Source organism: Dactylosporangium sp. NPDC051484 (genome assembly GCF_040689395.1).
Classification (GTDB): Bacteria; Actinomycetota; Actinomycetes; order Mycobacteriales; family Micromonosporaceae; genus Dactylosporangium.
Map to the genome: position 1 here is coordinate 1 of NZ_JBFAZX010000015.1, position 57,338 is coordinate 57,338.

Genomic DNA, 57,338 nt, shown 5'->3' on the forward strand with positions numbered 1-57,338 from the left:
GCGGGCATCACCGCAGCGGGGTGCGGCCGGTATCGGCGGGCGAGGTGGCCACGGCCGCGGCTCGGGCCGGGCTGCACGTGTCCGGGGTGTTCACGCTCCCCGGTCACGGATACGGATGTCACGGTGTCAGGGGCGCCCGCTCGGCGTTAGCCGCCACGCAGGGCGGGTAGGCGCAACCGATCAGGCCGTTCCGATTCCGCCCAGGATCTCCGCAAGGAAGCGTCATGACCACGATCGCCACCTCGCCTCGCGCGAGTCTGGACACCGTCGCGCAGGTCGCTGCCCAGTTGCGGGTCGACGCGATCCGCTCGTCCACCAGCGCCGGATCCGGCCACCCCACCTCCAGCATGTCCGCCGCCGACCTGCTCGCCGTGCTCGTCGCCCGGCACCTGCGCTACGACTGGGACAAGCCGGCCGCCGACGCCAACGACCACCTGATCCTCTCCAAAGGGCACGCCTCACCCCTGCTCTACGCGGTGTACAAGGCCGTCGGCGTGGTCACCGACGAGGAGCTGATCCACGGCTACCGGCGCTTCGGGCAGCGCCTGCAAGGCCACCCCACCCCCGCGCTGCCCTGGGTCGACGTGGCCACCGGCTCACTCGGTCAGGGCCTGCCCGACGGGGTCGGTGTCGCGCTGGCCGGCAAGTACCTCGACAAGCTGCCGTACCGGATCTGGGTCCTGTGCGGTGACAGCGAACTCGCCGAAGGTTCCATCTGGGAAGCTCTCGACAAGGCCTCCTACTACCGGCTGTCCAACCTCACCGCCATCGTCGACGTCAACCGGCTCGGCCAGCGCGGCGAAACCGCACTCGGCTGGAACCTCGGCGCCTACGCGGCCCGCGCCGAGGCCTTCGGCGCCCGCGTGCTGAGCATCGACGGGCACGACCTGGCCGCCATCGACCAGGCGCTCACCACCGCGACCGAGACCGACGCCGATGGCCGGCCCACCGTGATCCTCGCCAAGACGGTCAAGGGCAAGGGATTCTGCGAGGTCGAGGACAGGCCCGGCTGGCACGGCAAGCCCTTCCCCGCCGACATGGCCGAACGCGCCATCACCGAACTCGGCGGCCCGCGGCGCCTCACCGTCCGCGGCCCGCTGCCCGAGACCGGCGAGGACGCGGGCCGGTCGCCCACCACCGCGCCCACTTCGCCGGCCACCGCGGCCCGCTACGAGCTCGGCGCGAAGGTCGCCACCCGCAAGGCATACGGCGACGCCCTGGTCGCGCTCGGCGCCCGCGACCCGCGGGTGGTCGCCCTCGACGGTGAGGTCAACAACTCCACCTTCGCCGCCGAGTTCGCCCGCGCCTTCCCCGGCCGGTACTTCGAGATGTTCATCGCCGAACAGCAGATGGTCGCCGCCGCCACCGGCCTCGCCGTACGCGGGTACCGTCCGTACGCCTCCACCTTCGCCGCCTTCCTGACCCGGGCCTACGACTTCATCCGCATGGGCACCGTCAGCGGTGTCAGCGTCCGTCTGGTCGGCTCCCACGCCGGCCTCGAGATCGGCGCCGACGGCCCCTCCCAGATGGGGCTGGAGGACATCGCCATGATCCGCGCCGCGCACGGCTCCACCGTGCTCTACCCCGCCGACGCCACCAGCACCGTCGCCCTGACCAACGCCATGGCCACCATCCCCGGCATCAGCTACCTGCGCACCACGCGCGGCGGCTATCCGGTGCTGTACCCCGACGGCGAGACGTTCCCCATCGGCGGCTGCAAGGTCCCGCGCCGCAGCGACCACGACGATGTCACCCTGATCGGTGCCGGCGTCACCCTGCACGCCTGCCTCGCCGCCGCCGGCAGCCTCGCCGCGCTCGGCATCACCGCCCGGGTCATCGACGCGTACTGCGTCAAACCCATCGACAGCGCAGCCCTCGCCGCAGCCGCCTCGGCGACCGGCGGCCGGATCGTCGTGGCCGAGGATCACCACCCCGAAGGCGGCCTCGGCTCCGCCGTCATCGACAGCCTCGTCGCCGGCGGCAGCACCGGCCTGCGCATCACCCACCTGGCCGTCCGCGACATGCCCGGCTCCGGCAGCCCGGAAGAACTCCTCGCCTGGGCCGGCATCGACGCCGAGCACATCACGGCGGCCGCCCGGCACCTCGTCACCGACGAGTAGACCCGATGCCGCCCTGCGCGGGCGTCAGCCGGCGGCGGCCGCGGCGTCCAGGACCAGGTCCCTGGCGTCGGCCAGACCGACGGCCAGGGCGCCGAGCAGCACGGCGTCCGTGCCGAGGGTGGAGACCTCGATGCGCGGCGGGCGCAACGCGACCAGGTCGTGCAGGCGTTCGGCGACCGGGGCGGTGAGCAGGTCGCCGGGCTGGCTGCCGACGCCACCGCCGAGGACGACGAGCTCGGGGTCGAGCACCGCGGTGATGCCGGCCAGGGCGTGGCTGACGTGGTCGACCTCGCGCGCCACGGCCCGGCGGGCGATCTCGTCGCCGGCGCGGGCGGCGTCGAAGACGTCCTTCGCGCAGGTCACGCTGGTCAGGCCGAGCCGGTGGGCCATGGCGACGACGCCGTCGGCCGAGGCGACCGACTCGAACATGCCGCGGCGGCGGGCGGCGGGGTCGTCGGCGAGGGGGTCGTCCTCGCCGACCGGCAGGTAGCCGATCTCGCCGGCGGCGCCGCGGAAGCCGCGGTACAGCTTGCCGTCGATGATGATGCCCATGCCGGTGCCAGTGCCGATGGAGACGTAGACGAAGTGCCGCACGCCACGGCCGAGGCCGTAGGTGGCCTCGCCGACGGCGGCCAGGTCGATGTCGTTCTCCACGACGTAGGTCGCGCCGGCGATGCCGGCCAGGCGTTCGACGCTCCCGCGGCGGTTCCAGCCGGGCAGGTTCGGCGCCAGGTGCAGGGCGCCGGTGGCCTTGTCGTGGATGCCCGGGGTACCGAAGACGGCCAGGGTGATGTCGTCGCGCGTGATGCCGGCCGTGGCGGCCAGTTCCTCGGCGAGGCGGGTGAGCTGGGCGACGAGGTCGCGGGCGCGCATGCTGCGCGACGGCTCGTCCTTGCGCGCGACGATCCGCCCGACCAGGTCGGCCAGGGCGACGCGGACGTAGGAGCGGCCGACGTCGACGGCGAAGACCCAGCCGGCCTCGGGGCGCACCTCGTACAGCACCGCGGAGCGGCCGGCGGCGCCGGCGCGCATCCCGACCTGGCGCAGCAGCCCGGCGCGCTCCAGGTTCGCCAGGGCGCCGGCCACGGTCGGCTTGGACAGCCCCGTGTGCTGGGCCAGCTCGGGGCGCGACACCGCGCCGAGACGGAAGGTCTCGGCGAACACGGCTCGCTCGTTCATCACCCGCAGCACGCTGGTCGTGCTGGCGGTGGCGGTGGTCTGCACGGGGTACAGCGTGCCACACGAATTCAGAAAGGACCCTTATCAATTTCGTAAAGGACCTTGCCAAGGATCGGCCGGGTGCCCGAACATCCTCGCGAGAACCCTCCGAGGAAAGGTGCCCTCCGTGAGAGCCAGATGGTTCGTCGCAGTGCTGACCGCCGCGGCGGTCCTCGCCGGCGGGTGTGGCGGCAGCACCGGTGACAAGCAGGGCGGCAAGGAAGCGCCGACGATCGCGCTGTTCCTGCCGGAGTCCAAGACGACCCGCTACGAGGCGTTCGACCGGCCGCTGTTCGAGGCCAAGGTGAAGGCGCTCTGCGCGGCCTGCAAGGTGCTGTACTCCAACGCCGATCAGGACGCCGCCAAGCAACAACAGCAGGTGGAGGCCGCCCTGGCCCAGGGCGCGGACGTGCTGGTGCTCGACGCCGTCGACGCCGGCGCGGTCGCGTCGCTGGTCAACCAGGCCAAGCAGAAGAAGGTGCCGGTCATCGCCTACGACCGGCTCATCTCCGGGATCACGTACGAGTACTACGTCTCCTTCGACAACGTCCGGGTCGGGCAGATGCAGGGCCAGGCGCTGCTGGACGCGCTGAACAAGGCGGGCAAGGCGACCGCCGGCAAGATCGTCATGATCAACGGCTCGCCCACCGACCCCAGCTCCGCCGACTACAAGACCGGCGCGCACAAGGTCCTCGACGGCAAGGTACAGATCGGCCGCGAGTTCGACACGCCGGACTGGAGCCCGGACAAGGCCCAGCAGGAGATGGAGCAGGCCATCACCGCGCTCGGCCGGGACGACATCGTCGGGGTGCTCTCCGCCAACGACGGCATGGCCGGCGGCGCCATCGCGGCGATGAAGCGCGCCGGATACGCCACCCTGCCGCCCATCACCGGCCAGGACGCCGAGCTCGCCGCGGTGCAGCGGATCCTCACCGGCGAGCAGTACATGACCATCTACCTCGACATCCGGCGGGAGGCCGAACAGTCGGCGGAGCTGGCCGTGGCCCTCGCGAAGGGCGAGAAGCCGGCCGCGCCGGCGAAGGTCGCTAACGGCACCGGCGACATCCCCGCGTTCCTGCTCGACCCGACCGCGGTCACCGCGGACAAGATTAAGGACACCATCGTCAAGGACGGCTTCTACAAGGCCGCCGAGATCTGCACCGGCCCGGCCGCGGCGGCCTGCACCACGGCGGGAATCCAGTAGTGCTCGCCGCGACCAACGTCAGCAAGCGCTACGGCGCGGTCCAGGCTCTCGACGGGGTGAGCCTGGACCTCCCGTCCGGCCAGGTGGTCGCGCTGGTCGGCGACAACGGCGCCGGCAAGTCGACCCTCGTCAAGGTCCTGTCCGGGGTCGTGACCGCCGACAGCGGCTCGATCGGGCTCGACGGCGCCCCGGTGCGCATCGGCAGCCCGCACGACGCGCAGCGGCTCGGCGTCTCGACCGTGCACCAGGACCTCGCCCTGTGCGAGAACCTCGACGTCGTCGGCAACCTCTTCCTCGGCGCGGAGCGGCGCCGCTGGAGCGTGCTGAGCCACATCCGGATGGAGCGCGTGGCGCGCGACCTGCTGTCCTCGCTCGACGTGCGCATCCGCGACATCCGGGTGCCGGTCGCCATGCTCTCCGGCGGCCAGCGCCAGTCGGTGGCGATCGCCCGCGCCCTCATCGGCGAGCCGCGGGTCGTGATCCTGGACGAGCCCACCGCCGCGCTCGGTGTCGAGCAGACCGCGCAGGTGCTCGACCTGATCCGCCGGCTGCGTGAGCGGGGCCTGGCCGTCCTCGTCATCTCCCACAACCTCGCCGACGTGCGCACGGTCAGCGACCGGATCGTGGTCCTGCGGCTGGGCCGCAACGCCGGCGAGTTCGCCACCGCCGAGTCCACCCCCGAGGCCGTCGTCGCCGCCATCACCGGCGGCGCCGCCGCCCCCGCGCCCGAGGAGAACGTGTGAGCACCACGACCGGGCGGCTGTACCAGTCGCTGATCCCGCTGCGCGGCACGGGCCGCGCCGACCTCGGCGCGTGGCCGGTCGTCGGCGGCCTCGTCGCCATCGCGGCGGTGTTCGGCTCGCTCAACGAGCACTTCCTGTCCGCCGAGAACCTCACCAACCTGGCCCTGCAGATGGCCGCGACCGGCACCATCTCGCTTGGCGTCATCATGGTCATCCTGCTGGGTGAGATCGACCTCTCGGCCGGCTCGGTCAGCGGGCTGTGCGCGGTGGTCATGACGATCCTGTCGGTGCGCCACGGCTGGAACCCGCTCGCCGCGATCGGCGTGGCGCTGGGCTGTGCCGCGCTGATCGGCCTGCTGCACGGCTGGATGTTCACCCGGCTGCGGATGCCGTCGTTCGTCGTCACCCTAGCCGGGCTCATCGGATGGCAGGGCCTCATGTTGTACCTCCTGGGCCGCGGCGGCACCATCAACCTGCCCTTCGAGGGGTTCCTGGCCGGGCTGAGCGACACCTGGCTGCCCCCGTGGGCCGGGTGGCTGCTCGCGGGCGCGATCGTCGCCGGATGGACCGCCGGCTCGCTCGTCCAGCGGCGCCTGCGCCGCGCCGCCGACCTGCCCGCCGGCTCCGGGCCGGGGCTCGCGCTGCGGCTGGGCGGGCTCGCCGCCGTCCTGGCCGTCGCCGTTTCGGTGCTGTCGGCCGATCGCGGGGTACCGCTGCTGCTCGTCATCTTCGGCACGCTCGTCGTCGCCCTCGACCTGATGCTGCGCCACACCGTCTTCGGCCGGCACATGTACGCGGTCGGCGGCAACGCCGAGGCGGCCCGCCGCGCCGGCATCAGCATCGTGCGCGTGCGCGCCATCGCGTTCATGGCCTCCGCCACGCTGGCCGCGTTCGGCGGCATCCTCGCGGCCAGCCGGCTCGCCGCGGTCAACCAGAGCTCCGGCGGCAGCGACACGCTGCTCATGGCCATCGCCGCCGCGGTCATCGGCGGCACCTCGCTCTTCGGCGGCCGCGGCCGGGCCTACGCCGCGCTGCTGGGCATCCTCGTCATCCAGTCGATCACCAACGGCATGCTGCTGCTCAGCGTCGACTCCTCGGTGCGGTACATGGTCACCGCCGCGGTGCTCGCCGTCGCCGTCGCGATCGACTCCCTCGCCCGGCCGGGCCGGCCCCGGTGACGCGGCAGGTACTGGCGATCGACTTCGGCGGGACCAAGGTCGCGCTGGGCACGGCGGCGCTCGGCGCGACCGGGGGCCGGCCGCACGCCACGGTGCGCCTGGACACCCGCGGTGCCGAGGGCGCCGCCCAGGTCGTCGAGCGCACCCTGGCCGCCGCCCGCGAGCTCGTCGCCGAGCCGGCCGCGGTCGGCGTCGCCACGTTCGGCGTCCTGCGCGACGGCGTGGTCCGCCTCGCCCCGAACGTCCCCGGCTGGGACGGCCTGGCGCTGCCCGGCCTGCTGCGCGCCGCGTTCGGCGACACCCCGCTCGCCATCGACAACGACGTCAACGCCGGCGCCACCGCCGAACTGCGCTGGGGCGCCCTGCGCGGCACCGACACCGGGCTGTACGTCAACGTGGGCACCGGCCTGTCCGCCGCCCTCGTGGCCGGCGGCCGCATCGTGCCCGGCGCGAACGGCGCCGCGGGCGAGATCGGCTACCTGCGCGACCGCGCGGACGCGCCCGCCTTCGCCGACGATCGCGCCCCGCTGGAGGAGACGATCTCCGGCAGCGCCCTGGCCCGCCGCGGCTCGGCCCTGCTGGGGCGCCCGGTCACCGCCGCCGAGCTGTTCCAGGCCTACCCCGACCCCGGCGTCGCAGGGCTGCTCGACGAGGCCCTGGAGACCCTGTCCCGCACGGTCGCCAACCTCAGCATCGTCCTGGACCCGCAGCGGGTGGTCATCGGCGGCGGCCTCATGGGCGCGGCGCGGCACATCCTGCCGCGCATGGCGGCGGTGCTGGATCGTTCGGTACCGTTCCCGCCCCACCTGGCCGCCGCCGCCTTCGTCGACGACGCGCCCCTGATCGGCGCGCTGTCGATGGCCCTCACCCTGGCGGCCGCGCGACCGTGACGCCTGCGCGTCGCCGGGCCGGCGGGCCGCCGCCCGGACCCGTCAGGGGAAGTAGTCCTCCAGCTGGGCCGGCGTCAGCCCGGCCGCCTTGATGGCCTTCAGCGCGGCGATGAAGTCCTCGACGAACTGGTCGCGGAAGTGCATGAGGATCACGTCGCCCGGCTGGACCACTCTGGCCTCCTGGTACTGCACGCTGCCCCGGTTGACCGTCTCCTTCCAGAAGAACGCGGCCTTGAGCCCGCAGTCGTGCACGGCTCGAAGCGTCGTCGCGTCCTGGATCCCGCCCGGCGGGCGGAACAGCGTCGGCCGCCGGCCGTAGAGGGTGGCGAGCTGGTCGGCGGAGCCGCAGATCTCCTCCTTCTGGAAGCTGTACGACTTGCCGCTCAGGTTGGTGTGGGTGATGGTGTGCGCCTCGATGACGGCACCGATGTCCTGCAGCGTCTTGAAGTACGCCGGTTTGTCGCTGATCGCGTTGACGGTGAGGAACAGCGTCACCGGCACGTGCGCTTCCCGCAGCAGCTCGGCCGCCTCCGGGTGCTTGACCCAGCCGTCGTCGATGGTCACGAACGCCACCGGCTGGTCGGTCGGCACCCGCGAGATCCACGCGGCACTGCCGCCGTCCGGGAGCGTCACCGGATGTGCGGGCGGGGCCTTGTCGAACGCCGGCAGGCGGTCGCGATACTTCTCGGCCGCGGGCGAGCCGCTGCCCCGCAGTGGCATGCTGCTCGGCCCGGCAAGGGACGAGCTCGGCACCGGCGAAGGCGTCCCGCCGCCGCGCGCGTCATGGGCGGATTGCGCGGAACAGGCCGCGAACAGCGTCGAGAGCACCAGCAGCGCGACCACCGGCATGCGATGGCGTCGCCGTTGGGCCTGCGGGGCGGGCCCGCCCCGAGCGGAGTTCGTCGCGAAGCCCATCACGGTCCAGTGCATCCGTTCTTCGAGGTCGAGGGCGTGGCCTGCGGGTTCTGCGCGAGCCAGTCGGCCAGCTTGTCATTGGCGACCGCGCCGTAGAGCGCACTCGCGCGGCCCGGGTCAGGCAGCACCACGCTCTCCTTCTTGATCGTCGCCGATCCGCGGTTGGGGCTGACCAGCATGGTCAGGTCGCCGCTGCCGATGTTGCGAAACGCGAACGCCGTGTCGGCGAGGGAGAATTCCTTGTCGACGGTGATGGCCTTGGCCACCGACTTGAGAAACGCGTTGAGCTTGAGCGGGTTCTTCACCGTGTCGGTGCTGCTCGCCTTGTCCAGCAGCGCACTGAGGAACACCCGCTGGTGGCACATCCGCGTGAAGTCCCCGCCCAGGAACTGCTCGCGCTGGCGGACGTACTCCAGCGCCTCGGATCCGTTCAGGTGCGCCATGCCCTGGTTGAAGTGGCGGCCACCCTTGCCGACCCCGGTGACGGCCTGTTCGATGTACAGGTCAACGCCCCCGAGCGCGTCGGTCACCTGCTCGAACCCGGCGAAGTCGACCAGGACGACGTGGTCGACGTGCACCGCCGTGTAAGCCTCCACGGCCCGTACCGCGAGCGGCACGCCGCCCCACGCGAACGCCGCATTGATCTTCGCATCCCTGTTGCCCAGGCTCGGATCGGCCGGGTTCGGCGGGATGTGCACGTACAGGTCGCGCGGCAACGAGATCAGGTACGCCTTCTTGTGGCTCGCGTCGACGTGCGCCAGGATGATCGTGTCGGTGCGGCCCAGTCCCGCGTCGCCTCTGCTGTTCGGGTCGTCGGGACCGCGTGAGTCGCTGCCGAGCAGCAGGATGTTCTCGGCGCCGACGACCTCGACCGGTGGCCGGGTCGGCGCCTGCGATTGCGACTGTGACTGCTGGACACCGGTACCGAACGCATCGGTGCGCCGGATGTCCGAGTCGATGCTGCGGTAGTACAGCACCGCCGCGCCGACGGCAGCGCCGAGGAGCAGGGCGATGCTCGAAGCGATGACGGCCGCCACCTTTCTCCAACGCCGGCGGCGGCCCTGCGTGGGTGCGGTGTTCGCGGTGGCGGTGGAAGTTCCGGCTCGCATACCTCTCCTACTTCGATGGTGCTGTCCGGCGGTACGCACGGTGCGGCATCGCCGATCGCCACTCGTCACAGCAGACCATCGCGGGCAGCGAGGACGGTTCACCCGCGCGGGATGAGCGCGGGGCGGCCGCCCGGCAGCACGCCCGTCCTTCGCCGCTCACCGGCGGAGGTGAATCGTGGGCGTGGCCGGTGCGACGGCGGCGCACCGGGTAGGCAGGCATGTCGAAGTGGATCTGCCGTTGGGCCGGGATGTCGGGGGGCGAGCGTATGACGGCGATGGCGAATATCGCGACGCGGCGGAAGTTTCGCGCGCAGAACGGTACCTACGTGACGAGCGTGCGCGGGGCCGAGCTGCTGGAGATTCCGTTGCTGAACAAGGGCACGGCGTACAGCCGCGCGGAGCGGCGGGCGCTGGGCCTGGTGGGGCTGTTGCCCTCGGCGGTGCAGAGCCTGCAGGATCAGGTCGCGCGGGCGTACGAGCAGTATCACGAGCAGCCGAGCGACCTGCAGAAGAACGTGTTCCTGACGATGTTGCAGGACAGCGACGAGGTGCTGTTCTACCGGCTGCTGGGCGAGCATCTGCGGGAGATGCTGCCGGTGGTGTACGACCCGACGGTGGGCGAGGCGATCAAGCGGTACAGCCACGAGTACCGCCGCCCGCGCGGGGTGTACCTGTCCATCGACGAACCCGACCTGGTGGAGACGGCCCTGGCCGACCTCGGGCTCGGCCCCGGCGAGGTGGACCTGCTCGTGGCCTCCGACGCGGAGGAGATCCTCGGGATCGGCGACTGGGGCGTCGGCGGCATCGACATCGCCGTCGGGAAGCTGGCCGTGTACACCGCGGCGGCGGGGATCGACCCGGCCCGGGTGATCCCGGTGTCGCTGGACGTCGGTACCGACAACGAAGCGCTGCTCAACGACCCGAGGTACGTCGGAAACCGGCACGGCCGCGTCCGGGGGCAGCGCTACGACGACTTCATCGACGCCTACGTGCGGGCCGTGACCAAGCTGTTCCCCAATGCCCTGCTGCACTGGGAGGACTTCGGCCCGAGCAACGGCCGGCGCATCCTGGAGCGCTACCGCGACCGGGTGTGCACGTTCAACGACGACATGCAGGGCACCGGCGCGATCGTGCTGGCCGCCGCGCTCAGCGCCACCCGGGTGGCCGGCACGCGGATGCGCGACCAGCGGATCGTCATCTTCGGCGCGGGTACGGCCGGGGTGGGCATCGCCGACCAGTTGCGCGACGCGATGGTCCGCGACGGCCTGGACCACGACGCGGCGACCCGGCGGATCTGGTGCATCGACCGGCAGGGCCTGCTCACCGACGACATGACCAACCTGCTGGACTTCCAGGTCCCGTACGCCCGGCCGGCGAGCGAGGCGGCCGGCTGGCGCCGCGACGGCGGGATCGGGCTGCGCGAGACGGTCAGCAACGTCAGGCCCACCATGCTCATCGGCACGTCGACGGTGCATCAGGCGTTCACCGAGGACGTCGTGCGGGCGATGGCCCAGCACGTGGACCGGCCGATCATCTTCGCGTTGTCCAATCCGACGGAGCGCATCGAGGCGATGCCGGACCAGCTCATCCCGTGGACCGACGGCCGGGCCCTGATCGCCACCGGCATTCCGGTACCCCCGGTCACGTACCACGGCGTCACGTACGCCATCGGGCAGGCGAACAACGCGTTGCTGTACCCCGGCCTGGGGCTGGGCACGATCGTGGCCCGCGCCCGGAAGGTCAGCGACGGGATGCTCGCCGCGGCGGCCGACGCGGTGGGCCGTCTGGTGGACGTGAGCGCACCGGGCGCCTCGCTGCTGCCCCTGGTCGAGAACCTGCGGACGGTCTCGGCCACGGTCGCCGTGGCGGTGGCCGAACGAGCCGCCGCCGAGGGCCTCGCCCGAGCCGAGCTGACCGATCCGGCGCGGCAGGTGCAGGAGGCCATGTGGCAGCCGGTGTATCGCCCGATCAAGGCCGGGTGACGCCGTGCGATACCAGGTGCGCGACGTGCCGATCGGTCTGGACGCCGCCGGCACCCGCACCGAGACCGACTCGCTCGGCGCGGTCGAGGTGCCGGCCGGGCACTACTGGGGCGCCCAGACGCAGCGTTCGCTGGTGCACTTCGACATCGGCGACGATCGCATGCCGAAGCAGGTGTACCACGCCTACGGCTACGTCAAGAAGGCCGCCGCGATGGTCAACGCGCGGGCCGGACGGCTGCCGGAGTGGAAGTCCGACCTGATCTCGAGGGTGGCCGACGAGGTGATCCGTGGCCGCCTCGACAGCGAGTTCCCGTTGTACGTCTGGCAGACCGGCTCCGGCACCCAGTCCAACATGAACGTCAACGAGGTGATCTCCAACCGGGCGATCCAGCTCGTCGGCGGACAACTGGGCACCAAGACCCCGGTGCACCCCAACGACGACGTCAACATGGGCCAGTCCTCCAACGACACGTTCCCGACCGCGATGCACATCGCCGCCGTGACCGCCATCGACGAGCAGCTGCTGCCGGCGCTGGCCCGGCTGTACGACACGACCGCCGAGAAGAGCCGGAAATGGGCCGGTGTCGTCAAGATCGGCCGCACGCACCTGGAGGACGCGACCCCGCTGACCGTCGGTCAGCAGTGGTCCGGCTACGCCGCCCAGCTCGCCGACGCGTCGGCCCATCTCATGACGACGATGACCGGCCTGTACCGGCTGGCCATGGGCGGCACCGCGGTCGGCACGGGGCTGAACGCCCCACCCGGCTTCGACGAGGCCGCCGCCAAGACCATCGCCGAGCTGACCGGCAAGCCGTTCGTGACCGCGCCCAACAAGTTCGCCGCCCAGGGCTCGCTCGACGCGCTCGTGCGCACGTCGGCCGCGCTGCGCGGCATCGCGGTGGCACTGTTCAAGTTCGCCAACGACATGCGCTGGCTGGGATCAGGGCCGCGCACCGGGCTGCACGAGCTGAACCTGCCGGCCAACGAGCCCGGCTCGTCGATCATGCCCGGCAAGGTGAATCCGACCCAGGCCGAGGCCATGCTCATGGTCTGCATCCAGGTCCAAGGCGCCGACACGGCCGTGGCCATCGCCGGCGGCGAGGGCAACTTCGAGCTCAACGCCTTCCGGCCGATCGTCATCAACAACGTGCTGCACTCGATCCGCATCCTCGCCGACGCCGCCGACCACTTTCGCCGGTTCCTCGTCGAGGGCGCCCAGCTCGACGAGGAACGGCTGCGCCACAACGTGGACCGGTCGGTCATGATGGTGACCGCGTTGTCGCCGGTGATCGGCTACGACCGCGCGTCGCAGATCGCCCACCACGCCATCGACCGCGGCCTCACCCTCAAGGCCGCGGCGCTCGACCGCGGCGTCAGCGAGGAGCTGTACGACCGGGTCGTCGTCCCGGTCAACCTGACCCGGCCCGGCACCGCCGATCTTCCGGCGGCCGGCGGCGACGGCGGCGGTCACCGCTGAATCACGCCGGCCGCGCCGGCGGCCACGAGCAGCGTCGCCGTCTGCGCGTGGCCGCCCCGGACGGCCCAGTCGAGCGCCGACAGCCCGCTTCCGTGATCCTCGGACATTCATTGCAGCAGCGTAGGCGGATCCCCAACCATCCGGGGGTACTCGTGCGTTGAGCTCATGTGAACCCCACGCCCAGTGACGAGCAGGCCGAGTTCCAGGCCGAGTTCGTCGCCTTCGTGCAGGCCCGCCAGCACCGGCTGCTGCGCTCGGCGTACCTGATGTGCGGCGACCACCACCGGGCCGAGGACCTGCTGCAGGACGCGCTGGTCAAGCTGGCGCTGCGGTGGCGGCAGGTCCGCCACGGCGAGCCGGAGGCGTACCTGCGCAAAATCATGTACCGCGACGCGGTGTCCTGGTGGCGGCGGCGCCGCCGGGAGACGCTGGTCGACGTGGTACCGCTGGCCGCGGGCTCCGACAGCGCCGAGCCGGTGGCGGACCGGGTGGTGTTCGCGGCGGCGCTGGCCCGGCTCGCTCCGCGCCAGCGGGCGGTGCTCGTGCTGAGGTTCTTCGACGACCTGACCGAGGCCCGCACCGCGCAGGTGCTGGGCGTGTCGGTCGGCACCGTGAAGAGCCAGACCAGCGTCGCGTTACGGCGGCTGCGGGCGCTCGCGCCGGAGCTGGGCGAACTGCTCGCGGCGGGACGGGAGCGCTGAGATGGGCGAACTGCTCGTGGTGCGACGGGAGGGCCGAGATGGGCACGCGTGAGCTGGCCGAACTGCTCGATCAGGCGTCCGCGGACGTCCGGGCGCCGGCGCTGGCGGAGGCGGCGTGGGCGCGGGCCGGCCGGGTCCATCGCCGGCGGCGGATCGTGACCGGCGTCGCGGCGGCGGTCGCGGTGTGCGCGGTGGCGGTGGGCGTCGCCGTGCCGCTGCGGGCCGGGCCGCGACCGCACCCGGTGGCCACGCCGTCGAGCAGTCCGGCGCCGTCCGCGGCGTCGCCCGGCCCGCCGAGCGTGGATCAGATGCCGCGGCAGCCGGGCCGGCGCACGATCGGGCCGCTGCCCGCGACCGGTGCGGCGTTCCGGCCCGCCGAGGCCCGCAAGCTGTCGCAGCGGCCGGTCCGGCAGGCCGTGGCGGTGGTTGAGCCGCACAGTGCGGACGACGCCACCCGGCCGGAGCCGCTGTACGTGCTCGACACCGACGGCTCGTGGGCCCGGGTGGACGTGGTCGATCTGGCGTTCACCCGGGACGAGGGGAACAACACGGCCGATCCGCTGCGGCCCACGGCGGTGTCGCCGGACCGGCGCCTCGTCGCGGTGGCGCAGACCGACGAACTCATCGTCGTCGACGTCACGACCGCCGCGGTGTACCGCACGCCGCTGCCGGGCTACAACGAACAGGTGATGTGGCGCTCCAACGACACCGTCCTGGTCACGCGGGACGACGGTGAGCAGGCGACGGCCACGTTCGCCGTCGACTGGCGGGCGCGGACGGCGACGCGGGTCACGGCGGGGCTGTCGGTCTGGAACACGGTCGTGTCGCGGCCGGACGGGCCGGTGCTCGAGCTGCGGGGCGTGATCGGCGCTGAGGCCGGTGACGAACCGATGGTGCTGAAGGAGTGGCAGCTGGACCGGGCCGCGCCGGTGCGGGAGGTGCCGGTCGACGGCCGCGCGCTGGCACCGTACGGGGTGGACGAGTGGTACGGCCCCGCCGTGCGCAACGGCGCGGACGCGGGCGGCGACCTGGTGGTCCGGGCCGGCTGGGGCCGCACGCCGACGCGCCAGGGCGTCGAGGTCGTCGCCGTCGTCGACGTGCGCACCGGAGAGCTGCGGCGCCTGCTCGACCTGGGCCGGGACCGGGTGAAGGGCTGCTGCCAGCCGCTGGACTGGGTCGACGAGCACACGGTCCTGCTGCGCACGGACCAGGAGGGTCTCATCGCCTGGGACGTGTCGACCGGCGCGGTCTCGGTGGTGAGCACGGGCCCGCTGCTCGGCATCGTCGCGATCGCGCTGCACTGAACGTCGCAGCGGCGGCGCGTCGCCGGCCGCGTTGCCGACCGATCGGGTGCTCCGGCCGCCGGGCCCGGTCAGGGCGTGGTGAGCAGCGCGTGGACGCGGGTCAGGAACTGCGTGGCCGCCGCGCGGTCGAGCGAGCGGCCCGCGTCGCGGCCCATGGCGTGACTGTCCAGCGCCGCCTGGATCACGGCGGCCTCGCCCGGGAGGTGCCGCACCGCCCACTCGGCGGCGACGCGCTTCGGCGACCAAATGCGCTCCGCGTGGTAGCGCAGCGCCCGGCAGCCGTTGAGGACCGCGTTGTCGCCGTGTTCGCCGAGGTGGGCCAGCTGGGCGGCGACCGAGTCGGCGACGACCGGGAGCAGCACCCGCGAGCGCACCCGCGGCACGAGGTCGGCGAACGGCGGGCCGATCAGGGCGCGGCGCTGCTGGCGGACCATGTCCCGGTCGATCGGATACCAGAAGCTCAGGCCGTCGCCGGGGCCGGTCTCGGCCATGTACGGCAGCTCGGCGCCCGTGTTGAGGTTCAGCGCGAAGCCGGCCTCGGTGGACAGGCCGGCCAGGGTCGCGCGGTCGTAGAGCACGAACTCGAGGCCGGTCGCCGGGCAGGGCAGGGCAGGGCAGCGCCGCGTGATCGAGGGCCGCGACGACGGCGGCGATCTCGCCGTCCGTGGGCTCCTCGGCGACGGCGAGCAGGTCGACGTCACTGCGGCCCGGCTGATACGCGTCGAAGGCGAGCGAGCCGGCCGGATACACACCCACCAGCCGCCCGCGGAAGATGCCCTGCAGCCGGTCGACGACCGCGCCGAGGTATCCGTCGAGGATGTTCACCGCTCATGTGTAGTCCGGCCGAGCCCCTGACCACCGGCCACGTGTGGCCGGTGAGGGCTGCCGGGCCGCCCGGGACAGCCCGGGCGGCGCAGCGGCGCAACTTACTTCTTCTTGTTCTTCTTGTTCTTCTTCTTGTCCTTCTTCGACTTCTTCGCCATGGTGAATCACCTCCAAGGGGTCGACGACTCATCAGACAGTACGGCCAAATTCCCGGTAAACAAAGGCTTTCCAGCAAACTTCCATGAAGTGCTCGTCACACCAATATCGTCCATTGTGGACTTAAGTGCACACCTCAGCCACCCGCAAGTGCGGCATATCTCGGCCAGGACAAGCGATCTAATGTCCGGTACAGTCATCGTGAAATGAGGTGAGCATGACTGCATCGAACATCGGACGTTCGTATCACGCGCCACGGCGTGTCGCGGCCGCCACGGCCACCCGGGAGGCGATCGTGGCCGCGGCGGAGCGCCTGTTCGCCCGGCGCGGCTACGCGGCGACGACCATGGCGGCGATCGCCGAGGAGGCCGGGGTCACACCCAAGTCGGTGTACGCACTGGCCGACAAGCCCGGACTGCTGCTGCTCGCCGTGGACCGGACCGCGCCCGGACCCGGGTCCGAGGAGGTCGTCGGCGGGCTGGTGCGCCGATATCCCATGCAGCGGGCGTTCGAGGAGGCAGCGGCCGCCGAACCGGCGCTGCGCGAGGCGTGGCGGCGGCACGAGCGGCAGCGGCGCGCCGAGCTCAAGCGGCTGGTGCGCACCGCGGCCGATGCCGGTCGGCTGCGGCCGGGGCTGACGGTCGGGCGGGCCACCGACACGCTGTGGGCGCTGATCACCTGGCACGCCGTGGCGCTGCTCATCGAGCAGCGCGGGTGGGGCCGGGCCAAGGTCGCCGAGTGGCTCGACCAGCTGATGGAGACCGTGCTCACCGGCGACGGCCGGCCGCAGGACTGAGCCAGGACGCCCTCGCGGTGGTGCCGATCACTCCGGGGGCCCGCGGCGGCAAGGGAGGGTAAGGACCGGAGCACCCTTACCACCATGACCGCCGCCGTCCCGGCCGCCCGCCGGTTCGCCGCCCTGCGCAACCGTGACTGCCGGCCCTACCTCTTCGGGGCGGCGCTGTCGATGATGGCCGACAACATCGAGCACGTCATCACGTACTGGGTACTGTGGGAGAAGTTCCACTCCGAGGCGCTCGCCGGCTTCCAGGTGATCAGCCACTGGGTGCCGTTCCTGCTGCTGTCGGTGTGGTTCGGCGGCCTCGCCGACCGCTACGACTGCCGGCGTGTCATCCAGGCCGCCCAGATCCTGTTCATGGTGGTGTCGCTGGCCTGGGGCATCCTGTTCATCACCGACTCGCTGCAGATCTGGCACGCGTGCCTGCTGCTGGTGCTGCACGGCGTCGCCGGCTCGTTGTGGGGCCCCGGCGAGCAGCTGATGCTGCACGACATCGTCGGCGACAAGGAGCTGGCCTCGGCGGTACGCCTGAACGCGACCTTCCGCAGCCTCGGCGTCCTGCTCGGCCCGGCGGTCGGCTCCGCGCTGCTGCTGCAGCTGGGCCCGACGGCCGGCATCCTGGTCAACATCGGGTTCTACCTGCCGCTGACGCTGTTCCTGTTCCGCACCCGCTTCACCGGGCACACCCGCCACGCGGGCGCCCCCGCCCAGCGCGTCGGCCTGTTCGACTCGGTGAAGGTCCTGCGGCGCGTCGCCGGCAACCACACCCTCATCAGCATGATCATCCTGGCCGGTCTGGCGTCGTTCTTCGTCGGCACGTCGCTGCAGGCCACGATGCCGAGCTTCGCCGGCGACCTGGGCGGCAACCCGGCCGACGTCTACGGCGTGCTGTTGTTCGCCGCCGGCGCCGGCGGCGTCCTCGGCGGCATCCTGCTCGAGGCGACCGGCCGCATCCGCCCGACGGTCCGCGCCGCGCTGGTGACCACCATGCTGTACGGCGTGAGCACCCTGCTGTTCGCCGTGACCCGCGACTACGTCCTCGCCGTGGTCCTGCTGTTCATCGGCGGCGTGGCCAACCTGGCGTCGATGTCGATCGGCCAGACCGTCACCCAGCTGCTCGCCCCGCCCGCCGAGCGCGGCCGGGTGATCGGCGTCTACAACGTCTCGGCCAGCGGCCTGCGCGCCGGCAGCGGCGTCACGGTCGGCGTGCTGGGCCAGGCGATCGGCGTGCACTGGTCGCTCGGCCTCAGCTCGGCCGCGCTGTGCCTGGGCACCGCCGTGGCGGCCCTCTATACCCGCGGCGGCCGCCGTGCGCCGGCCCGGGAGGCGGCGGCCGAACCCGTCGAGGCCGGCGCCGGCGAAGGCGGCACCGGACCTCAGGGAACCTGACGAAAGCACAGCACTGCTGGCCGTGACGGGTTTCGTGAACCTGGCGTTTCAGGCGCTGGCGAACTCGTCGGTCCCGCTGTGGGTCGACCCGCGGATGCGCGGCCGCGTGATGGGCCTCTACATGCTGGTCCTCACGGGCGGGACCCCGCTCGGCGCCCCGATCATCGGGGCGCTCACCAGCCACGCCGGCGGGCGATTCGGGATGGCCGTCTGCGGCCTCGTCCCGGCCGCCGCCGCGGGAGCGATCGTGCTGATCCAGGTCTGGCACCGGCGCCGGTCGAGCCGGTCTGCCACCGCCGGCGCGACGGCCGCTCGGCGCGGGAGCACCGGAATCGTCCGGCGGCAGATGCCGGGCCGTCACCCGCACCAGCGGGGACCGGCGCTGTAGCGCCGGTCCCCGCCGTGGAGCAGGTGCCTGGATCAGCCGGTGAAGGTGGCCGTGATCTGCGTGAACTGCCAGTTGTTCTGGGCGATGCCGCTGCAGTTGGACACCACGCCGCCGCCGGGGCAGGGCTTGTCACGGTTGACCGACCAGAACGCGAGCCGCGCCAGGTGGTTGTTCTGGGCGTAGTCGCGGATCTGCTGCCAGTACGCGACCGAGGTCAGCTCCTGCTGGTCCGACAGACCGTTCATGCCGGAGATGCCCATGTGCTGGTACGCGGTGGCGTCGTTCCACCCGAACGCCGACTTCAGCTGCGCCTTGAGCCCCTCGGAGGCGCTCACCGTGCTGTTGTACATGTTCGCGCCGCCGCCGAAGTCGAACGGCATGATGGTGAAGACGTCGATGTTCGCGCCGGTCGACGCCGCGCGGTTGATGAGCTGCTGCGCGTAGTAGCCGGGGCCGGTGGTGGCCGTGCCGAACGTGATGATGGTCTTCAGGTTGGGGTTGTTCTGCTTGACGATCTTCAGCGCGTCGACGATCCGGTTCCGCACGGTGTCGTTCTCGAACTCGTCGGTGTTCTCGATGTCGATGTCGATCGCCTTCAGGCCGTACGCGTTGATCACGGTCTGGTACGCATTCGCGAGGGCCTGCGGGGTGGAGCAGTTCGGGCCGAGCTTGTTGCCGCTGTAGCCGCCGAACGACGGGATCACGTCGCCGCCGCCGGCGCGCACCTGGTTGATCACGGTCGCGTCGATGCCGCCGGTGAGCGGCCGGTTGCCGTCCCACGCCGGCGTGCAGCCGCCGCCGGAGAGCACGAACGCGAGCGTGAACCACTTGATGCCGGTCGCCGCCTGCACCGTCTGCGGGTTCGGCGCGTCACCCCACTGGTAGAGGTAGGGCGCCGCGATGCCGCCGCCGGGCGGCGGGTTGGTGCCACCCGTGGTCGTGGCGGTGACGCTGTTCGACGCCGCCGACTCGCCCTGGGCGTTGTACGCCTTGACCGTGTACGTGTGCGTGGAGCCGGCCGCCAGCCCGGACACCGTGGCGGTGGTGCCGGTGCCGGTGGAGCGCACCGTCGTGCCCTCATAGACGCGATATCCGGTGACGGTGCCGCTGGAGGCGTTCCACGCCAGCGTGAAGCTCGTGTTCGCGGTCGCGGTGACCCGCAGGTTGGACGGAGCGCCCGGGACGCCCGGCGGCGGGGTGGTGGTGCCACCGCCGTCACACGCGCCGAGGTCCTTCCACAGCGACGGCGTGGTGGAGGGTGTCCACCCGGCGCCGACGTGGGCGGTGTGGGCCTGCAGGGCCTGGTAGGTGTGGCCCTGGTACGTAACCTGGGCACCCACGCTGTAGGTGTTACCTTCGGCCCAGGCAGGGGCGGTGCAGGTGGCCTGGACGGCACTGGTGGCGGCCTGTGCCTGCATCGCCGGCACGAGAGCGAGCGCCGTCACGATGGACATTGCCGCGCCCGCTGCCAGGGCGAATGTACGACGTCGAGATCTCATGGGACCCCCTACACATCGATGGATCGATGGTGAGGGACGCTATCAGTTAACACTATTAAATGTAAGGGTCGGCGACCAAGTGCGTCGCGGAGACCCCGGCCGGCGGTGCCGGCGCATCGCATCGACGGGCATCGTGACCAGGCCGGGGCGCCCTGATTCGGACATCCGGATCCGTGAGGATTCATGGCGATGCACCGCCCGCCGGGTGTGCGGGCACGGTTGACCCGCACCGCGGCGGCGGCTGCGTCCGTCATGGCCGGATCGGGCACGAGCCCGGGCGCCGCGGGGCGCCCGGGCTCACGCGGCAACGGTTACGGCAGGGTCCAGCGCTGGTTCGCCCCGCCGGAGCAGGCCCAGATCTGCAGCTGCGTGCCGTCGGCCGAGCTGGGGCCGGCCGCGTCCAGGCACTTGCCGAGGGACTGCAGGCTGCCGTTCGCGCCGGCCGTCCACTGCTGCGCGGCGGAGCCGTTGCAGTCGTAGAGCTGCACCTTCGTGCCGTCGGCGGAGTTCGCCCCGGCCACGTCGAGGCACTTGCCCAGCGCGCGCACGGTGCCGTCGCTGCCGACCGTCCACTGCTGCGCGGTGGTGCCGTTGCAGGTGTACAGCTGGATCTTCGTGCCGTTGGCCGAGCTGGCGCCGGCGACGTCGACGCACTTGCTGCCGTAGCCGGTGATCTGGCCGGTGCGCGTCGTCGGGGTGCCACTGTCGGCACCGGCCCAGATGTACGTGCCGACGGTCTTCGCGGGCAGGGTGCTGGAGAACTGCTGGGTGCCGACCCGCAGGGTGAACGCCTGGTTCCCCGAGGTCTGGTTCACCACCACGGTGACGAGCGTGCCGTCCGGGTTGAGGAACGCGACGTTGGTGACCGTGCCGGTCGAGCCGTAGCCGGTCGAGACGCGCCGGGCGCCGCGCTGCACGAACTTCGAGAACTGCGCGACCATGTTGAAGTCCGGCAGCGCCCAGAAGGTGTCGCGGTTGCCGGTGCTCTGCACGAGCATGGTCGGGTCGGGCGAGCCGGACCAGCGCTCGGGCAGACGGTTCTGGTCCAGCATGCTCACCCAGCCCTCGTACAGGGTGGACGAGTTGCGGAAGTACTGCACGATGCGGTCGGCTCCCGCCGTACCCCAGACGGATCGCTCCGTCATGAGCACGTCCTTGTCGGGGTAGCTCGCCTTCACGGTGGACATCACCGACGGGTCGCCGGCGTAGTCGTGGAAGGCGATGCCGTCCACCGAGCCGTACGCGTCGCTGTGGCTGGAGGCGCTGCCCAGGACCCCCTGGGCGTAGGACACGCCCTCGCTGAAGTTGTGGTCGAAGGCCCAGATCTTGACGCTACCGAGGGAGGCGCCGTTCAGCTCGGTCTTCAGCGCCTTGGCGAGCTGGCGCTCCTGGTCGGCGCTCACCAGCATGCCGGGGTAGTCCGCCGGGGAGAACAGCGGCTCGTTCTGCAGGGTGAGCGCGTAGATCGGGATGCCCTGCGCGACGTACGCCTGGACCGCGCGCCGGTAGTAGGTCGCCAGCGTCGGGATGTACGCGCTGTTGAGGCTGCCGCCGATGATGTTGTTGCTGGTCTTCATCCACGGCGGGGCCGACCAGGCGCTGGCGAAGATGCGCAGGTTCGGGTTGATGGCGAGAGCCTGCTTGAGCGTGGCGATGATGTTGTAGTCGATGTCGCGCTGGATGGAGAAGCGCGACAGCGACGGGTCGGCCGCGCCGTCGTCGTAGGTGTAGAAGTCGTGCGAGGTGAAGTCGCTCGTGCCGAACGTGATCCGGGCGACGTTGAAACCGGCGCCGGTGGCCGGGTCGACGAGGGTACGCAGCGCGCGGTCGCGGGCGGCGGCGCTCATCCGCGACAGGTTGTAGATCGTCGACTCCTCGAGCGACGAGCCGACCCCGAGGATCGTCTGGTAGCGCGTGTTGGTGTCGACGGTGACGGTGGCGCTCCCGGTCGCCGCGCCGACCGCGATGTCGGCCTGGCGGGACAGCTGGTACGGGGTGCCGGCGAGGCCGGTGGCGGGGTTGCTGTACCAGTTGGCGTTCTTGGGCTCATATCCCGCGGTGCGGGACTCGGAGCTCCAGTAGACCTGGACGGAGCTCGCCGCCGCGGCGGCGGGGAGCTGAGCGGAGGTGAGCAGGGCGGCCGCGGTGGCCGCGACGAGCAGCGCAGACAACGGTCGGGTTGGGACCATGTGCACGTCTCCTGGCGGGGGTGTAGGGCGGGGGTAACTTCAGGACTTGTATTAAGCCCTGACGCCATATATCTGTCAATAATCCTGATAAATGGCCCGTCGCGGCATCGCGAGCGCACCGCCCCGGGCGCGCACCTGGGGATGATGACCGCGAACGAGCCGGCCCGCAAGTTCGTGGCGGGAATATCGGGTTGCCCAGCGGCGTAGCGTCTTCGGTGGACAACTCGTCGAGTGGAGGGAGCCGGCCGTGCACTATCGCACCGCTGTCGTCGTTCCCCGCTCGCAGCACGAGGTGATCCGCGTGTCCTGCTTCCCCCCGGTGTCCGCACGCGCGGCGACATCGGGGCGTCCCGCGGCCGGCTGAGCGTCCGGCCCGCGGGGCGAATCGCGCTGTCCCGTCCAAGTGACAGCCCGTGAAGGGGCAACAGTGCGCAACGAACTGGACCGCGTCCGTAACATCGGCATCCTGGCCCACGTGGACGCGGGGAAGACCACGACCACCGAGCGGATCCTCTTCGCCACCGGCACCACCTACAAGCAGGGCGAGGTCCACGACGGCACCACCGTCACCGACTTCGACGCCCAGGAGCGCGAGCGCGGCATCACCATCTTCGCCGCCGCGGTCAGCGTCGACTGGGACGGCCACCGGATCAACCTGATCGACACCCCCGGCCACGTCGACTTCGCCGACGAGGTCGAGCGCTCGCTGCGCGTCCTCGACGGGGCGGTCGCCGTGTTCGACGGCGTCGCCGGCGTCGAACCGCAGAGCGAGTCGGTATGGCGGCAGGCGCAGCGCTACGGCGTGCCGCGCATCGCGTTCGTCAACAAGCTCGACCGGGCGGGCGCCGACCTGGCCGCCGCGGTGGCCTCGATCCGCGACCGGCTGCACGTCACGCCGCTGGTGGTGCAGGCACCGAGGGGCGCCGAGTCGGCGTTCGACGGCGTCTGGGACCTCACGGAGACCTCCGAGATCGCGGAGGTCTCCGCCCGGCGCGCGATGCTCGTCGAGCAGGTCGCCGAGCTGCACGGCGGCGCCCTCGAGGAGTACGTCGAGACCGGCACGCTGAGCCCGCGAACCCTGCGAAGGGCGCTGCGGGAGCTGACACTCAGCGGCACCGCCGTGGTCGTGCTGTGTGGCTCGGCGTACCGGGACAAGGGCATCGAGGAACTGCTCGACGCGGTGGTGGCGTACCTGCCCTCGCCGCTGGACCGGCCCCCGGTGCGCGGCGAGTGGGACGGCGGGCAGCGGGAGCGCCCGGCCGACCCGGACGCGCCGTTCGCCGGGCTGGTGTTCAAGGTGCACGCCGCCGCCACGGGACGGCTGACATACCTGCGGGTGTACTCGGGCACGCTGCGCAAGGGGATGGAGGTGTTCGAGCCGAACGCGGGCGAGACCGAGCGCGTCTCGCGCATCCTGCACGTCCAGGCCGACCGGCACACGGACCTGCAGCGCGCCGTCGCCGGCGACATCGTCGCGGTGGTCGGGCCGAAGCTCGCCCGCACCGGCGAGACCCTGTGCGACCCGCGGCACCGGCTGGTGCTGGAGCCGCCGTTCACGGCGACGCCAGTCGTCTCCGTGGCCGTCGAGGCGCGCAGCCGCGCCGACACCGGCCGGCTGGCAGCGGCACTGGCCCGGCTGGTCGAGGAGGACCCGTCGCTGGTCGTACGCACCGACGCCGAGACCGGCCAGACGCTGCTCAGCGGCATGGGCGAGCTGCACCTGGAGGTCGCGGTGGAGAAGATTCGCCAGACGGGCAACGGGCTGCCGATCAGCGTCGGGCGGCCGCAGGTCGCCTACCGCGAGACCCTCGTGCGCGGCGTGAGCGGGCTGCTGTACCGCTACGTCAAGCAGGAGGGCGGCTGCGGCCTGTACGCCCACGTGACCATCGACGTGTCCCCTGTGGACGGTGAGGAGCTGGTGTTCGAGTCCACTGTGCTCGGTGGCCACGTGTCCAGGGAATACGTGCGGGCGGTCGAGGCCGGCTGCCGCGACGCGCTCGCGTCCGGCCCGGTCGCCGGCTACCCGGTGACGGGCGTGCGGGTGATGCTCACCGACGGCCGGATGCACGAGAAGGACTCCTCGGAGCTGGCCTTCCGCCTCGCCGGTCGCGAGGCGCTGCGGCAGGCGTTGCGGGAGTCCGAGATGGTCCTGCTGGAGCCCGTGGCCGAGGCCACCGTGACCGCCCCCGACGACATGGTCGGCGGCGTGCTGGGTGATCTCGCGGCTCGCCGCGGCCGGGTGACCGGCTCGGTGGCCCGCGGCGGTACGGTCGTGATCACGGCGACGGTGCCGCTGGCCGAGCTGTTCGGCTACGCGACGCGGCTGCGCAGCCGCACGCAGGGCCGTGGCACGTTCACGACCCGCCCGGCGGGCTACGCGCCAGCCCCCGCGGGGGTGCTGGCCAGATAGGGATCGACGTGCATCCCGCGGTTGCGCGGGATGCGCGTCAGACCTGTGTTGAAACCGACAGCAGCGGGTACGAACCGGCCCGCATCAACTACGGTTGAGGTTTTTGAGGGAGGTCGCGCCGTGTTGCTGGCCGTGCTGGACGTGGGATCGAACTCCGCGCATCTGCAGATCGTCCAGGCCGGTTCGCGCAAGCCACCGCAGCCGGTGTTCCGGCTCAAGGCGCCGACCCTGCTCGCCGAGTCCGTCACGCCGGAGGGCGCGCTGACGCCCGACGGCATCGACCGGGTCGTCGAGGCCGTGGCGTGCACGGTCGAGGCGCTGCGCGAGCACCCGTCCGCCGACCTCATCCCCCTCGCGACCGCCACGATCCGCGACGCGACGAACAACGCGGAGATCCGCCGCCGCGTGCGCGAGGCGACCGGCGTCGAGCTGCGTTCGCTCAGCGGCGAGGACGAGGCCCGGGTCACGTTCCTGGCCGTGCGGCGCTGGCTGTCCGGCCCCGAAGGCCTGCTGTTGCTCGACATCGGCGGCATGTCGATGGAGATCGCCGCCGGCCACGACGAGCGGCCGGACCTGGCGGTGTCGCTGCCGCTCGGCGCGGGCCTGCTGACCCGCCGGTTCCTGCCCGAGCACCCGGCCGGCCGCGACGCGGTCGAGCGCGTAAGCCGGCACGTGCGTGCGGTGGTGCACCCGGTCGCCGCGCAGCTCGAACGCCGGCCCCGCGCCGAGCGGATCATCGGCACATCGAAGACGTTCAAGCAGCTGGCCCGCATGACCGGCGAGGACAATCAGCTCACCCGCCGCGCGCTGCGCGGCTGGGTGCCACGGCTGGCGGAGATGAGCCCCCGGCAGCGGGCGAAGCTGCCCGGGGTCGCCCCCGCCCGCGCGCGTCAGCTGCTCGCCGGTGCGGTCACCGCGGTCACCGTGATGGAGTCCCTCGGCCTGCGCTCGCTGGACGTCTGCCCGTGGGCGCTGCGGGAGGGACTCCTGCTGCGCCGCTTCAACGAGCTCAAGGGCTGAGCTCAGCCGGGCTGCGCCGCGTTGCGGGGCAGGTGCAGCTTGTCGTCCGAGCTCACCTTCCGGTCGAACGGCATGGCCGGGTCGTCCGGCTCGCCGCCCAGCCCGAAGGGGGTGTAGATCCCCCGCGCCGAACCGTTGGCCCGGCCCTCCTCGTCGATGACGGACGCCCCGTCGCTGCCCGGCGTCCCGGTGGTGCCCATCGTGGCGTTCTCTTCGCTCATACTTGTCGGGTTACCCCGTCACGGCCGGATCTCACCCTTCGCGGGCGCGGGTGGAGGTCGTAGTCAGCCGAGCGGTCATGCCGGTCAGCAGCAGGGCGAGGCCGTGCTCGAAGTCGGGGTCGGGGCCGAAGAGAACCTCGGTCGCGACGCGGGCGGCCAGCGGGTGGCGGGCCGGGTCGAAGGTCTCGGTCAGGCGCTGCGGGCGGTACGGGCTCTGCTCACCGTACTCGGTGCCGTGGCGGGCCTGCTCCTCGATGGTGTGACCGACGGTGTAGTGCAGCAGAGCGGCGACGCCGCGCGCGGCGTCGGGCAGCGTGAGGCCCGCGTCGAGGTAGCTAGCCTCGCTTTGCTTAGCCTACCTACATGTAGGTAGGCTGACGAGCATGGCTTCACAACTTGCCGTCAACGTGACCGACCTGACCAAGACCTACGACGACAGGGATGTTCTCGCTGGCGTGTCACTGAGCATCGAGCGCGGCAGCCGCACCGTCGTGCTCGGGCACAACGGCGCTGGCAAGTCCACGCTGCTCGAAATCATTGCGACGCTGCGTACCCCGACCACCGGGGCGGTGAGCATCGAGGGGTTCGACGTGGTGACTCAGGCCAGGGATGCGCGCCGGCTCATCGGCCTCACTGCGCAGTCCAATGCGCTCGATCCGCTCGCTACCCCTGCCGAAGCACTCGGCTTCCAGGGTGCCGCGCTCGGCATGAGCCGGTCGGATACGGTGCGCCGCCAGAACGAACTGCTCGAACTCTTCGACCTCGATGAGCACCGCAAGACGCGGATCGCCAAGCTCTCCGGTGGCACCCGCGCACCGTTCCGGCCTGACCCGCAGAGCGCCAGCGTCGTGCGCCTCGCGCTGAGCGATGCCCCCGACGTCATGAAGACCGCGCTCGAGACCATCAGCGAATTCGGCGGAGCCGTCGAAGAACTCCGGCTGTCGGAGCCCTCGCTCGACGACGTGTTCGTCGCCCTGGCCGCCCGCTGACCGCCCCAGCTCAAAGGACCTCACCATGACAACCACTGCCGTACCCATCTCGTATGCTCCCGCCCGGAGTTCGGCGCTCCCGGTGACCCTCACGGCGATCGTCCGTTCCACGCGGGTGATCCTGCGTTCTCCGGCACTACTGATCGCACCGCTCGCGCAATCGCTGTTCTTCCTCATCGTCTACGCCGGACAGCTCGGCACCGTAGGCAGCGGCTACCTCTCCGGTGCCAGCTTCATCTCGTTCCTGCTCCCGCTGATCCTGCTCACGGGAGCCGCGACCGGGGCGGGTGCGGCCGGAAAACTCCTCCTCAGCGACATCACCAGCGGATACCTCGACCGGCTGCGCCTCGCCCACGGCAGCATCGGGCCGTTCGTCGCCGGCCCGGTCGTCGCCGCGCTCGTGGGGGTTGCCATGCAGACGTTGGTCACGATCGCCGGTGCGGCACTCGTCGGATTCCGGCCGGGTAACTGGGTCGGCCTCGGCGGCATGATCCTGGTACTCATCGCGCTCAGCCTCGGGATCGCGCTGCTGAGCATCGCCGTCGCCGTCCGAACCGCATCATCCGCCAGCACCGGCCTCGTGCCGCTGGTGGTGTTCGGGCTCTCGTTCTTCACCGGGTTCTTCGCACCCGTCGATGAACTCTCGCCCTGGATGCGGGCCGTTGCGACGGTCAACCCACTGAGCTATGTGATCGACGCCGCCCGCCAGCTCGAAAGCGGCGGCGCGTTCAAAGCGCTGCCTGTCGCGCTTATCGTCCTCGGTACGCTGGTAGTCGCCGGGATCGCCGCGTGCGCCCTCGCCTCGAACCACGCACGGAGGAACCGATGAACTCTGCACCTGACACCCGGACGCAGATCATGGATTCCTTCGCCGAGCAGTTGTCGACCTCCGGCTACCTCGGTGCTTCGCTGCTCGATGTCGGCCGCACAGTCGCGATCCGTCGTCCCTCGATCTACCACCACTTCCCAGGTGGCAAGGAAGAATTGTATGTCGCGGTCGCCACGAGGTTCATCGAAGAAGCACACGACCGCATCATCACGGCGATCGCTACCCAAGGCGCCCTGAGCGACAAGCTCACCGCTCTCGTGGTGGCTTTGGCTGATCGGGCATCGCATACCGTCTCTTTCGAGCACCGCGTCTACGAGGCGCTCGATCACGTCTCCGACGAGACCAAGGCCGCCGTTTCCGGCAAGTATGTCGCCGGACTCCTCAACCCGGTCGTTGACCTGTTCACCACCGCCGTCGAAGCGGGCGAAGTGACCGGCGATCCGGGGTTCCTGATGAACACGTTTCTGCATCTCGCCCGCGCAACCGACCTCATGGACACCCCGGACGGAGCCTCCCGAATCGTTGAGCTGTTCATGAACGGCGCCCGAGCCCGGTAGACGTGCCGCCCTGCGCTGGGCGGGGGGTCCGCGGTCAGGCCGGCCGGTCGATCTCGAACCAGACCTCCTTGCCGCCGGCCGGGTTGGGCTGCGTGCCCCACGCGGTGGACAGGGAGGCGACGATGAGCAGCCCGCGGCCGTTCTCGCTCTCGGCGCCGGCCGGACGTGGGCTCGGCAGCCGCTCGCTGCGGTCGGCGACCGACACCCGCAGCCGCTGCGGGCCCAGCTCCAGGCGCACCACGACGGCGCCGACGGTGTGCTGGATGGCGTTGGTGATGACCTCGTCGAGCAGCAGCAGAGCGTCGTCGACGAGCCGGTGCTCGCCCCACGCGACGAGCACGTCGGCGGCGAAGCGGCGGGCCGCGGACGCGCTGATCGCATCGCCGCGGAAGCGCCGCTGGGCGGCCGGGCGCACGCCGTCGGCCGGCTCCGCGCGGCGGTCGACGGCAAGGCACACCAGCGCCACGTCGTCGGTGCGGGGCCGCGGGCCGACACCCGCGGCGAGCACGTGGTCGAGCATGCGGTTCGGGTCGGTGGACGGGGCGGCCCGGACCGCCGCGCGCAGCTGCGCCAGGCCGTCGTCGAGGTGGCAGCGGCGGTCCTCCACCAGGCCGTCGGTGTACAGCAGCAGGTTGGCGCCGCCGGGCACCAGGAACGTGGTCTCGACGAAGGCGACGTCGGCGCTGACGCCCAGCGGCGGTGCGGGACGCAGCCCGAGCGTGCCGACCTCGGCGCCGGCCCGCAGCACCGGCGGCGGGTGCCCGGCCAGGACCGCGGTCGCGGTGCCCTCGGCCAGGTGCAGTTCCAGGTAGCAGCAGGTGGCCACGGCGTCGGGCTGCAGGTCCAGCAGCAGCCGGTTGACCCGCTGCATGACCACGGCCGGGCTGTGCCGCTCGGCGGCGTAGGCGCGCAGCGCGTTGCGGACCTGGCCCATGACCGCGGCGGCGGTGGCGTTGTGCCCGACGACGTCGCCGATGACGACCGCGACCACGTCGCCGCCGAGCGGGATGACGTCGTACCAGTCGCCGCCGACGTCGGCGCCGTGGGTCCACGGCAGGTAGCGCGCCGCGTGGCGCATCCCCGCCACGTCGGGCAGCTCGGCCGGCAGCAGCGCCCGCTGCAGCTCGCCGGCGATCGACAGCTGCGCCTCGAACAGCAGCGCCCGCTGCATCGCCTGCGCGCACACCCCGGCGAAGGCGGCGAGGTTGGCCCGCTCGTCCTCGTCGAACTCCCGTGGCGTGCCGTACCCGACGACGAGCGTGCCGAGCACGTCACCGCCGACGGCCAGGGGCAGGAACGCCCACGTCTGCCGGCCGCCGCTGGGGATCGCCCGGCCGGGGCCGGCCGCCTGCGCCGCGGTGAACTCGGCCAGGCTGCTCAGGTAGCGGGGCCGCCCGGTGCGCGCCACCTCCGTCGCCGGATAGGGGTGGGTCAGCGGTACCTCCCGCAGCCGCTCGACCACCCGCCGCTCGTAGCCGGCGTGGTAGGCGAGCGCCAGGTGGTCGTCGCGGCGCAGCAGCAGCGCCAGGCCCTGCCCGCCGGCCGAGGGACGCAGCACCGCGCCGATCGCCGCGTAGACGTCGGCGGCGGTGCTGGCCGCGACCAGCGCCGAGGTGACCGCCTGCAGCGCGGCGTTGCGTTGCGCGGCCTTTCGCGCCTGGGCCATGCTGTGCTCGAGCCGCTCCTGTTGGCGTGCCTGATCGGTCACGTCCCGAAACGACACGGCGACGGAGCCGGCGTCGGCCCGCGCCGCGTTGATCTGGAACACCTGGCCGCTGTCGTAGCGCAGCTGCCCGCGCCACGGTTCCCCGGTCTCCACCACCGTTCGCCAGCGCCCGCCGAGGCCCAGGTCCTCGTCCGGCCCGGCCAGCTCGCTCCAGTGCCGCGCGATGGTGTCCTCGGCCGGCCGTCCGGTCAGCGCGGCGCCGAGCCGGTTGACGTACTCGCACACGAAGTCGCGCACGCCCCCGTCGGGGCCGCGGACCGCGCGCAGCAGCAGGAAGCCGTCGAACGCGGCGTCGAGCACGTCGTAGAGCCGCGTGCCGCCCGCCGACTGCGGCCCGAGCGTGACGGCGCGCAGGTCGACGAAGCGCACCCCGAAGCCGTCGCCGCTGGGGCCGATCCACATTTCGAAATGGCCCGAGACGTTCGGCCGGTCGTAGTAGACGGTGCGCGTGGCCGGCTCGCGGGCCTCGACGACCTTGCGGTACAGCGGCATCGTCGCGTCGTTGACCGTGTCCGGCCACATCCGCCGGTAATGCCCGCCGATGAGCTCCGCGCGGGGCCGGCCCAGGTAGCCGGCGCCGGCCTCGTTGAGGTACACCAGCTCGAAGTCCTCGATCTCGCCGGTCGCGGCGTCGCGCACCGCTCGGGCGAACGCCCAGCCCTGCGGGTCGGCGTCGAGCATGGCGAGGACGTCGGCCGGGGGCAGGACGTCCGCACCGTCGACCATGCCGCCATCATCGCATCCCCGGGTGAGCCCGGCGCGTCAGCTCGTGCGGCGCCGCAGCCACCGCAGGGAGGCACCGCCGAGCGCGGCGGCCATGCCGATCAGGTGCGGGTCCGCGGCCGGGCCGGCCGTCACGGCCAGCCGCATGAGGAAGCCGGCGTGCGCGGCCAGGAACGTGTCGATCTCGCGCGGGTGCAGGCGCCGGGTGAGCGGGTTCGTCTCGGCCCGCGGCCGCGGGTCCAGGCCGCTCAGTACCGCGCTGGACAGCAGCGTCAGCACGTCGCAGTGGGCGGCGCCGACCCAGGCGTGGGGCCAGTCGATGATGTGCACCTGCCGCGCCGAGAGCATGACGTTGAACGGGTACAGGTCGCCGTGCAGCAGCGTGTCGCCGGCCAGGGTCGCGGCGCTGGCGGCCTCGAGCCCGATCAGCTCGTCGAGGTGGCCGGCCGCCCACGGCGACAGGCGGGTCAGCGCCGCGAGCTCGTCGCGGCCGGTGAGGCTGGGCCAGCCGCCGAGGCGGGGCGCGGCCGTGGCGGAGGCGTCGATGGGCGACGGGGTGAGCGCGTGCGCCATCGCGGTCGCGGCCGTCAGCACCCGGTCAAGGTCGCCGGGGCGCCACGGCTGGGCCGGCAACGCCCCGTCGACGTGCTCGAACAGCAGGGCCACCCAGTCGCCGTCGTCGTGGGTGCCGAGCAGGCGCGGGACCGGGACCGCGGGCGGCAGCAGGCCGGTGACCACGGCCTCCCGGCGGTGAAACCCGGCGACGGCGGGCGCGGTCCGCGCGCTGACCGCCTTGAGGAACGCGTCCCGGCCATCGGCGCGGCGCAGCCGGGCGGCGACGCCCTCCGAGAAGCCGCCGGCCAGGCTCACCGCGTCGACGACCGCGCCGCCGAGCAGTCCCTCGACGGCGGTCCGGACCCCTGGCGGCAGCGCGGCCCAGTCGATGCGGCGGCTTCCGGTCATCGGCGGTGGCATCGGCGGTTCACGACCACGCTTCGGCAGCCATGCGTCCACATTACGACGTTCCCGCCGTGCTCGCCGGCCTCGACGACGTCCGTGTCATCGCACGTGGCACTGTTGCGGGAGCCGGCGGTGCCGGTCCACCCATGGATCGGCCGGTCTCGCCGTGGCCGGGCAACGGGGCCGTCGCGCCCGCGGTCAGCCGCCGAACCGGCGGACACGTTCCGGACGGGAAAACGGTGCGGCCCCGCCCGTTGGGCGGGGCCGCGGGGGAAGCGGGCCGGGCCGGTCAGCGGCCCGGGTTCGACGGGGTCGAGGTCGGCGTCGCGGCGTCGTTGGCGATCAGCTCCGGATGGGCGGCCACGAACTGGGCGACCGTGTCGTCACGGAGTGCCTTCAGCAGGTCCAGCGCGGTCTGGTCGAGGCTCTCGAACGACTGACCGTTGATGATCTCGCTCTTGTACGTGCCGTTGTTGGTGCGCAGCGTGACCATCTTGTCGGGATCGATGGCCTTGAGCGTGAAGATCCAGTCCGCGAGGTGGATGCCGTGGTTGTAGAACGTCACGGCGTCGCCGACCGAGCCGAGCATCTCCTTGACCTTGATCGGGTTGGTGATCACACCGGCGCTGGTGGCCTTCTTGACCATCGCCTTGATGAACTGCTGCTGGTGGCGCTGCCGGCCGTAGTCGCCGTCACCGCTGGCCAGCTTGTCGCGCTGGCGGACGTAGTCCAGGGCCTCCCACGGCAGGAAGTCGCGACAGCCGACCTCGTACACCTTCGGCTCCATGTTCGGCTTCAGCGACGTCGGGATGCCGTCGGAGTTGAAGTTGTACGGCATGGTCTTCCCCACCTCGCCCGTCTTCGTGTTCCGGCCGACGTGGATCGACGTCACCTTCTCGTCGACGCACATGTGCACGCCGCCGAGCGCCTCGACCAGGCCGCGGAACCCGTCGAAGTTGACGATCGCGGCACCGTTGAACTTCATCCCGCCGGACAGCCGGCTGACGGTTCCGGCGAGCAGTTCCAGGCCCTTGTCGCGACCGCCGCCGTTCTGATACCCGAACTGGAACGCCGCGTTGAGCTTGTCGGTGCCGCCGGGGTACTTGGTCGCCGGGCTCGGCGGGATCTGTACCCGAGTGTCACGGGGGATCGACATCAGGTACACCGCGTCGTGCGTGGCCGGCACGTGCGCGATGATGATCGAGTCGGAGCGCGCGCCCATCGCCTCGTCACCCACGCGCTCGTCGATGCCGACGAGGAGCAGGTTGATCGGCCCGTCGATGGTCGCGCCGGCTCCCGCGTCGCCGAGGCCACCCTCACGGGTGATCTGATTGCTGTAGTGATTCAGCAACAGATTGCCACCGACGAGGGTGCCGCCGCTAGCGAGCAGCAGTAACGCCCCGGAGATCAGGGACAACCGCGCCCACAACGGCTCTTTCTTCCCACGCTTCTTCGCCATGCCACTCCCCGACACCAACGGTCCCTCGGCGCGCCACAATATCCCCCTGAACTGTGCGTCCGTGTTTCGTCCCTAAAGACGGATTTGGAATAGCGATCCGTTGCAGGTTCAGCCAACTCTCAGAAATCGCCGGCGAGCGGGGCCAGACCGAGCAGCGCACACCGGTAGTACACAGCCCGTCCCCGTCGGTCACGCCGCACGATGCACGGGGGCGGGCTCGGCTCGATCACGCTCAATCCGGCCATGACGTGGATCACGGGGACCGCGCGCGTGGCGCGCACGACTGCGACCGCCTGGCCGCCGTGGTACACAATCCGTGCGGTATCGGCGGATTGTTCGAGGGGGACGAGTGGGCGCGCTGCAGCGGTTCGAGAAGCGGCTGGAAGGCATGGTGGAGGGCACCTTCGCGAAGGTGTTCAAGGGCGTCGTGCACCCGGTCGAGATCCTCAACGCGATGCAGGGCGAGGCCGGCACCAACCAGACGCAGATGACGGGCGGGCGCATCCTCGTCCCCAACCGGTACCTGGTCGCCCTGGCCCCCGCCGACCACAGCCGGCTGGCCCCGTTCGCCGGCGCGCTGGCGCAGGAGCTGGCCCAGTCGCAGGCCGAATACGTCGGCGAGCGGGGCTGGGCCGTCTACGGCGACATCGTGGTCGAGATCACGCGTGGTGACGACCTCGACACCGGCCTGTTCCGGGTCTCCGCGCAGGTGTACACGGGCGGACAGACCGCCGCGGGCGAGGGCACCGGCGTGCGCCTGGTCACCGCGGACGGCCAGAACTTCCCGCTGGCGCAGGGCACGACGATCATCGGCCGCGGCGAGCAGGCGACGCTGCGCCTGGCCGACGTTGGCGCGTCCCGCCAGCACGCCCGCGTCGAGTACGACGGCAACCGCGCGGTGCTGACGGACCTGGGCTCGGCGAACGGCTCACTGGTGAACGGCCGCCGCGTCGACTCGGTGACCCTCACCCCCGGCGACGAGATCGTGATCGGCACGACGCGCCTGTCCTTCCGCGTCTGACCCGGTTCATCCGCGGGCGTCGCGGTCAGCAGGATCGCAGCAGGCGGGCCAGGACACGCTCGCCGAACTCGAGGCCGTCGATCGGCACGCGCTCGTCGACCCCGTGGAACAGGGCCGTGAAGTCCAGGCCCGGCGGGAGGCGCAGCGGGGCGAACCCGAAGTGCCGGATGCCCAGGCGCTGGAACGACTTCGCGTCGGTGCCGGCCGAGAGCATGTACGGCAGCACCCGCGCGCCCGGGTCCTCCGCCTCGATCGCGGCCGCCATCGCGTCGACCAGCCGGCCGTCGAAGCTCGTCCGCACCGGCGGCAGCGAGTCCCAGTCCATTTCGACCTCGGGCCCGAGCACCTCGGCGAGCTCGCGCTCGAACGCCGCCTCGCGGCCGGGCAGCATCCGGCCGTCGACGGTCGCCTCGGCGACGGAGGGCACGACGTTCGACTTGTACCCGGCCGAGAGCATCGTCGTGTTCGCGGTGTCCCGCAGTGTCGCGCCGATCATGCGCGCGAGCGATCCGAGCCGGGCGACCGCGGTCTCGGGATCGTCGGGGTCGAACTCCACCCCGGTCAACTCGGCCACGCCGGCGAGGAAGTCACGAACGGGTTCGGTGAGCACGAGCGGGAACCGGTGCTGCTCCAGCCGGGTCAACGCGGCGGCGAGCTTCGCCACGGCGTTGTCGGTGTGCACCATCGAGCCGTGGCCGGCGGTACCGCGGACCTTGAGCCGCAGCCACATGACGCCCTTCTCGGCGGTCTCCACGAGGTACGCGCGCACGCCGTCACGCACGGTGTAGGAGAATCCACCGACCTCGCTGACCGCCTCGGTGACGCCGTCGAACAGCTCCGGACGGTGATCGACCAGCCACCCCGCGCCCTGGCCGCCCCCGGCCTCCTCGTCGGCGAGGAACGCGAACACGATGTCACGCGGCGGAACGATCCCGTCACGCTTGAACCGCCGGGCGACGGCGAGGCTCATGGCCACCATGTGCTTCATGTCGATGGCGCCGCGACCCCAGAGGTACCCGTCGCGGATCTCCCCCTCGAAGGGCGGCACCGACCACTCGGACGCGTCCGCGGGCACGACGTCGAGATGCCCGTGCACGAGCAGGGCGCCCCGCGAGGGATCGGCACCGGGCAGCCGCACGACGACGTTGCCCCGCCCGGGCGCCGGCTCGAGATACACGGGCTCGAACCCGGCCTCCGACAGCCGCTCGGCCACGAACTCGGCCGCGGCGCGCTCCCCGGCGCCGGTGGACGGATCGTCGGTGTTGGTGGTGTCGAACCGGATCAGCTCGCGTGCCAGGGAGACGACCTCGCTCATCGCAGTACCGTAGCCGTGGTTCGTTACGGTTCCACGTCCGCACGGAGACGCCCGGGCCGGGCGCTTACCTGTCCCTGATTCACAGCCACTTGGCAGGTCCACGGGATCGCGGCCACAGCTGCGACGTGCACGGTCGAGGGCAATGGACCCGAACATGGAGGAGTACGCGCGATGAGCTCTGCTCATGAGGACGCACCGAACGCCGGACCGGCGCACCCCGCGGCGCCCGCAGCGGCGGAACCGAACACGGCCGAGCCGACGCCGGCTCCACCGGCCGGCGGCCCGCGCGGGCCGGTGCTGCGCTCGTCGCGGCTCAAGCTCGGCATCGTCGCCGCCGTCTCCGCGGTCATCGTGATCGGCGGGGGCGTGGCCGTCGCGCAGGCCGCGAGCGGTGCCAACCCCGTCCAGGACGGCCGGGGTCCGGGCGGGCACGGCGGGGGGTACGGGGCTCCCGGAGGCGGGCCGAGCGGCAACGGCCAGGGCGGGCCCGGCGGCCACGGCTTCCAGGGCAACGGCGGATTCGGCCGTGGCGGCAAGGGTGCGCTCGGCGGCATGCTGCACGGGGACTTCGTGATCAAGAAGAGCAACGGGCAGTACGTCACGCAGCGCCTCCAGACGGGCACCGTCACGGCGGTGAGCGCCACCTCGATCACCGCGAAGAGCGAGGACGGGCACGCCACCACGTTCGTCGTCGGCGAGAGCACGCGGGTCGGCAACGGGTCGGCGACGATATCGGACGTGAAGACCGGGGACACCGTCACGATCGTCGGCGTGGTCTCCGGCGACACGGCGACCGCGACCAGGATCACCGACCTCGCGCTGCGCCAGCCTGACCGGGGCGACGGCGGCAGTGACAAGCGCCCGGGTGGGTCACCGCGCCCGTCCCGCACCGCCTGACGCCGCACCAGCTGACGCCGCACCAGCTCAGGGCCGCGCACGGCACGGTCCAGCCGCGCTGCTTCGTCCGGTGCCGGCCTCGGCCGCCGCCGCCCTCAGGGGTGCGGGCGAGCCGTGCCGGGCATGATGGGCGGTGAGGCAGGAGGGAGGCGACGATGATCGGCACGTTGCGCGCGGTGGCGCTCGACGCACCCGACGCCCGGCGGCTCGCCGCGTTCTACGCCGCCCTCGGCGGGTGGACCGTGCGGCACGCCGAGCACGACTGGATCACGGTGGAGACCGGGGACGGGTGGCGCATCGCCGCCCAGAGCAGCCCCGAGCACGTCGCGCCGCGGTGGCCCGATCCGGCGTACCCGCAGCAGGCGCACCTCGACCTGCGCGTGCCGGACCTCGGCGCCGCCTCGGCGAAGGCGGTGGAGCTGGGCGCCGAGCCGCTGCGCGAGAACGAGAACTGGCACACGCTGGCCGACCCGGCCGGGCACCCGTTCGACCTGTGCCTGTTCCCGGCGACGCCGCGGACCACGCTCATCGGCGTGACGCTGGACTGCCCGGACGCCGGGGAGCTGAGCAGGTTCTACGCGAAACTGCTCGGCAAGCCCGTCACGTACGAGGGCGAGGGCGTGGCGATGATCGGTGCGGACGGGACGCAGCCGGTGATGTTCCAGCAGGTCACCGACTACCACGCGCCGCGGTGGCCCGACCCCGCGTATCCGCAGCAGGTCCATCTCGACGTCACGGTCGAGGACGTCGACGCGGCCGAGGCGGCGGTGCTGCGGCTCGGCGCCACCTCGCTGTCCTGCGGCGGGGTGAACTGGCGGGTCTACGCCGACCCGGCCGGCAAGCCGTTCTGCCTCTGCTGGGACTGACTTCAGGCGCCCGGCGGCAGCTGCCGGGGCACGTGAGCGTGCGGTAGCGGCGGATGCGGCGGCATCGGCGGGCGGCGATAGAGGCCGATCGCGCGGCCGCCCAGGGCGCGGGTCGCCTTGCCGTTGGCGACGCCGCCGAGGACGATCGCGGCGCCGGGGATGAGCTTGGCGGCCATCTTCTTCACCGCGCGCACGCCCGCCATCTGGGCGAGCTTCAGCGCCAGCCGCACGAGCACGTTGCGCGTCTCGGGCCGCTGGGCCGGCAGCAGCGCCTCGATGCGCTCCCGGCCCCGGGCCACCGCGAGGGCCGTGCGGGCGGTCTGGGTGTACTTGTGGATGCCCTGCAGCACGAGCAGGTCCACGGCCCGATCGGGATGGGCGGGGTGGGCACCGTAGTTCGCGGCGAGCATGAGGACCATTCGCGCCTGGGTCCAGGCGAGGACGCCGACGTCGAGGACGGCGCCGGCGAGCGGGACGGCGCCGGAGACCGCGCCGGACAGGCGGGACTGGTTGACGTACCGATAAACGATCATGTCGGCGAGCGCGTCTGGCGGGGCGCCGGGGTTCTGGCCCTTGAGCTTCTCCAGTTCGGCGGCCATCCTCGGGCCCAGCCGCGTGACCGCCTCCAGGGCAAGGTGCTCCGGCGCGTATTCGGGGTCGGCCTTCATCTTCGCCCACAGCCCGGCGGGAGGGCCGTCCTCGCGAACTTCGAACTCACTGTCCACCGGCTCGGTCACGCCGTCGAAGATACGAGAACCGCGCCACCACCCGCAGGCAGGCGCCCGTGAAAACGATTTGACGGGTGGACCGGACGCGGCAAGTCTTGGCGCGTGCCAGCAGACTCCATCGCGGTCACCGGCGCCTCGGGCGCCCTCGGCCGGCTCGTCGTGCGGCGCCTGCTCGACCTGGTGCCGGCCGGGCGGATCGTCGCCGTCGTGCGTGACCCGGCCCGCGTCGCGGACCTCGCCGAGCGTGGCGTCACCGTGCGGCGGGGCGACTACGACGAGCCCGCCGGCCTGGCCGAGGCGCTCGCCGGCGTCGACCGGCTCCTGCTGATCTCCTCACCCGAGCTGGACGCCGGGCGGCGCACCGCCCAGCACCGCGGGGCGATCGAGGCGGCCTCGAAGGCCGGCGTCGGCGCGGTCGCCTATACCAGCTTTCTCGGCGCGGACGCCGAGGCGGGCGGGCTCACCGAGGCGCACCACGCGACCGAGCTCGCGATCCGCGAGCTCGGTCTGCCCTACACGATGCTGCGCAACCCGTTCTACACCGACGCGTTCGTGCATCCGGGGCTGCGCACGGCGGTTGCGGCCGGCGAGCTGACCAGCGGCACCGGCGGCCGCGGCCTCAACACCGCCACGCGCCTCGACCTGGCCGAGGCCGCCGCGGCGGTGTTGACCGGCGACGGGCACGACGGCCGAGGGTATGACCTCACCGGTCCACTGTGGACGTTCCCGGAGCTCGCCGCGGTGCTGTCCGAGGTCTCCGGGCGCCCCGTCGCGCACCGTGAGGAGCCCCCGGCCGGACCGATGGGCTTCCTGCACGGCCTGGCCCGCGCCGGGGTGCTGCAGCGGCAGACGCACGACCTGGCGCGGCTGCTCGGCCGGCCCGCGACGAGGCTGCGCGATGCGGTCGAGGCCGCCCTGGCCGGCTGAGGCCCTTCAGCCGGCGCGGCCGGTCAGGGGCGCCAGTTGACATCTCCCCCAGCTGAAGCAGGGGGATTCAACCCTCGCGGGTTGAGCTTTCTGCTTCACCGGCAACAGCCGACCCGGACTACCGGCGAGGGACGGTGTACGCCCATCGGTCTTACATCGTCTCCACAGACGTCACTTCCCGCCAGCCCGGCGGTAGGCCCGGCCAGCTTGGTTACCGCTGTCCGGGCCGCACGAACCTAGCACATCTGTTCGCTTGCTCACGCGAGCCGCTTGGTGAGCGTCTCGAACGCCAGGTCCGTGCGGCGGGGGCGGCCGAAGCGCTCGTCGCCGTACGGGAACGGGCTGATCTCGCCGGTGCGGGCGTAGCCGCGGCGCACGTACCACGCGATGAGATCCTCGCGCTGCACGATGACCGTCATCCGCAGCTCGGCGGATCCCCACGCGTCGCGGGCGTGACGCTCGGCCTCGGACAGCACCGACGCGCCGAGGCCGCCGCCCTGGCGCAGCGGGTCGACGGCGAACATGCCGAAGTACGCGTAGCCGTCACGCCGCTCCAGCTGGCAGCAGGCGACGGGCGCGCCGCCGGCCTCGGCCAGCAGCACCAGGACGGCCGGATCGGCGATCGCCCCGGCGACCATCTCCGGGTCGGTGCGCTGACCGTCGAGCAGGTCCGCCTCGGTGGTCCAGCCGGCGCGGCTGGAGTCCCCGCGGTACGCGGAATGGACCAGGCCGACCAGGGCGGGCACGTCGCCGGCGGCGGCCCGGCGGAAGGTGATCGGTTGCATCCGCCCATCATGCCCCGGGCGCCGCGGTGACGAGTCACGCCGTGTCGCGGTAGGCGTGAATCTCCCACGTCCCGTCGTCGCGGCTCAGCCAGCCGTCGATCGCCCCGCCGACGTCGGCGAACATCATCACCCGGTCGTACACCCAGTCGGCGAAGTCGTCCTGCTCCCGCTCGGCGAGGCCGGTGCGCACCGCGGCGCCGAACGTGATCAGGCTGGTGCCCTCCAGCGGCGAGGCGGCGAGCACGCCGATGACGCGCTCGTCGCCGGGGGCCACGTCGTCGCGCTCCTCGACCTCGAGGTAGCCCCCGTCCGGCATCTCCACCAGGAACGCCACGGCGGCCCTCAGCGGCTGGCGGCGGCGAGGCCGGCGAGGACCCCGGCGGCGTCGCGGTCGGTGCCGTACACGGCCGTGCCCGGCTCCTGCCGCCAGCTGTCGTCGAGCCCGCCCGCGTCGACCGGGTCGAAGCCCAGTTCGTCGACCAGCCCCATGACGAGCCGCTTGGCGGTGGCGTCGTCGGCGGCCACGGGCAGCGCGACGCGGCCCCGGCCGCCGGGCGGGCGGCCCCCGCTTCGCAGGTGCTCCGCCTGGATGGTGTTGAAGACCTTCACCAGCTGGGCGCCGGGCAGGTGCTCGGCCGTCCAGCGGCTGGACGTGGTCCCGGCCTCGATCTCGGCGATGCGGCCGTCGCGGTCCGGGTAGTAGTTGCCGGCGTCGATGACGACGCGGTCGGCCAGGTCGGCGGCGGGCAGGCCGGGGACGACCCGCAGCGGTACGGCCAGGACGACCAGCTCCGCGCGGGCGGCCTCGGCGACGGTGCCGGCATTCGCGCCGGTCTCGGCGGCCAGGCCCGCGAGCGAGCCGGGCCCGCGCGAGTTGGCGACGGTGACGTCGTGCCCGAGCTCGCGCCAGCGGCGGGTGAGCGTGCCGCCGACGTGCCCGGACCCGATGATGCCGATCTTCATGCGTCTCCCCCAACGAGCCGTGCGATTCCCACGCTACCCGCGCCGCCACCGCGCGCCCCGGCGATTGCCGCGCGGCGCGCCGCGACCCGCCGAGGCCGCCGCCGCACCGGCCCGGACCGTGCGCCAGGTGGCGGAGGTCCAGGTTGACGTACAGTCGCCGGATGGAACCCGCGGCGAGCGCGACGGCGGCGCTGCCGGCCCCGCTCACCTCGCTGGTCGGCCGCGACGCCGAGGTGAGCGCGGCCACCCGCCTGCTGGGCGGTGGCGGACGCCGGCTGGTGTCGCTGGTCGGCCCGGCCGGCAGCGGCAAGACCCGGGTGGCGATCGCGGTCGGGGCCGCCGCGGCCGGGCCGGTGCGGTTCGTCGATCTGTCCACGATGGACGACCAGGAGCCCGCCGCCTTCGTGCTCGACGCCTTCGGCGTCGCCCGCCGCCCCGACCTGGGCGAGCTCGGCACGCTGCTCGACGCCCTTCCCGCGGCCTCCCCCGGCGGCTGTCCGGCGCTGCTCGTGCTCGACAACTGCGAGCACGTCGCCGCCGCGGTGGCCGCTCTGGCGCAGCGGCTGCTCGCGCTGCACCCGGACCTGCGCCTGCTCGTGACCAGCCGGCGGCCGCTCGGGCTGAGCGCCGAGACGGTCCTCGCCGTCGAGCCGCTTGACGCCGGCACGGCGCTGCGGCTGTTCGAGACCCGCATGTTCGAGCGCACCGGACGCCCGCTGCCGGTCGCGCACCGGCCCGCCGCGGCGGCGATCTGCGCGGCGCTGGACGGGCTGCCGCTCGCGGTGGAGCTGGCCGCGGCGCGCGCCGCGCTGCTGTCGGTGCCGGAGGTGCGCCGCCTGCTCGCCGACCGCTTCCGGGTCCTCGCCGACGCGAAGGCGGGCGGCCCCGAGCACCACCGCACCCTGCGCGCCGCGCTCGACTGGAGCTACCAGCTGCTCTCCCCGCCCGAGCGGGCCCTGCTGCGCCAGCTTTCGGTGTTCCAGGGAGGGTGGGGCGAGTCGGCGCCGGCGATCCTGCCCGCGTTCCGGCCGGGGCTCATGGCCGCGCTCGCCGAGTGCTCGCTGGTGGGCCTGCCGGAGGGTGGCCGCGGCCGGATGCTGCAGACCGTCGCAGCCTACGCCGCGGCACGCCTCGCCGAGCACCCCGCCGAGGCCGGCGCCGCGCTCGACGCGCACGCCGCGTTCCATCTCGAGCTCGCCGAGCGGGCCGCCGCCGGCATCCGCGGCCCCGAGCAGCGCGAGTGGCTGCGCACACTCACCCTGGAGCAGGACAACCTGCGCGCCGCCCTGGCGAGGCTGGCCACCCGCCCCGGCCGCGCCGCCGACGCCGACCTGCGCATGGCCGCGGCGATGGCGCCCTTCCAGCATTTCATCGGCGGCTACTCCCAGGGCCGCCAGTGGCTGGCCGAGGCCCTCGAGCGCCGGCCCGGCGCGCCCGCCTCCGCCCGCGTGGCCGCGTCCACGGCCGCGGCGACGCTGGCGATGCTCGCCTGCGACTATCCCACCGCCGCCGCCCTGGCCGGCCAGGCGCTCCCGCTCACCGGCGACGACCCCGCCGCCCGCGGCCGGCTGCTCACCCTGATGGGCAGCGTGGAGCGCGAACGGGCGCGCTACCCGCAGTCACGGTCCCACCTCGAGGAGGCCCGGCGGCTGTACCGCGGGTCCGGCGACGCCTGGGGCGAGGGCCGGGCCACGCAGCTGGCCGGCGCGACCGCCTGGCTGTCCGGCGACCTCGACGCCGCCGCGGACCTGCTGGCCGCCGCCCTGACCGCGTTTCGTGACCGGGCCGACGCCGAGTCCGCGGCGTCGTCGCTGACCCACCTCGGCGCGATCGCGCACTACCGCGGTGACCAGCGCACCGCCCGCCGCTGCCTGGTCGACGCCCTCGACCGCTTCACCGAGCTCGCCTTCCCGGAGGGCGTGGCCTGGGCGCATGACCTCCTGGGCCGCGTCGACCTCGCCGACGGCCGCCTCCCGTCCGCCGACGAGCGCCTTCGCGCCAGCCTCACGATCCACCGCCGCGTCGGCGACCGCTGGCGCACCGCGAGCGTGCTGGAGGCCCTGGCCGAGTGCCGCCGCCGCGCGGGCGAGGTGGCGCACGCGGCGGCCCTGCTCGCCGCCGCCGACGTGCTGCGCCGCGAGATCGCCGCCCCGGCGCCCGCCTGCGAGCGACCGGCGCGCGACGCCACGGTCGCGGCCGTGCGCGCGGCCCTACCCGCGGCCGGGTTCGAGCGGGCGTACCGCTTCGGCACCCGCACCCCCGTCGACGACCTCCTCGACCTGGCCCCGGCCCGCCGGGCTTGCTGAATCGGCCCCGATCACGCCGGGGCACGCGACGTCACTCTCACGGGTGAAGTGCCCCGCCCTGCTGGGCCCAGGACCGCGCCGGCCCCTCGTAGCGGCCACCGCCCGGCGTCCTACGGGTCGCTCACCCGAACATCGAGTTGATCACGGCGGCCCCGCGCACGGGCCGCGACACATCGCCGGCCGCCATTCCCGCGCCGGCCGCCGGCCGGGCACAGCAGCGGCGCAACGGTCCGAAACGCGTTCTCGAAGCGGGAAAGAATACCAATCAAAAACCGACAAACGCCGATCTTGTACGGCAAGAGCGGTCGATTCCGCGCCGGCGGCGGGATCCGGCGCCCGGGCGGCGCGGACCCGCGCAGCTGCTGGCATCCAGCGGCTTCCCATCGAGTGTTCATCGCGCGTTGTCCTCTGACACTGGACAGAACGCCCGGATGACCTCCTAATTGAATGCACCTCGCCCGGCACCCCGCCGCCGGTCGGGCCCGCCGCTTCACCATGCACCTGCACGTTCGCTTTTCACCACCACCACAACACCAGCCTGGGTAGCACGCACCCTTCGTCCGGGAGGCCGCCGTGAACGACACGACACCCGCCATCCTCCTCACCGAGGCCACCGCCGCCGCGTATGTCGCCGCCGCCGGGTTCCGGGTCGGGCCGGTCGGACGCGTCGGGGTGGAACTGGAGTACTGCGTGCGCGATCCCCGCCGGCCCCTGCACCGCCCGTCGCCGGCGCGGCTGCTCGGCCTCCTGGCCCACCTGGGCAACCCGCTGCCGGGCGGCAGCGCGGTCACCATCGAGCCCGGCGGGCAGCTGGAGCTGTCCAGCTCCGTCGGCGCCTCGCTGACCGAGTGCACGAGCGCCGTCGCGGGCGACCTGGCGCTGGTGCGCGCCACACTGGCCGACCACGGCCTGCACCTGGACGGCACCGGCCTGGACACCGTGCGCCGGCCGCGGCTGGTGACGGATCACCCGCGGTACGTGGCCCTGGCCGAATACCACGACCGGGCGGGCACGCGCGGGCGCACCGTGATGACCAATTCCGCCTCGATCCAGGTGTGTCTTGACTCGGGTACCGACGAGAACGGCTCCGAGACCGACGACTGGTCGCACTTCGCGCGGCGCTGGTGGCTCGCGGACGCCATCGGCCCGGTGATGATGGCCGCCTTCGCCAACTCCCCGCACGTCACCAGGACGGGCCGGCGCTGGGCCTCCTACCGCCAGGCGCTGCGCTTCGGCACCGACGCCAGCCGCACCCGCGCACCGCGGCGCAGCGCCGACCCGCGCACCGCGTGGGCGCGCTACGCGCTCGCCGCGAAGGTCGCGATGGTGGCGCCGGCCTTTGAGAACCCGGAGAACCCGGAGGACCCGGCGGACGCGGCCGGCGAGACCGACGCCGGCGGCCGCTGGCTGGTGCCGAGCGGGCTGACCATGCGCGACTGGCTGCGGGGGCACGGCCCGCGACCCGTGACCCTCACCGACCTCGAACGCCACCTCGGCACGCTCGTGCCGCCGGTGCGACCGCGCGGCTACCTGGAGTTGCGGATGATCGACCAGCAGGCCGGCGACGACTGGATCGTCCCGGTCGCGGTCGTCACCGCGCTGCTCGACGACCCGGAGGGCGCACAGGTCGCCGCCGACGCCACCGAGCACCTGCGCTCGCCGCTGCGCCGGCACCGCGACTGGCTCGGCGCCGCCCGCGACGGCCTCGCCGACCCGGCGCTCGCCACGGCGGCGCTGACCTGTTTCACCGCGGCGCAGTCGGTCCTCGCACGCCGTGGCGCGCCGCTGCCGGTGCGTGACGCCGTGGCGCGGTTCCTCGACCAGTACGTCCTGCGGGGGCGTTGTCCCGCCGACGACGCGCGGCAGCAGCGGGATCGGCGGGTGGGTGTGGTATCCACGGGATGACCAGGCCGATCACGGAGGCGATGCGCCGCATCCACAACGGTGAGCCGGTCAGCTCGCTGTCGCACTGACGCGCGGCGGCGGGCCGTCGGCGGCGCCGGAGTCCGCGGGTGTCCGATCTCTGCGGTCCCGTTGTTCGCGGCTCGTCGTTCGTGGTCCGATGGTCGTGCCCTGCTCCCCGGCCCTCGCGACGCACGCCGCCGCCCGACCTGACGTGAGTGAACCCGTGATCGTGACCCGCCGTGACTGAGCCGGTGCCGAGCGCCGAGCTGCTTGACGCCGAGCCGGATCGGCACGGACCGGCCGTGGGTTCGCACGCGCCGGCCGTCCGGATCGCCGTGCTCGGGCCCCTGCGCACCGAGGTCGGCGGCGCGCTCGTGGACGCGGGCGGGCCGCGGCAGCGCGCGGTCCTGGCGCGCCTGGTCGCCGCCGGCGGGCACGTCGTGCCGACCGACCGCTTCATCGACGACCTCTGGCAGGGTGAGCCGCCCCCGAAGGCGCTCGCCGCGCTGCAGGTCTACGTCTCCAATCTGCGCCGGGCCCTCGAGCCGGGCCGGGCACCCCGCACCCCGGCGACGGTGGTGGTCTCGGCCGCACCCGGCTACGCGCTGCGCCTGCCCGACGACCGGGTGGACGCGTGGCGCTTCGAGGCCCTGCTGCGCCGCGGCAGCGAACTCGCCGAACGCGACCCGCGCGCCGCCGACCCGCTGCTGCGCGCGGCGCTGGACGCCTGGGCCGGCCCCGCCTACGCCGAGTTCGCCGACGAGCCGTGGGCCGGCCCGGAGTCCGCCCGCCTGGAGGAGCTGCGCCTGGTCTGTCTCGAGACGGCCGGCCGGGTGGCGCTGCGGCTCGGCCGCGCCGCGCTGGTCGTGGCGGAGCTGGACCGCCACGTGCAGGAGCATCCGCTGCGCGAGGAGGCCGTGCACCTGCTCGCGACCGCGCTGTACCGGGCCGGGCGCCAGGCCGACGCCCTGGCCGCGCTGCGCCAGGCCCGCCGGCGCCTCAGCGACGAGCTCGGCGTCGACCCGGGGCCGGCGCTGCGCGCTCTGGAGAGCGACGTGCTCACCCAGGCCCCGCACCTGTCGGCGGACGCCGCCCCGGCCCCGGCCACGCCGCGCGGGTTCGACGGCGCCGCGGGTGTCGCCGGGGCTTCCGTGGCGACGATCGACCCTCCCGCCCCGTCGCCCGGCGCGACCGGCACGTCACGTGTCCCCGCCGGCCCGGTGGCCGCCACGCGGTCCGCCGAGGCCGTCGGGCGCGAGGCAGAGCTGGACGCGCTCGCCTCGATCGCCGCCTCCGCCGGACGCGACGGGCTGCGCATCGTCTGGGTCGGCGGGGAGGCCGGGGCGGGCAAGACGACGCTGCTGCGGGCGTTCGGTGCGACGATCACCGAGCGTGGCTGGCGGGTCGCGTGGGGACGATGCCCCGAGGTCGACGGCGCGCCGCCGGCGTGGGCCTGGGCCGAGGTGCTGCGCGACCTGTCCATCGGCTCCGTCGGCGGCGGCGTCGACGACCGGCTCCGGCCCCTGCTCGACGGGGGCGGCCACGGCCCGGCTGGCGACCAGTTCCAGCTCGCGCAGGCGGTCGGCGAGCGGCTCGGGTCGGGCGGGCCGCTGCTCGTCGTGCTCGACGACGTCCACCGCGCCGACGGCGAGACCCTGCAGGTGCTGCGGCACGTCGCCGTCGCGCTGGCCGAGCGCTGCGTGCTCATCGTTGCCACGTTCCGTAGCGGCGAGGCCCCGCCGCAGCTGGGCTCGGCCCGCGCCGCGCTCGCCGGCCCGCGCTCGGCCGAGCTCGTCGTCGGCGGGCTCGGGCGGCAGGCAGCAGCGCGGGTGCTCGCCGGGCACCTGGGCGCACCGCTGGACGAGGAGACGGCCGCGGTTGTGCACGAGCGCACCGGCGGCAACCCGCTGTTCCTGGCCGAGACGGCACGGTTGATCTCCGCGGAGGGCGCCGGCAGCGCCGTGGGAGCGATCCCGTCGGGCATCGGGCACGTCCTGCGGCGCCGGCTGGCCCGGCTGCCGGCGCCCGCGCAGACGGTACTGCGGCACGCGTCGATCCTCGGCCGCGACGTCGACATCGACGTGCTGAGCGAGGCCTTCGCCGAGGACGAGGACGCCGTGCTCGACGGGCTGGAGGCGGGCGTCCTCGCCGGGCTGCTCGAGGAGCCCGCGCCGGGCCGGGTACGGTTCGCGCACGCCCTGCTGCGCGACGTGCTGTACGACGACATGCCCCAGCTTCGCCGCCGCCGGCTGCACGAGCGCGTGCTGGCCGTACTCGAGCGGAACAGCCCCGGCGACGTCGCCGCCCTCGGCCACCACGCCCTCGCCGCGGCGACCCCGGCGACCGCCGCGCGCGCCGCGGGGCACGCGGCCGCCGCCGCCCGGCAGGCGACCGCGCTCTTCGCCCACCGCGAGGCCGCCCAGCTGTACACCGGGGCGCTCGACGCCCTCGCCCTGCGGCGCCCGGCCGACCCCGCATGGCGCCTCGACCTGCTGTGCGGCCTGGTCTCGGCCCGGGCCAACTCGGGCGACGCGATCGGCGCCCGCACGGCCCGCGCCGACGCGGTCGACACGGCCCTGACGCTGCTCGGCGCCGGTGCGGCCCCGGGCGACGCCGTCCCCGACGTGGGTGCGGGCAGCGACGCCGAGCCGCTCGCGCGAGCCCTGGCCGCGTTCGACGCGCCGGTCGCGTGGACCATCCGCGTCGCCCGGACCGCCGACGCGCGGCTGGTCTCGCTGCTGGAGCAGACCCTGGCCCGGCCCGGCGTGCCGGCGGGGCTGCGCTGCCGGATGCTGGTCACGCTCGTGTACGAGCTGGAGGGCGAGGACCTCGCCCGGTGCGCCGACGCCAGCGCCGAGGCCCTGCGCATCGCTCGAGCGGTCGGCGACCCGCTGCTGTTGTGCCAGGCGCTGAACGCCCGATACTTCGCGGTGCTCAACCCGCGGCGGCGCCACGAGCTGCCCTGGGTGGGCGAGCAGCTGCTGGACGCCGCCGAGCGGGCCGGGTCGCTGGCCTTCCAGGCGCAGGCGTACCACGTGCTGTACCAGGTGGCGCTGGAGCGCAGCGACCTGCGGCTGGCACAGGAGCACCTGGACCGCGCCCTGGAGCGCTCCACCGCCGGCCAGCTCGGTGTGATCCTGTCGGTGATGGCGATGCTCGGCGCGATCCGCGCCCTGTTCGCCGGCGACCACGCCGCGGCCGAGCGGCTCTACACGGAACTGGGCGAGCGCATCGAGGCCGCCGGCCAGCCGAACGGTTCGATGGTCGGCATCTGCGGCGTGTTCTTCGTCCGGCTCACGCAGGGCCTCGGCCACACCTTGCTGCCGGTGCTCGAGTCGGTGCGCCAGTTCGCCCCGGGCGATGCCGACGAGCTGATCGTGCGCGCCCTCGTCGACGGCGGCCGGCTGGACGAGGCCCGGGCCCGCTGGACGCCGCAGTACCCGATCCGCGAGGACTACTACTGGCTGGGCTGGATGGGCGTGCGCGCCGAGAATGCCGTCGCGCTCGGCGACGCCGCCGTGGCGGCCGACTGCTACGCGGCGTTGCTGCCGTGGGCCGGCCAGTTCGCCGGCCTGGCGAGCGGGTCGGTCACCGGCCCGCCGGTCGACCTGCTGCTGGGCCGCCTGGCCGCGCTGCTCGCTCGCCCGGCGGACGCGCACTTCGCGGCCGCCCGGGACCTGGCCGCGCGGACCGGCGCGACGCCCTGGACGTAGCGCGCCCGGGCGCGCACCGGACACGGCTCAGCCGAAGATCAGCCGCTCGCGGCGCAGGAAGCCGGGGCGCATGACGGCGAGCATGAGCCGCAACGCGGGGCCGGCCATGCGGTACAGCTCGACGAGCTCGTCGGCGGTCGCGTACCGCTCGATGCGCGGCAGCTCGAAGCCGGCCTTCGAGCCCTTGCGGACCGCGTTCTCCACGCGCTGCCACTGCTCGTGCGTGACGTACCGGCGGATCACCGGAAACAGCGTGCGCTCCTCGTCGTCGATGTGCTCGTCGAGGAGGTCACGCAGCATGGCCAGGCTGTCCGACAGCCGCCCGGCCGCCTCCCGGTCGCCCGGCGTGGCGGCCAGCGCGGCGGCCTCGGCGCGCACGCGGTCCAGCAGCGGGTCGAGCTGCCTGTGGTCGTCGGTGAGCTCGGCCAGGTCGACCTCGGCGCCGGCGGTCTCGCGCAGCACCGGCCACAGCACGTCGTCCTCCGCCTGGTGATGGTGGTGGATGCCGTCGCACAGGTCGGTGAGGTACCGCCGGATCGCTTGCACGCGACCCGGCGTACCAGGCGTGCGGCCCTGCGCCATCGCCAGCGTCACGTCGGCGAACCGGCGCGCGTCGCCACGCATCGAGCGGTGGTTGATCGTGATGCCGATCAGGTTGGGTTCGGTGTTCGTCATGCGGTACAGCGAAAGCCCGGACGGTTGGCGGCCACTTAATGCCCGCTTGGCGCCCCGCGGATGCGTCGCCCCGGCCAGGCGCGGCGGCTCGCGGAAATCGGTGCCGGAACCGACGTTCGGGGGTCCTCACCGGCGGACTGGGTTCGATAGCATCGAACAAGTTTCGGCAGGAGGTTCGAAGGTGCGCACGACGGCAAGGCAGGACCGCGTCGAGGACAACGGGCAAGCACTCGTCGGGGCCCGGATGCGCCAGTTCCGCAAGGAGCGCGGGCTGACGCTGCGGGGTCTGGCCACCCAGTCCGGCCTGTCCATCGGGTTCCTCTCCCAGGTCGAGCGGGGCATCTCGGCGATCGGCCTGACCGCTCTCAACGGCGTGGCCGCGGCGCTGGACCGCCCGGTGTCGGAGTTCTTCCACGAGCAGGACCAGGCGGCGGCGCGGCCCGCGCCGACCGACGACCTGCCGGAACACTTCACGTTGACCCGCGCCCAGAACGGCGCGACCGAGTACGTGTCCGGCCAGACCACCTACCGCATGCTCTCCGACCGCGGCCCGCACCTGGTGCTCGAGCCGATGCTCGTGCACATCGCGCCCGGCGGGCGCCGCGAGGAGGCCTACGGCCACGCCGGTGAGGAGTTCGCCTACGTGGTGTCGGGAGAGCTGCTCTACGAGGTCAACGGCATCGAGCACCGGCTCTTCCCCGGCGACAGCCTACACCTGCGCTCGAGCACCCCGCACCGGCTCTACAACGACACCGACGGGGTCACCACCGTGGTCTCGGTGGTGACCCCGCGGCTGTTCTGAAGATCGTTGTTCACTCTCACGTCAAAATTTTGGTGACCGCGTTCATCGTCGCCGCCCAGGCCGGCGTGCGCGGGTCGATCACGTCGAAATGGTCGGCGGCCGGCTCCAGCCGGACCACCCGGTCGCCGGCCGCCAGCGCCGCCCTGGCGTAGCGGCGGGACATGTCGACGAGGTCCAGGCCGTCGGCCCGGCCCTGGACCACGATCACCGGCACGCCCAGCGGCAGGCGTAGCAGCGGGTCCGACGCCGCCAGCGCGGCCTCGTCGCCGCGCAGCGCCGCGGCGACCGCGCCGGTGCCGATCCCGCGTCGCCGGCCCTCGGTCAGGTCGAGCACGCCCGCCTGGGACACCACCACCGACACCGCGCCGGGCGCGTCGGCCGCCGCCCGCACCGCGAGCTGCCCGCCGGCCGAGTGACCGAACAGCACCAGCCGCGACGGGTCGACCCTGGGGTCCGCAGCGCCCGCGAAGGCGGGGCCCGCCGCGAGGCCCGCGGCGACGTCCGCCGTCGTGGCCGCCCAGCCGTGGCGGTCCGGGCTGCGGTACTCGAGGTTCCACGCGGCGAATCCGCGGTCGGCCAGGTCGATCGCCATCGCGTCCATGAGGTCGGCACCCCAGACCGAGCGCCAGAAGCCGCCGTGCAGCAGCACCGCGACGGGCGCCGGGCCGGTGCCGGCCGGCAGCCGCAGCTCACCCCACTGCTGCGCGCCGGGCCCGTAGGCGATCCGCCGCGCCGGGCGCCGCAGCCGGTGCACCGCCCGCCGGACGGCCCAGGTGATACCCCAGATCTCACGGCCCTGGTGATGCTCCGACCCGGGCGCGACGGGCTGGGGCCCGGTCGCGGTCAGGTCGAGCCACACGGTCCGCGCGGTGTGGGCGCCCGGCGCCGTCATCAGCTGCCGGGCCGGTGCCGTTGGCCCGGGCAGCACGACGACGGCGCCGGTCGTCCCCCCCCCAACGCCGCCGCGAGATCCCCCACCTCGCGGACGGCGCCGTCCACCCCGAGCCCGGCGAACTCGGCCTCCGCCAGCTCGCGCACCAGGTCGAGGTCGGCGACCAGGCCCGGGCCCACGATCACGTCGACGTTCATGCCGCGTCCCGGCGCAGCAGGGGCAGCACCGCGCCGCCCAGCAGGTCCACGCCGCCCTCGTCGGTCAGCCCGTGCGGCGTGCCGAACTCCACCCGCCCGACACCGGCGTCGATCAGCGCCTGCGCCTGCGCGGCGACCTGCTCCGGCGTGCCGGAGAACGCGAAGAGGTCGAGCACGTCGTCGGGCACGAGCCGCCCGGCCGCCTCGTGCTCGCCGCGCTCGACCAGCTCGGCGACGCGACGGACGAGATCCGCCGGTACCGCCGCGGTCGGGTCGAGCTCGGCGACGACCGCGAGGTACATCGCGACCTCGGTGCGTGCCTTGGCCCGGGCGGCGGCACCGTCGCGGTCGACCACGGTCACCGCGCCGAGCACGATCCGCACGTCGTCGACCGACCGGCCGGCCGGTTCGGCGCCCGCCCGCAGCCGCTCGCGCACGACGCCGGCCATCGCCGGGTTGGCGCTGCCGCCCACCTTGATCTCGGCCGCGACCCGGCCGGCGAGCGCCGCGCCCTGCGGGCCCCAGGCGCCGATCAGCAGCGGCGGGTCGGGGCGCTGGACCGGATAGCGCAGGGCGACGCCCGGCGCGAGCCGGAACACCCGGCCGTCGAAGCCGTCGGTCCGGCCACCGAGCAGGCGGTACACGACTTCGGCGGCCTCACCGAGCGCGGAGATCGGCCGGGGCTGGTCGATCCCGACCGCGCCGAGCCAGGTGCCCCGGGCCAGCCCGAGGTAGGCGCGGCCGGCGGAGGCGAGGTCGAGTGCCGCGACCTGGCCGGCGATCTCGTAGGGCGCCATCGAGTACGGGTTGAGGCAGGCCGCGCCGAGCCGCACCCGCGTGGTGGCGCCGGCCATCTCCAGCAGCGGGAAGATCGGCGGCTGGAACATGAGGTCGCCGAAGACGGTCAGCACGTCGAACCCGTGCGCCTCGGCCGCCCGGGCGAGGCGGGCGTAGTCGCCGGGCCGCTTGTCGCTCTGGATGCCGAGTCCGAACTGCACCCCCATGCGGGCACTCACGTGAGGTCTGCCGAGTTCATGGCGCGCCGCCGGGTGCGCTCGACCCGCATCACCAGGCGCTCCTCCGGATCGGGGCAGCAGAACAGGGTGTCGCGCTCCAGCCAGTCGCCGGCCGGGAGCGTGCGCTGCTTGGCGGCCAGGAATGGCAGGACGGCGGCCAAGGCGTACACGCAGAAGTGCTTGCCGTCCGGCAGCCGCAGGTGCGCGCTGCGCTCCAGTTCGAAGTAGTCACCGACCGCCATCCCGCAGACCGAGCGGCCCTCGATCTGCTCGACGGTGACCCTCAGGTCGTAGAGCTCCATGTCATGGTCTTCGGACATTCCTCACCCTCCGATCCGGACGACGATCTTGCCGGTGGTACGCCCCGCGGCCAGGTCCTGCAGGGCGGCGGGCGCCCCTTCGAGCGGCTCGACCCGGTTGACCGGCGGCCGGACGGCACCGGTGGCATAGAGCGCGAACAGCGCCTCGTAGGCGGCGGCGACCTCGTCCGGGCGCCGCCACGGGTACGCCGAGCCCCACGACAGGCCGACGAGGGTGGCGTTGCGTGCGACCAGGCTCATCGGGTCGACGGCCGGCGGCGGGCCCGCCGCGGCGCCGACGGCGACGATGCGCCCCTCGAAGGCCAGGCAGTCCAGCGAGCGCGCGAACACGTCGCCGCCGACCGGGTCTATCACGACGTCGACGCCCGCGCCGCCGGTGGCGGCGTCGACGGCCCGGCGGAAGTCCTCGGCGTGATAGTCGATCGCGACGTCGGCGCCGTTCGCGCGACACACCTCGGTCTTCGCCGGGCCGCCCGCGGTGCAGATCACCCGGGCGCCGCGGGCGAGCGCGAGCTGGGTGGCCGCGACGCCGACCCCGCCGGCCCCGGCGTGCACCAGCACGGTGTCCCCCGCGGACACTCCGGCGCGCTCCAGGCTGAACCACGCGGTCTGGTACGTCACCGGGATCCCAGCGCCGGTCACCGGGTCGAGCGCGGCGGGCCGTGACACGAGCAGGCCGGCGTCGATGGTGACGGTCTCGCCGAGGGCGCCGTGCGGCAGCGCCGGGCACCCGATCACCGCGGCGCCCGCGTCCGGGCCGCTCAGCACCCGCCCGCTGAACTCGACCCCGGGCGTGACCGGCGGTGCCGGCCGCACCGGGTACGTCCCCCGGCACAACATCACGTCGAGGAAGTTGAGGCCGACCGCCTCGACCGCGACGGACACCTGGCCGGGTCCGGGCTCCGGGTCGTCCGGCACGTCGGCGACGGCGAGCACGTCGAGCGGCTCGCCGTCGCGGTGGGCGACGAGGCGCTTCACGCTCGCACCAGCTCGGCGTGGTGGTGGACGATCAGCCAGCCGTCGCCGGTGCGGCGCAGCACGTCGGTGACGCGGGTGACCGACACCTGGTCCGGCGCCTCGCTCGGCATCTGGCCCGCGGTGCGGGCGTGCAGCTCGTAGCGGGCCACGCCGACGTCGCCCCACACGTCGATCCGCTTGGCGCGGGCGACCAGCTCGGCCAGCAGCGGCCGCCGGCCGGCGGCGTCGCGCCGTTCGCGGTACTCGTCCAGCTCGGCCCGGGTGCGCAGCGGCCCTGGCAGGTGGGACTCCCAGGTGGTGACGTCGGGGTCGAGGTGGGCGTCGAAGCGGCCCCGGTCGCCGGCCAGGAACGCGTCGTACATGTCGTCGATCGCGGCGGCGATCTCGATGGTCTCGGGGCACGCCGTCACGGCCGCACCCCCGACCGGTCGTCGCGCACCACGGCGCCCCCCTTCATCACCCACCGCACACCGCGCAACGCCGAGGTGTCGGCGAGCGGGTCGTGGTCCATCGCGATCAGGTCGGCCAGCTTGCCCGGTTCGACCGTGCCCAGGTCCCGCTCGGCCCGCAACCAGCGCACCGGCCCGAGCGTGGCGGCGTACAGCGCCCGCTGCGGCCCGATGACGGCCGACATGTGCTCCAGCTCGCGGACGGTGGCGTTGGTACCCTCGAACGGCCAGAACGGCGGCATGTCGCTGCCCAGCAGCACCTCCACCCCGGCGGCCACGGCGAGGGCGAAGCTCTCCAGGTGCCGCTCCCCCGCACCCAGCGACCGCTGCTGCATCCAGTCCGGCACGCCGAGCTCGTCGAAGAACTCCTTGCATCTCGTGACGAGCAGGGTCGGCACCAGGGCGGTGCCACGTTCGGCCATCCGCGCGGCCAGCTCCGCGGTCAGCTGGTAGCCGTGCTCCACGCAGTCGAGGCCGAGCTCCACGGCCTCGGCGATGACCGGCGCCGGCCCGGCATGCGCGGTGACCCGCCGCCCCCAGTCGTGCGCGGTCTTGAGCACCGCGGCCAGCTCGTCGGGGTGCAGCTGGCGGGTGTCGATCGACTCGTGCTCGCCGGCGATGCCGCCGGAGATCATCACCTTGATCAGGTCGGCGCCGGCCCTGACCTGCTGGCGCACCCCGCGCCGGAACCCGTCGACGCCATCGCACTCGAGCGTGTCGCTGCCCTCGTGGCCGTGGCCGCCGGTGCAGACCAGGGCCCTGCCGGCGGTGAAGATCCGCGGCCCGGGCGTGCGGCCGGCCTCGATCGAGCGGCGCAGCGCGAAGTCGGCGTGGTCCTTCTCCGCGACGCAGCGCACCGTCGTCACTCCACAGTGGAGGGTACGCCGGGCACCGTCGGCCATGTAGAGCGCGAGCTCGTGCGGGCCCATCTGCTTGAGCCGGTCGCCGGTCGTGCCCGGCAGGGTGAGCGACAGGTGGGTGTGCATGTTGACCAGGCCCGGTGTGAGCCAGGCGCCGCCGAGGTCGACGCGGGTCGCATCGCCGTCGATCTCGGCCAGCACCCGCTCGCGCGGGCCCACGGCCGCGATCCGCTCGCCGACCACCCAGACGGCGGCGTCGTCGATCGGCTGGGTACGCGCGTCGACGACCGTGCAGTGCTCCAGCAGGAGGCTCATGGTTCCACTCCGTAGATCGTGCGGGCGGCGTCGGCGGAGACGTAGCCGTCGGCCACGTCCTCACGGACCGCGTCCGGATGGCGCAGGGCGGGGTCGCCGTGTCCCCCGCCGCCGGCGGTCAGGATCGTCACCCGGTCGCCGGCCGCGACGGTCGTGCGCTTGGTGCTCACGGCGCGCTCCCGCGCCGTGCCTGGGAAGACCACGACGCGGTTGGCCTGCGGGGCCGTCCCGCCGTCGATCGCCCAGGGCCGGGACTTCGTCTTCTTGATGACCGACAGGAACTCGCCCGGGGTCACGAACCGGATGTCCCGGCGCAGCCCCGGCCCGCCCCGGAAGCGGCCGGCGCCGCCGGAGTCGGTGCGGATCTCCATGCGCTCGAAGAACATGCCGGTCTTCGCCTCGAGCACCTCCACCGGCGTGATCCGGGCCTGGGTCTGGCACAGGTGGTTGGCCGGTCCGATACCGTCGTGGCCAGGCGCAGCGCCCCAGCCGACCGGCTCGTTGTTCGACACCGCGAACAGCGAGCCCGTGTCCGGGTGGACGCCGACCATCATGAATCCGGGCACATCGCCGCCCGACGACGCCGGCAAGCGACCGGGCATGCCCTGCGCGAGCGCCTTGTAGATCAGCTCCAGCGCGACGGTGCCGGTCCACTGGGTGAACGTCGCGGCCGGGTAGACGGCGTGGAAGAGCGTGCCGGGCTCGGCGCGGACGACCAGCGGCGCGAAGTGGCCGGCGTTGGTCTGCTCGGTGGGTGTGGTGATCGCCTTGAACGCCACCCGGCAGGTCGCGATCGTCGCGCCGAGCGGCAGGTTGACCGGGCCCGGCACGGCCGGCGACGAGCCGGCGAAGTCGACGGTGAACGTGCCGTCCGCGATCGTCACCGTGACCCGCATCAGGATCGGGTCGTCGGTGATCCCGTCGTCGTCGAGCCAGTCCTCGGCAGTCCACGATCCCTGTGGCAGGGCGTCGACGGCCTCCCGCGCCGACGCCTCGGCGGCGGTGATGACGGCCTCCACGACCGCCGTCACCGTTTCGCCCCCGTAGGTGCCGAACAGCTCGGCGACCCGCCGCTCGCCGGTGCGCAGACACGCCACCTGGGCGTGCAGGTCGCCGAGCACCGCGTCGGGCATGCGCGAGTTGAACCGGATCAGCTCGTGGATCTCGGGTACCGGTGCACCGGCCGCGAATACCCGGGTGCCGGGGAACAGCAGCCCTTCCTGGTGTACGTCGGTGGAGTCGAGCACGTAGCCGGGGTCCTTGGCGCCGAGGTCCATCCAGTGGGCCCGGACGCACAGCAACGCCACGAGTTCGTCGTCGACGAAAACGGGCGCGAAGAGCGTCGCGTCGTAGGCGTGCGCGGCGTTCCAGTACGGGTAGTTGAGCAGCACGACGTCGCCCGGCCGCAGGGTGTCACGCCCGACGTACTCGACCCCCTTGCGGATCGAGTAGTCGTTGGCGCCGAGGAAGCGCGACAGGCCCGTCGACTCGGCGACCAGGCGCAGGTCCGCGTCGTAGATGGAGATGCCGAAGTCGTGCACCTCGTAGATGACCGGGTTGAACGCGGTGCGCACGAGCGTGGCGCGCATCTCCTCGGCCGCGGCCACGAGGTAGCTGCGCACGACCTCGGCGGTCGCGCCGTCGACCTCAGGCATGATCGTCCCCGCGGACATCGACCCCGTACACCTCGCGGGCCGCCTGCGCCGACACGTACCCCTCGGCCACGTCCTCGCGCACCAGGTCCGGGTCGCGCTCGCGCGGGTCGCCGTGGCCGCCGCCCCCGGCGGTCAGCAGCGTCACCCGGTCCCCCACAGCGACGGCGGTGCGCTTCGTGCTGACCGCCTGCTCCCGGTCGGTACCCGGGAAGATGATCACCCGGTTCGCCTCCGGGGACGACCCGCCGTCCAGTGCCCACGGCCGGGACTTGGTCTTCTTGATGACCGACAGGAACTCGCCCGGGGTCACGAACCGGATGTCGCGGCGCAGCCCGGCACCGCCGCGGAACCGGCCGGCCCCGCCGGAGTCGGTGCGGATCTCCATCCGCTCGAAGAACATGCCGGTCCGCGCCTCGAGCACCTCGATCGGCGTGATCCGCCCGGTGCTGCCGGAGACGTGGGTGGCGGCGTTCATGCCGTCGTGCTGCGGCGTGCCGCCCCAGCCGACGGGCTCGTTGTTGGAGACCGCGAACAGCGCGCCGGTGTCCGGGTGGATGCCGACCATCATGAACCCGGGCACATCGCCGCCCGACGAGGCCGGCAGCCGGTCGGGCATGCCCTGCGCGAGCGCCTTGAGGATCAGCTCGACCGCGACGATGCCGGTCCAGAGCGTGAACGTCGGCTGCGGATAGACGGCGTGGAACAGCGTGCCCGGCTCCGCCTTCACCACGAGCGGCGCGACGGTGCCGGCGTTGGAGGGCTGGTCGGCCGAG

General features: G+C 73.2%; 52 protein-coding genes (1 of these 52 running past the window's edge). 26 read left to right on the forward strand and 26 right to left on the reverse strand.

Annotated features, from left to right (window positions below; translation table 11 throughout):
• Window positions 1-224 precede the first annotated feature (224 nt).
• Window positions 225-2,120 (forward strand): transketolase, encoded by a 1,896-nt coding sequence (locus AB0367_RS23435; protein WP_366228521.1) that lies wholly within the window; start codon window positions 225-227, stop codon window positions 2,118-2,120.
• Window positions 2,121-2,144: 24 nt separating this feature from the next.
• On the opposite strand, the gene AB0367_RS23440 is transcribed toward AB0367_RS23435, so the two are convergent.
• Entirely contained in the window at window positions 2,145-3,344 is a 1,200-nt protein-coding gene (locus AB0367_RS23440; protein ID WP_366228522.1) for an ROK family transcriptional regulator, read from the reverse strand.
• Between the two features lie 121 nt (window positions 3,345-3,465).
• Here AB0367_RS23440 and AB0367_RS23445 point away from each other — a divergent pair, with 121 nt between their 5' ends.
• From AB0367_RS23445 to AB0367_RS23460, 4 genes are read left to right on the forward strand one after another with little or no spacing between them, the layout of a single operon-like run.
• Window positions 3,466-4,542 (forward strand): sugar ABC transporter substrate-binding protein, encoded by a 1,077-nt coding sequence (locus AB0367_RS23445; protein ID WP_366228523.1) that lies wholly within the window; start codon window positions 3,466-3,468, stop codon window positions 4,540-4,542.
• A complete protein-coding gene (locus AB0367_RS23450; protein ID WP_366228524.1) occupies window positions 4,542-5,285 on the forward strand; it encodes an ATP-binding cassette domain-containing protein in 744 nt (247 codons plus the stop codon). Before AB0367_RS23445 ends, AB0367_RS23450 begins: the two co-directional genes overlap by 1 nt.
• Window positions 5,282-6,463 (forward strand): sugar ABC transporter permease, encoded by a 1,182-nt coding sequence (locus AB0367_RS23455; RefSeq protein ID WP_366228526.1) that lies wholly within the window; start codon window positions 5,282-5,284, stop codon window positions 6,461-6,463. The genes AB0367_RS23450 and AB0367_RS23455 overlap by 4 nt, the downstream gene beginning before the upstream one ends.
• Window positions 6,460-7,353, forward strand: coding sequence for an ROK family protein (locus tag AB0367_RS23460; protein WP_366228527.1), 894 nt, complete (start codon window positions 6,460-6,462; stop codon window positions 7,351-7,353). Before AB0367_RS23455 ends, AB0367_RS23460 begins: the two co-directional genes overlap by 4 nt.
• A gap of 42 nt (window positions 7,354-7,395) precedes the next feature.
• On the opposite strand, the gene AB0367_RS23465 is transcribed toward AB0367_RS23460, so the two are convergent.
• Together AB0367_RS23465 and AB0367_RS23470 are read right to left on the reverse strand one after the other, a co-directional pair.
• On the reverse strand, window positions 7,396-8,202 hold the full coding sequence (locus AB0367_RS23465; protein WP_366228528.1) for a polysaccharide deacetylase family protein: 807 nt from the start codon (window positions 8,200-8,202) through the stop codon (window positions 7,396-7,398).
• A gap of 65 nt (window positions 8,203-8,267) precedes the next feature.
• Window positions 8,268-9,377, reverse strand: coding sequence for an LCP family protein (locus AB0367_RS23470; protein WP_366228529.1), 1,110 nt, complete (start codon window positions 9,375-9,377; stop codon window positions 8,268-8,270).
• A 275-nt stretch (window positions 9,378-9,652) separates the two neighbouring features.
• On the opposite strand from AB0367_RS23470, the gene AB0367_RS23475 reads away from it, so the two are divergent.
• From AB0367_RS23475 to AB0367_RS23490, 4 genes are all read left to right on the forward strand, one after another.
• Window positions 9,653-11,359, forward strand: a complete 1,707-nt coding sequence (locus tag AB0367_RS23475) for an NAD-dependent malic enzyme (protein ID WP_366228530.1) — start codon at window positions 9,653-9,655, stop codon at window positions 11,357-11,359.
• Between the two features lie 4 nt (window positions 11,360-11,363).
• A complete protein-coding gene (locus AB0367_RS23480; protein WP_366228531.1) occupies window positions 11,364-12,836 on the forward strand; it encodes a class II fumarate hydratase in 1,473 nt (490 codons plus the stop codon).
• A 167-nt stretch (window positions 12,837-13,003) separates the two neighbouring features.
• Entirely contained in the window at window positions 13,004-13,537 is a 534-nt protein-coding gene (locus tag AB0367_RS23485; protein WP_366228532.1) for a SigE family RNA polymerase sigma factor, read from the forward strand.
• Window positions 13,538-13,575: 38 nt separating this feature from the next.
• Window positions 13,576-14,841, forward strand: a complete 1,266-nt coding sequence (locus AB0367_RS23490) for a hypothetical protein (protein ID WP_366228533.1) — start codon at window positions 13,576-13,578, stop codon at window positions 14,839-14,841.
• Window positions 14,842-14,909: 68 nt separating this feature from the next.
• Here AB0367_RS23490 and AB0367_RS23495 read toward each other — a convergent pair whose 3' ends face one another.
• Complete coding sequence (locus tag AB0367_RS23495) at window positions 14,910-15,419, reverse strand: aminoglycoside adenylyltransferase domain-containing protein (RefSeq protein ID WP_366228534.1); 510 nt, start codon at window positions 15,417-15,419, stop codon at window positions 14,910-14,912.
• 46 nt (window positions 15,420-15,465) lie between these two features.
• On the opposite strand from AB0367_RS23495, the gene AB0367_RS23500 reads away from it, so the two are divergent.
• The 4 genes from AB0367_RS23500 to AB0367_RS23515 all read left to right on the forward strand — a co-directional run bounded on the left by AB0367_RS23500 (window position 15,466) and on the right by AB0367_RS23515 (window position 18,398).
• The gene (locus AB0367_RS23500) at window positions 15,466-15,696 is read left to right on the forward strand and encodes a hypothetical protein (protein ID WP_366228535.1); all 231 of its coding nucleotides are present in this window, start codon (window positions 15,466-15,468) and stop codon (window positions 15,694-15,696) included.
• A 343-nt stretch (window positions 15,697-16,039) separates the two neighbouring features.
• A complete protein-coding gene (locus AB0367_RS23505) occupies window positions 16,040-16,618 on the forward strand; it encodes a TetR family transcriptional regulator (protein ID WP_366228536.1) in 579 nt (192 codons plus the stop codon).
• 84 nt (window positions 16,619-16,702) lie between these two features.
• A complete protein-coding gene (locus AB0367_RS23510; RefSeq protein WP_366228537.1) occupies window positions 16,703-18,010 on the forward strand; it encodes an MFS transporter in 1,308 nt (435 codons plus the stop codon).
• A gap of 22 nt (window positions 18,011-18,032) precedes the next feature.
• Window positions 18,033-18,398, forward strand: a complete 366-nt coding sequence (locus AB0367_RS23515; protein WP_366228538.1) for an MFS transporter — start codon at window positions 18,033-18,035, stop codon at window positions 18,396-18,398.
• Window positions 18,399-18,430: 32 nt separating this feature from the next.
• Here AB0367_RS23515 and AB0367_RS23520 read toward each other — a convergent pair whose 3' ends face one another.
• Complete coding sequence (locus AB0367_RS23520; protein WP_366228539.1) at window positions 18,431-19,843, reverse strand: carbohydrate-binding protein; 1,413 nt, start codon at window positions 19,841-19,843, stop codon at window positions 18,431-18,433.
• A gap of 365 nt (window positions 19,844-20,208) precedes the next feature.
• A complete protein-coding gene (locus AB0367_RS23525; protein WP_366228540.1) occupies window positions 20,209-22,086 on the reverse strand; it encodes a ricin-type beta-trefoil lectin domain protein in 1,878 nt (625 codons plus the stop codon).
• A 427-nt stretch (window positions 22,087-22,513) separates the two neighbouring features.
• Here AB0367_RS23525 and fusA point away from each other — a divergent pair, with 427 nt between their 5' ends.
• Together fusA and AB0367_RS23535 are read left to right on the forward strand one after the other, a co-directional pair.
• Window positions 22,514-24,496 carry an elongation factor G gene (gene fusA, locus AB0367_RS23530; protein WP_366228541.1) on the forward strand — a complete coding sequence of 661 codons (1,983 nt, stop codon included), beginning with the start codon at window positions 22,514-22,516 and terminating at the stop codon, window positions 24,494-24,496.
• A 120-nt stretch (window positions 24,497-24,616) separates the two neighbouring features.
• Window positions 24,617-25,516, forward strand: a complete 900-nt coding sequence (locus tag AB0367_RS23535) for a hypothetical protein (RefSeq protein WP_366228542.1) — start codon at window positions 24,617-24,619, stop codon at window positions 25,514-25,516.
• A gap of 2 nt (window positions 25,517-25,518) precedes the next feature.
• Here the strand turns inward: AB0367_RS23535 and AB0367_RS23540 are convergent, their stop codons facing one another.
• Together AB0367_RS23540 and AB0367_RS23545 are read right to left on the reverse strand one after the other, a co-directional pair.
• Window positions 25,519-25,737 (reverse strand): hypothetical protein, encoded by a 219-nt coding sequence (locus tag AB0367_RS23540; protein WP_366228543.1) that lies wholly within the window; start codon window positions 25,735-25,737, stop codon window positions 25,519-25,521.
• A gap of 31 nt (window positions 25,738-25,768) precedes the next feature.
• A complete protein-coding gene (locus AB0367_RS23545; RefSeq protein ID WP_366228656.1) occupies window positions 25,769-26,050 on the reverse strand; it encodes a TetR/AcrR family transcriptional regulator C-terminal domain-containing protein in 282 nt (93 codons plus the stop codon).
• A gap of 70 nt (window positions 26,051-26,120) precedes the next feature.
• Here AB0367_RS23545 and AB0367_RS23550 point away from each other — a divergent pair, with 70 nt between their 5' ends.
• The 3 genes from AB0367_RS23550 to AB0367_RS23560 all read left to right on the forward strand — a co-directional run bounded on the left by AB0367_RS23550 (window position 26,121) and on the right by AB0367_RS23560 (window position 28,112).
• Window positions 26,121-26,726: an ATP-binding cassette domain-containing protein gene (locus tag AB0367_RS23550; RefSeq protein ID WP_366228544.1), complete on the forward strand. Its 606-nt coding sequence runs from the start codon at window positions 26,121-26,123 to the stop codon at window positions 26,724-26,726.
• A gap of 82 nt (window positions 26,727-26,808) precedes the next feature.
• Window positions 26,809-27,555, forward strand: a complete 747-nt coding sequence (locus tag AB0367_RS23555; RefSeq protein ID WP_366228545.1) for an ABC transporter permease — start codon at window positions 26,809-26,811, stop codon at window positions 27,553-27,555.
• Entirely contained in the window at window positions 27,552-28,112 is a 561-nt protein-coding gene (locus AB0367_RS23560) for a TetR/AcrR family transcriptional regulator (protein WP_366228546.1), read from the forward strand. The genes AB0367_RS23555 and AB0367_RS23560 overlap by 4 nt, the downstream gene beginning before the upstream one ends.
• A 34-nt stretch (window positions 28,113-28,146) precedes the next feature.
• On the opposite strand, the gene AB0367_RS23565 is transcribed toward AB0367_RS23560, so the two are convergent.
• The 3 genes from AB0367_RS23565 to AB0367_RS23575 form a co-directional block, all read right to left on the reverse strand.
• On the reverse strand, window positions 28,147-30,564 hold the full coding sequence (locus tag AB0367_RS23565) for a SpoIIE family protein phosphatase (protein WP_366228547.1): 2,418 nt from the start codon (window positions 30,562-30,564) through the stop codon (window positions 28,147-28,149).
• A 36-nt stretch (window positions 30,565-30,600) separates the two neighbouring features.
• Window positions 30,601-31,524: an aminoglycoside phosphotransferase family protein gene (locus AB0367_RS23570; protein WP_366228548.1), complete on the reverse strand. Its 924-nt coding sequence runs from the start codon at window positions 31,522-31,524 to the stop codon at window positions 30,601-30,603.
• 286 nt (window positions 31,525-31,810) lie between these two features.
• Complete coding sequence (locus AB0367_RS23575; protein ID WP_366228549.1) at window positions 31,811-32,980, reverse strand: LCP family protein; 1,170 nt, start codon at window positions 32,978-32,980, stop codon at window positions 31,811-31,813.
• Window positions 32,981-33,329: 349 nt separating this feature from the next.
• On the opposite strand from AB0367_RS23575, the gene AB0367_RS23580 reads away from it, so the two are divergent.
• Window positions 33,330-34,001: a DUF3662 and FHA domain-containing protein gene (locus tag AB0367_RS23580; RefSeq protein WP_366228550.1), complete on the forward strand. Its 672-nt coding sequence runs from the start codon at window positions 33,330-33,332 to the stop codon at window positions 33,999-34,001.
• 25 nt (window positions 34,002-34,026) lie between these two features.
• On the opposite strand, the gene AB0367_RS23585 is transcribed toward AB0367_RS23580, so the two are convergent.
• Window positions 34,027-35,316, reverse strand: a complete 1,290-nt coding sequence (locus AB0367_RS23585; RefSeq protein ID WP_366228551.1) for a M20/M25/M40 family metallo-hydrolase — start codon at window positions 35,314-35,316, stop codon at window positions 34,027-34,029.
• Window positions 35,317-35,487: 171 nt separating this feature from the next.
• On the opposite strand from AB0367_RS23585, the gene AB0367_RS23590 reads away from it, so the two are divergent.
• Together AB0367_RS23590 and AB0367_RS23595 are read left to right on the forward strand one after the other, a co-directional pair.
• A complete protein-coding gene (locus AB0367_RS23590) occupies window positions 35,488-36,213 on the forward strand; it encodes a hypothetical protein (RefSeq protein ID WP_366228552.1) in 726 nt (241 codons plus the stop codon).
• A 155-nt stretch (window positions 36,214-36,368) separates the two neighbouring features.
• Entirely contained in the window at window positions 36,369-37,079 is a 711-nt protein-coding gene (locus tag AB0367_RS23595) for a VOC family protein (protein ID WP_366228554.1), read from the forward strand.
• A gap of 2 nt (window positions 37,080-37,081) precedes the next feature.
• Here the strand turns inward: AB0367_RS23595 and AB0367_RS23600 are convergent, their stop codons facing one another.
• Window positions 37,082-37,816 carry an EcsC family protein gene (locus tag AB0367_RS23600; protein ID WP_366228555.1) on the reverse strand — a complete coding sequence of 245 codons (735 nt, stop codon included), beginning with the start codon at window positions 37,814-37,816 and terminating at the stop codon, window positions 37,082-37,084.
• Window positions 37,817-37,909: 93 nt separating this feature from the next.
• Between AB0367_RS23600 and AB0367_RS23605 the strand changes: the two genes are divergently transcribed.
• Window positions 37,910-38,734: an SDR family oxidoreductase gene (locus AB0367_RS23605; protein WP_366228556.1), complete on the forward strand. Its 825-nt coding sequence runs from the start codon at window positions 37,910-37,912 to the stop codon at window positions 38,732-38,734.
• A gap of 257 nt (window positions 38,735-38,991) precedes the next feature.
• Here the strand turns inward: AB0367_RS23605 and AB0367_RS23610 are convergent, their stop codons facing one another.
• The 3 genes from AB0367_RS23610 to AB0367_RS23620 are packed head-to-tail and all read right to left on the reverse strand — an operon-like array spanning window position 38,992 to window position 40,482.
• Window positions 38,992-39,519 (reverse strand): GNAT family N-acetyltransferase, encoded by a 528-nt coding sequence (locus AB0367_RS23610; protein ID WP_366228557.1) that lies wholly within the window; start codon window positions 39,517-39,519, stop codon window positions 38,992-38,994.
• Between the two features lie 34 nt (window positions 39,520-39,553).
• Window positions 39,554-39,853 carry a hypothetical protein gene (locus AB0367_RS23615; protein WP_366228558.1) on the reverse strand — a complete coding sequence of 100 codons (300 nt, stop codon included), beginning with the start codon at window positions 39,851-39,853 and terminating at the stop codon, window positions 39,554-39,556.
• Between the two features lie 8 nt (window positions 39,854-39,861).
• Window positions 39,862-40,482 carry an NADPH-dependent F420 reductase gene (locus AB0367_RS23620; protein ID WP_366228559.1) on the reverse strand — a complete coding sequence of 207 codons (621 nt, stop codon included), beginning with the start codon at window positions 40,480-40,482 and terminating at the stop codon, window positions 39,862-39,864.
• 161 nt (window positions 40,483-40,643) lie between these two features.
• Between AB0367_RS23620 and AB0367_RS23625 the strand changes: the two genes are divergently transcribed.
• From AB0367_RS23625 to AB0367_RS23635, 3 genes are all read left to right on the forward strand, one after another.
• A complete protein-coding gene (locus AB0367_RS23625) occupies window positions 40,644-42,788 on the forward strand; it encodes a hypothetical protein (protein WP_366228560.1) in 2,145 nt (714 codons plus the stop codon).
• A gap of 573 nt (window positions 42,789-43,361) precedes the next feature.
• Window positions 43,362-44,693, forward strand: a complete 1,332-nt coding sequence (locus AB0367_RS23630) for a glutamate-cysteine ligase family protein (protein WP_366228561.1) — start codon at window positions 43,362-43,364, stop codon at window positions 44,691-44,693.
• Between the two features lie 239 nt (window positions 44,694-44,932).
• Window positions 44,933-48,406, forward strand: coding sequence for a BTAD domain-containing putative transcriptional regulator (locus AB0367_RS23635; protein WP_366228562.1), 3,474 nt, complete (start codon window positions 44,933-44,935; stop codon window positions 48,404-48,406).
• Window positions 48,407-48,433: 27 nt separating this feature from the next.
• Here AB0367_RS23635 and AB0367_RS23640 read toward each other — a convergent pair whose 3' ends face one another.
• Window positions 48,434-49,081 carry a hemerythrin domain-containing protein gene (locus tag AB0367_RS23640; RefSeq protein ID WP_366228563.1) on the reverse strand — a complete coding sequence of 216 codons (648 nt, stop codon included), beginning with the start codon at window positions 49,079-49,081 and terminating at the stop codon, window positions 48,434-48,436.
• 181 nt (window positions 49,082-49,262) lie between these two features.
• Between AB0367_RS23640 and AB0367_RS23645 the strand changes: the two genes are divergently transcribed.
• Window positions 49,263-49,883: a cupin domain-containing protein gene (locus AB0367_RS23645; RefSeq protein ID WP_366228564.1), complete on the forward strand. Its 621-nt coding sequence runs from the start codon at window positions 49,263-49,265 to the stop codon at window positions 49,881-49,883.
• Window positions 49,884-49,899: 16 nt separating this feature from the next.
• Here AB0367_RS23645 and AB0367_RS23650 read toward each other — a convergent pair whose 3' ends face one another.
• The 9 genes in view from AB0367_RS23650 to AB0367_RS23690 are tightly spaced (at most 8 nt apart) and all read right to left on the reverse strand, a layout consistent with a single transcriptional unit that may run on beyond the window.
• Window positions 49,900-50,775 carry an alpha/beta hydrolase gene (locus AB0367_RS23650; protein WP_366228565.1) on the reverse strand — a complete coding sequence of 292 codons (876 nt, stop codon included), beginning with the start codon at window positions 50,773-50,775 and terminating at the stop codon, window positions 49,900-49,902.
• Entirely contained in the window at window positions 50,775-50,972 is a 198-nt protein-coding gene (locus AB0367_RS23655) for a hypothetical protein (protein WP_366228566.1), read from the reverse strand. Before AB0367_RS23655 ends, AB0367_RS23650 begins: the two co-directional genes overlap by 1 nt.
• Window positions 50,969-51,976 carry an LLM class flavin-dependent oxidoreductase gene (locus tag AB0367_RS23660; protein WP_366228567.1) on the reverse strand — a complete coding sequence of 336 codons (1,008 nt, stop codon included), beginning with the start codon at window positions 51,974-51,976 and terminating at the stop codon, window positions 50,969-50,971. Before AB0367_RS23660 ends, AB0367_RS23655 begins: the two co-directional genes overlap by 4 nt.
• Window positions 51,977-51,984: 8 nt before the next feature.
• A complete protein-coding gene (locus AB0367_RS23665; protein WP_366228568.1) occupies window positions 51,985-52,308 on the reverse strand; it encodes a TIGR04076 family protein in 324 nt (107 codons plus the stop codon).
• 3 nt (window positions 52,309-52,311) lie between these two features.
• A complete protein-coding gene (locus tag AB0367_RS23670; protein ID WP_366228569.1) occupies window positions 52,312-53,286 on the reverse strand; it encodes an NADPH:quinone oxidoreductase family protein in 975 nt (324 codons plus the stop codon).
• On the reverse strand, window positions 53,283-53,696 hold the full coding sequence (locus AB0367_RS23675) for a nuclear transport factor 2 family protein (protein WP_366228570.1): 414 nt from the start codon (window positions 53,694-53,696) through the stop codon (window positions 53,283-53,285). Before AB0367_RS23675 ends, AB0367_RS23670 begins: the two co-directional genes overlap by 4 nt.
• The gene (locus AB0367_RS23680; protein ID WP_366228571.1) at window positions 53,693-54,910 is read right to left on the reverse strand and encodes an amidohydrolase family protein; all 1,218 of its coding nucleotides are present in this window, start codon (window positions 54,908-54,910) and stop codon (window positions 53,693-53,695) included. The genes AB0367_RS23675 and AB0367_RS23680 overlap by 4 nt, the downstream gene beginning before the upstream one ends.
• Window positions 54,907-56,565, reverse strand: coding sequence for a hydantoinase B/oxoprolinase family protein (locus AB0367_RS23685; RefSeq protein WP_366228572.1), 1,659 nt, complete (start codon window positions 56,563-56,565; stop codon window positions 54,907-54,909). The genes AB0367_RS23680 and AB0367_RS23685 overlap by 4 nt, the downstream gene beginning before the upstream one ends.
• A protein-coding gene (locus AB0367_RS23690; protein ID WP_366228573.1) for a hydantoinase B/oxoprolinase family protein crosses the window boundary here: on the reverse strand, window positions 56,558-57,338 show its 3' end. It continues 899 nt past the right edge of the window; 781 of the gene's 1,680 nt are visible here — the last part of the coding sequence; its start codon lies beyond the right edge, outside the window — the gene reads right to left on this strand; its stop codon occupies window positions 56,558-56,560. Before AB0367_RS23690 ends, AB0367_RS23685 begins: the two co-directional genes overlap by 8 nt.

Coding starts and splice junctions, on each gene's coding strand:
- AB0367_RS23560 (WP_366228546.1), top strand. CDS start 27,552: ATGAACTCTGCACCTGACACCCGGACGCAGATCATGGATTCCTTCGCC.
- AB0367_RS23640 (WP_366228563.1), bottom strand. CDS start 49,081: ATGACGAACACCGAACCCAACCTGATCGGCATCACGATCAACCACCGC.
- AB0367_RS23620 (WP_366228559.1), bottom strand. CDS start 40,482: ATGAAGATCGGCATCATCGGGTCCGGGCACGTCGGCGGCACGCTCACC.
- AB0367_RS23465 (WP_366228528.1), bottom strand. CDS start 8,202: ATGCCGGTGGTCGCGCTGCTGGTGCTCTCGACGCTGTTCGCGGCCTGT.
- AB0367_RS23650 (WP_366228565.1), bottom strand. CDS start 50,775: ATGACGGCGCCGGGCGCCCACACCGCGCGGACCGTGTGGCTCGACCTG.
- AB0367_RS23585 (WP_366228551.1), bottom strand. CDS start 35,316: ATGAGCGAGGTCGTCTCCCTGGCACGCGAGCTGATCCGGTTCGACACC.
- AB0367_RS23490 (WP_366228533.1), top strand. CDS start 13,576: ATGGGCACGCGTGAGCTGGCCGAACTGCTCGATCAGGCGTCCGCGGAC.
- AB0367_RS23540 (WP_366228543.1), bottom strand. CDS start 25,737: ATGAGCGAAGAGAACGCCACGATGGGCACCACCGGGACGCCGGGCAGC.
- AB0367_RS23595 (WP_366228554.1), top strand. CDS start 36,369: ATGATCGGCACGTTGCGCGCGGTGGCGCTCGACGCACCCGACGCCCGG.
- AB0367_RS23685 (WP_366228572.1), bottom strand. CDS start 56,565: ATGCCTGAGGTCGACGGCGCGACCGCCGAGGTCGTGCGCAGCTACCTC.
- AB0367_RS23550 (WP_366228544.1), top strand. CDS start 26,121: ATGGCTTCACAACTTGCCGTCAACGTGACCGACCTGACCAAGACCTAC.
- AB0367_RS23625 (WP_366228560.1), top strand. CDS start 40,644: ATGGAACCCGCGGCGAGCGCGACGGCGGCGCTGCCGGCCCCGCTCACC.
- AB0367_RS23660 (WP_366228567.1), bottom strand. CDS start 51,976: ATGGGGGTGCAGTTCGGACTCGGCATCCAGAGCGACAAGCGGCCCGGC.
- AB0367_RS23570 (WP_366228548.1), bottom strand. CDS start 31,524: ATGACCGGAAGCCGCCGCATCGACTGGGCCGCGCTGCCGCCAGGGGTC.
- AB0367_RS23525 (WP_366228540.1), bottom strand. CDS start 22,086: ATGGTCCCAACCCGACCGTTGTCTGCGCTGCTCGTCGCGGCCACCGCG.
- AB0367_RS23575 (WP_366228549.1), bottom strand. CDS start 32,980: ATGGCGAAGAAGCGTGGGAAGAAAGAGCCGTTGTGGGCGCGGTTGTCC.
- AB0367_RS23565 (WP_366228547.1), bottom strand. CDS start 30,564: ATGGTCGACGGTGCGGACGTCCTGCCCCCGGCCGACGTCCTCGCCATG.
- AB0367_RS23510 (WP_366228537.1), top strand. CDS start 16,703: ATGACCGCCGCCGTCCCGGCCGCCCGCCGGTTCGCCGCCCTGCGCAAC.
- AB0367_RS23470 (WP_366228529.1), bottom strand. CDS start 9,377: ATGCGAGCCGGAACTTCCACCGCCACCGCGAACACCGCACCCACGCAG.
- AB0367_RS23665 (WP_366228568.1), bottom strand. CDS start 52,308: ATGTCCGAAGACCATGACATGGAGCTCTACGACCTGAGGGTCACCGTC.
- AB0367_RS23435 (WP_366228521.1), top strand. CDS start 225: ATGACCACGATCGCCACCTCGCCTCGCGCGAGTCTGGACACCGTCGCG.
- AB0367_RS23475 (WP_366228530.1), top strand. CDS start 9,653: ATGGCGAATATCGCGACGCGGCGGAAGTTTCGCGCGCAGAACGGTACC.
- AB0367_RS23505 (WP_366228536.1), top strand. CDS start 16,040: ATGACTGCATCGAACATCGGACGTTCGTATCACGCGCCACGGCGTGTC.
- AB0367_RS23610 (WP_366228557.1), bottom strand. CDS start 39,519: ATGCAACCGATCACCTTCCGCCGGGCCGCCGCCGGCGACGTGCCCGCC.
- AB0367_RS23655 (WP_366228566.1), bottom strand. CDS start 50,972: ATGAACGTCGACGTGATCGTGGGCCCGGGCCTGGTCGCCGACCTCGAC.
- AB0367_RS23680 (WP_366228571.1), bottom strand. CDS start 54,910: ATGAGCCTCCTGCTGGAGCACTGCACGGTCGTCGACGCGCGTACCCAG.
- AB0367_RS23590 (WP_366228552.1), top strand. CDS start 35,488: ATGAGCTCTGCTCATGAGGACGCACCGAACGCCGGACCGGCGCACCCC.